Below are 57,671 nucleotides of genomic sequence, written 5' to 3'. Positions count from 1 at the left end.
GGAGAGCTCGTCGTAGCGGGTGAGGAAGCGCTCGGGCGTGTACGACGCGTCGCTGCCGGTGGGCATCTCGCGCACCAGATACCAGCGCACCGCGTCGACTCCGTGCGTCGCGATCAGGGCGAGGGGGTCCACCACGTTCTGCAGCGACTTGGACATCTTGGTTTCGCCCACGAGCCACCATCCGTGGGCGAGGATATGCCGCGGCAACTCCAGTTCGCACGCCATCAGGATGGTGGGCCAGTACACCGCGTGGGTGGTGAGGATGTCCTTGCCCATGACGTGCAGATCGGCGGGCCACCACGACTCGATGGGGGCGCCGAATCCCTGCTCGTCCGGGGCGGCCTCGGGGTCGATGGCGCCCGATGCGGTCACGTAGTTGATGAGGGCGTCCACCCACACGTAGCAGACGTGTTCAGGGTCGAAGGGGAGGGGAACGCCCCAGCTCACGCGGCTCCGCGGACGGGAGATCGAGAGGTCCTCGAGCGGCTGCTGCAGGAACCCGAGCACTTCGTTCCGCCGCACGGCCGGAATGATCCAGTCGGGGTTGGCCTCGATGTGGGCCACCAGCCGTTCCTGGAAGGCGCTCATGCGGAAGAAGTAGTTGACCTCCTCGATCTGGCGTACGGGCCGGCGGCAGTCCGGACAGGTTTCCCCCGGCCCCAGGTCCTTCTCGGTCCAGTAGCGCTCCTCGTGGATGCAGTACCATCCGAGGTAGCGGTCCTTGTAGATGTGTCCCTTGTCGTGGAGCCGCTGCAGGAAGGCGGTGACGACGGCGATGTGATCCGCCTCGGTAGTGCGGATGAAGCGGTCGAAGGAAATGTCGAGTTCATCCCACGCCTCGCGGAAGCGGCCCGCCATGCGGTCGCACAGCTCGATCGGGGTCAGGCCGCGCCGGGCGGCTTCCTCGGCGATCTTGGGACCGTGTTCGTCGGTGCCGGTGAGGAATCTCGTTTCGGCGCCCGTCTGGCGATGAAAACGGGCCAGCACGTCGGTGAGAATCGTGGTGTAGGCGTGCCCGATGTGGGGCTCGCCCGACGCGTAGTAGATCGGCGTCGTGAGATAGCGTCGTCGGCTCATGTCCGGGTCAGTCTGAGCGTTTCCCCCGGGGAACCCCGGACACCTCTTTCTTGAGTTCCTTCAGCGTCACCTTGCGGCGGGCTCCGTCGCCGGCCAGAAGGGTGACCGTCTCGCTCCAGATGTCCACCGCGACCACCTTCTGCCGCCCCAGCGAAGTGTTCACCGACCTTCCCTCGCGCGGGAACCGCCGACGCGCCCGCACGTACGCGTCGTGCTCGTACTTGAGGCAGCACATGAGACGGCCGCAGCAACCGGAGATCTGCGACGGATTCAGGGAGAGGCGCTGGTCCTTGGCCAGTTGAAGGCTCACCGGACGCAGGGAGGGGAGCCAGGTCGAGCAGCACAGTTCGCGCCCGCAGCGGCCGACTCCTCCGAGCATCGCGGCTTCGTCGCGCACGCCGATCTGGCGCAACTCGATGCGGGTGCGGAAGGTGCGGGCCAGATCGCGGACCAGGGCCCGGAAGTCGACCCGCCGCTCGGCCGTAAAGTAGATGATCAGCTTCTTGCGGTCGAACTGCCACTCCGCCTCGGTGACCTTCATCTTCAGCCTGTGGGCGGCCACCTTGTCGCGCGCCATCGCGCGCACGCGATCCTCGTCGGTGCGAAGCTGGCTCACGTGCCGGATCTCGTCGGCGAGAGCCTGCCGCAGGACCCTGCGGGACGGTTCCGGCGTTGCGCATCCGCCGGATGAGGAGCACTTGCGTTCGGCGATGGCGCCCAGGGCGGTCACGCGGCCGAGATCGCGGCCGCGCTCGGCCTCCACCATCACCCAGCTACCCGGCTGAAGCGCGCCGGGCTGGCAGGCGAAGTAGTCCTTGCGTGTTCCCTTGAACCGGACTTCCGCGAACTCTGGCATCTACTCTCGAACCCGGGTGGGGTACGTCCTCAGCCGCCGGCTCTCATGCTTCTGCCGCCCTCCGCATCGAGGCGCGGGCCCGTGAGTCCGGATTCCTCGATCGCCTTCCCGGCCCAGTCCCCGATCGCCTCGTACTTGCGCCAGCGCCGTGCCAGCAGTTCGTCGGTGTCGAGCGCGGTCAACTCGGCCAGTTGTCGCCTGAGAGCGACGGACACGCTCCTCGAGGCGGCTTCCCAGTCGGAGTGGGCGCCCCCGACCGGCTCGCCGATGATGTCGTCCGCCACGCCCAGCCTGAGCAGATCGGCCGAGGTCAGGCGCAGCGCCTCGGCGGCCTTCTCGCGGTGGTCCCGCGATCGCCAGAGGATGGCGGCGCACCCTTCCGGGGAGATCACCGAATACACGGCGTGTTCCAGCATGAGGATGCGGTCGGTCACCCCGATGCCGAGCGCGCCGCCGGACATGCCCTCGCCGATGACGACGGAGACGGTCGGAACCCGCAGCGCCGCCATCTCGCGAAGGTTGCGGGCGATGGCCTCGCCGATGCCGCGCTCCTCGGAGCCGAGTCCGGGGTAGGCCCCGGGGGTGTCGATGACGGTCACGACCGGACGCCCGAACTTCTCCGCCATCTTCATCAGGCGCAGCGCCTTGCGGTACCCTTCCGGATGAGGCATGCCGAAGTTGCGCCGCAGGTTCTCCTTCATGGCCCGGCCCTTCTGCTGGCCGATGACCATGAGGGACTGTCCGTCCAGGCACGCCCAGCCCGCCACGATGGCCTGGTCGTCCCGATAGCTCCGATCGCCGTGGAGTTCGATCCAGTCGGTGAAGATGCGCTCCACATAGTCCAGCATGTACGGGCGGTTGGGATGACGCGCCACCTGCACGCGCTCCATGGGGGCGAGGTTCCGGTAGGTCTCTTCGGTCATGGCCGCGAGACGGCTGCGAAGGACCTCGATTTCGCGCACCACGTCGATGCCCTTCTCGTCCGCCAGCGCGCGCAGGCCGTCGATCTGCCGCTGCAGTTCGGCGATGTCGCGCTCAAACCTGAGATGTGTGGTCCCGGCCAAGAGCCGTCTCCATTCATTTCATGTTGGGTTTCTGGTGGGTAGGCGGAAACTGCCATGGTCGCGCATCGGGGCCGCGAATACAAGTGTTTACAGCTTCGATCCCGATGGGGGCCCGTCAGTTGCCGCCCGTCTGCATGAGCAGATAGTCGTCCGGGTCGAGGGTCGTGGTGGAAGGCGCGGCCTCGAGCGGGATGCGGAACGTCTGTTCCCTCCCGGTGACCTCGACGCGGCTGCGTTCAGCGTTGCCGCCCACCTCGAACTCGATGTCCAGTGGCAGCCGGAAAGCGGGCCAGTCGGCCTGTTGCGTCTGCCGGATGGTGACCACCGCCTCGCCGGCATCCGCATCCCATGCGGTTTCGGAGGTGACCACCGGATAACCGGGCCGGTAGAGCCACTGCTCGAAGAACCAGCCCAGGTCGGAGCCGGACGCCTCCTCCATGACGGCGCGGAAGTCGGAGGTGCTCGCCACGCCGTCGCGGAAGCGCGCGTAGTAGTTGCGGATGCCGGCGAAGAACGTCTCGTCGCCCAGCATGCCGCGCAGCATGTGCAGCACCCATCCGCCCTTCGGATAGTTGTTGGCGTTGAGCAGGTTGAAGAGGTTCGTCTCCTCGCGCTCGACCACGGGACGGTTGACGTCGCTCGAGGCGAGCACGCGCTGCCGGCTCCCTTCCATCCTTCCGCGGAAGTCCCCGGGTCCGTCGGCTTCCTCGAAGAAAAGCGCCCCGAAGTAGGTGGCGAAGCCCTCGGAGAGCCACAGGTCGTACCACTCCGACTCCGTGACGCTGTCGCCGAACCACTGGTGCGCGATCTCGTGGGAGACCGTGCCCTCCATGTCGCGGCCCTGGGCGATGCCCTGCTCGCTGTAGAAGATGGCCGAGGAGTTCTCCATGCCGCCGAAGCGGGTGGCGCTCTGCACGTTGGCCAGCTTCTCGTAGGGGTAGGGGCCGATAAGATCGGTGAAGAAGTCGACCATCTCTGCCGCGCGCCCGAAGATGCGGGCGCCGTTGTCGACGTCCTGGGGATAGACCCAGTAGGTCACGCGGGTGCAGCCGTCGCTGCGCGGTGAAACCGGGGAGTCGTCGCAGGCGGCGAGCCCCACCTGGCGCACGGCGAGGTCGGCGCCGCCCACGACCATGGTGTAGCTGGGGATGGGCACCGAGGTGGTCCAGCGCCAGGTGCGGCGGCCTTCCGCGCCACCCAGGGCGTCGTCGTCGGTTGGGGCGGGCGGCGCCGCGATGGTGCCGTTGGCGATGACCTGCCAGGCGGCGGGCGCGTGGATGGTGTAATCCACCGTCGCCTTGTCGCTCGGGTGGTCGACCGACGGGAACCAGAAGCGTGCCCGGTTGGGCCAGTTGTCGGCGAAGGCCGCCGGGTCGCCGTGCACGTTGTCGCGCAGGATCAGGCCGTCGTCGGGGGTGCCGCCGTAAGCCACGGCCACCTCCACCGGGCCGGCCGCGTTCGGGGGTGCGAAGATGCGCAGCTTGCCGTCGGCGTACTCGAACGGGGTGCGGACGCCGTCGACCTCGATGGCATGAATGGCGAGGCCCACCAGGTCGAACTCCATCGGCGTCTCGGGGTCGGCGGGGGGCGCGACCAGAATGCGCGCGCGGCCGTCGAAGTCGCTCCGGTCCAGGTGGAGCGACAACTCCAGGTCGTAGTGGAGGACGTCGAAGGCGCCCGTGTACTCGCCGGGGAGGGGGGCTCGCCCGGCCTCCACGGGATCTGGCTCGGAGATGCTCATCACGGCCCCGGGCTGGAGGGGAACGTCCGGGGCGAGCTCGGGGGCCGGGGTGCCGGCCGAGGGCGGGGTGGCGGGGGCGCAGGCCACGAAGCCGAGGCCCAGCGCGAAGAGCGTAATCGAGGTGCCGGCGAGCCGTCTGGAATACACGCTGATGTCCTCCGGGGCGGCGAGGAAACCGATGACCGCCGCGTGATTTGCGGGCATGATCCGTAGCGGTCCAATATTCACGGTGTCGCTGTCCGTCGCCAACCGCAGCGCATTCGGCCGCTTGCCGTGCCCTCGCGCCGCAGCTTCGCCGGATGCGTCTGTTGCCCCGCCATCCTCCGAAAGGATCCGCCGACATGGTCCGCTCCTGCCGCTCCACCCGTCGTCTGCCGAAGCTCACTACCGCGTTGTTGCTCTCGCTGGCGACGTTTGCGGGGCACCTGGCGGTCCCGGCCCTCGCGACGCCCGCCCCGGCCGCGGCCCGGGCGCAGGAACTTCCGCGCGTCGCACCCGCCGAGGCCGGGTTCGCGCCCGGCCGCCTGGAGCGCGTCGGCGCAATGCTCGACGACTACGTCGCTGACGGCCGCCTCCCGGGCGCGGTCGTTGCCGTTCTCCGCGACGGCGCCGTGGTCTACGAGCACGCCACCGGGTTCGCCGACCTGGAGGCGCGCACGCCGCTGGCAACGGATGCGATCTTCCGCATCGCCTCACAGACCAAGGCCATCGTGAGCGTGGCCGTGATGATGCTGCAGGAGGACGGCGCGCTGCTGATCTCCGATCCGGTCGGGAGGCACCTGCCGGCCTTCGCGGAGACCACCGTGGCCGAACCGCTGCCGGACGGCGGTTACGACGTGGTGGCGGCCCGGCGGCCGATCACGGTTCGCGACCTGCTCACCCACACGGCGGGGATCGCGTACGGCATGGGCGGGCCGGGAGCGGACCGCTGGAGGGAGGCGGAGATCACCGGGTGGTATTTCGCCCACCGCGACGAACCCGTGCGCGCGACGGTCGACCGCATGGGGTCTCTGCCCTTCCAGGCCCAGCCCGGGGAGCGCTTCGTCTACGGCTACAACACCGACATCCTCGGGGCGCTGGTCGAGGCGGTCTCGGGACAGACCCTCGAGGCCTTCCTGCACTCGCGCATCTTCGAACCCCTGGACATGCGCGACACCCACTTCTACCTGCCGCCGGAGAAGCGGGACCGGCTTGCCACGGTCTACAACCGCAGGACTCCGGGGGCGCTGGTGCGGGCCCGTGACGGCGAGGGCATGGACGCACAGGGGCAGTACGTCGACGGGCCGCGGACGAGCTTCTCGGGCGGAGCCGGGCTGCTCTCCACCGCCCGCGACTACGCCCGCTTTCTGCAGATGATGCTCGACGGCGGCACCCTCGGCGACGCGCGCATCCTGTCTCCCGCGAGCGTGGCGCTGATGACCAGCAACCACGTGGGCGACCTCTTCGCGCCGGGAATGGGATTCGGGCTGGGCTTCAGCGTGCGTCTCGACCTCGGGGAGGCCGGTGAGCCGGGCTCGCTCGGGGACTACGGCTGGGGCGGCGCCTACCACACCACCTACTGGGTGGACCCGCTGGAGCGGCTGGTGATGGTCTACTTCACCCAGGTCATTCCCGCCGCCGGCCTGGACGACCACCGGAAGCTGCGGGTGCTGGTGTACGGGGCGCTCCACTAGCCTCGGCTTGCCGCCGGTAGTGCAGCATGCGCGCCGCGTGCGCGAAACCGTAGAAGTACTTTCGCAAGCCTTCCGCCGACCCGGGGGGCACGTCGGGATCGAAGAAAAGGCGGCAGAATTCCTCTCGCGCCCTGAGAATCTCCTGACAGCGGTGACCGTGCCAGCGCGGGTCGCTGGCGGTCAGGTCGAAGAGCTCCAGCGCTCGCTCAAGGGCACCTTCGAACCGGCTCCGCTTGCCAGCCTTGTGGAACCGGATGGCGCGCTCCACCTCGCTCCCCACGTTCCCGAGCTGTTCTACGAGTTCCAGGCGGTTCCAGGCACCCGCGGCGGCCCTTTTGTGGAGCGTTCGGGTCATGTCCGGCAGATCACTCTGCTCTCCGCGGGAGATGGGGGTCGAGACCACCCGTCCGGTAGTCAACTCATCGATTCCTGGTTGCCGGGGTAGCCGGTGCCCGCCTGGTGTTCCGGATGCGGCGAAGCATGGAACATAAGTCAATCGCCGGTGACCGCGCGCGACGATGACTCCGGTTGCCTCGCCTGCCGGTGGTGCAAACCTTTGGGCCATTCCACCCCTCGGGCCTGCGGTATTCTCTTCCACCCGACCCCTGCGAGCGCGATCATGTCCCAAGGTACTCGGAGAACCACCATGGCTGCGGCCTTCGTGGCTGCCTGCCTGACCCTTGCTGCTCCGCCCGCGGTCCACGCCCAGGAGCAACCCCCCGGCGCTCCCGACTCCCTCGCCACCGAATCCCTCCCGCTGGAGCCGACCCGCGAGGTCCGCTTCCGCACCGAGGAGGGCTCGTGGATGTCGGTCGACGTGAGCCCGGACGGCAACACGCTCGTCCTCGACCTGCTCGGCGACCTCTACACCCTTCCCATCGAGGGCGGGACGGCAACGCCGCTCCTGACGGGCCCCGCGTTCGAGAGTCAGCCGCGCTTCAGCCCGGACGGCACCGAGATCGTGTTCGTCTCGGACCGGAGCGGGGGACAGAACCTGTGGGTGCTCGCAGCGGACGGCTCCGACACCACGCAGATCACGCGCGGCAACGACAACCTGTACACGTCGCCCGAGTGGTCGCCGGACGGGGACTACCTGGTGGCGTCGCGCACCTTCAGCCCGCTGGGCGGGGCCGCCAAGCCGTGGCTCTTCCACCGCGACGGCGGGAGCGGGATCGCCCTGATCGACGAGCCCGAGCAGCTCAAGGCCATCGGTGCCGCCTTCGACCCTGGCGGGCGCTACATCTACCTGGCGCAGGGGACGCGCGACTGGACCTATGACGCGGCCTTCCCCAAGTACCAGCTCATCCGCTACGACCGCGAGACGGGGCGGCAGGCCACGGTGACCGGACGTTACGGGTCTGGGTTCCGGCCCGCCGTGTCCCCGGACGGCGGCACCCTGGTGTACGGTTCCCGGCACGAGGATGCTACCGGGCTGCGCGCCCGCGATCTGGCCACAGGCGACGAGCGCTGGCTGGTCTACCCGGTGCAGCGCGACGACATGGAGAGCCGCGCGACCCTCGACCTGCTTCCGGGCTACGCCTTCACGCCCGACGCCTCGTCGCTCGTCGCCTCCTATGGCGGGCGGCTCTGGCGGGTGCCGCTGGACGGGAGCGAGCCCGCCGCGATCCCCTTCACGGCCGATGTGGTGGTCCACGCGGGGCCCCGCCTGGACTTCGACTACCCGGTCGAGGACACGCCAACCTTCCGCGTGCGCCAGATCCGCGACGTGGTGCTCTCGCCGGACGGAAGCGAGGTGGCCTTCACCGCGCTGGGGCGGCTGTATGTCATGGACGCGGATGGGGGCGCGCCGCGGCGCATCGGGGCGGACATCGAAGGCGCCCTGTTCCACCCGGCCTGGTCGCGCGACGGCGAGACCATCGCGGCGGTAAGCTGGCTGGAGCCCGGCGGCGGGCACCTGTGGACGGTGCCGGCCGATGACGGCGACGCCCGCCGGCTCTCGCAGGCGCCGCACTACGTGCAAGCCCCCGCGTGGTCGCCCGACGGCAACCGGGTCGTGGTCCTGCGGGCCGCGGTGCGCAGCCGCCTGCCCGGAGCGGGGGGCGGCAGCCAGACCGACGTCGTCTGGTACGGGTCCAGCGCGACCGGCGCACCCACCGTCGTGGCCGAAGCCCTGGGCCGCTCGCAGCCGCACTTCCGCGCCGACCAGCCCGACCGCATCTACATGCATGCGGGCGCGCGCGGGCTGGTTTCCCTGCGCTGGGACGGCACCGACGAGAAGGAGCACCTCAAGGTGACCGGTTTTTCGGCCAACCGGGGCGGCCCGCCCGCCAACGCGTCCTCGATCCGCATGTCCCCAGCCGGGGGCCGCGCGCTGGCCAGGGTGGGCAACGACCTCTATCTGTTAACCGTGCCGCAGGTGGGCGGCGAGGCGCCGACGATATCGGTCCGCAATCCCTCTGGCGCGCCCGTGCCCGTCACCCGGATCACCGACTTCGGTGGCGAGTTTCCGTCGTGGAGCAGCGACGGCCAGATCGTCGCCTGGGCGCTGGGGAACGCGTATTTCCGATACGACCCGGCAGCGGCGGAGGCGTTCGCGGACAGCGTGGAGGCGGCCGGCGACGACCCTGAGACGGAGGAACCCGCCGGCGATCCGGTCGAAGGCGGTGCGGAGGCGGCCGCCTCCGCCGCCCGCTACCAGCCCGTCGAAGTGCGCGTCGCCCTCGACGCGCCCCGCGATCTTCCGACGGGACGACTGCTGCTCAGCGGCGCCCGCCTGATCACCATGCGGGGCGACGAAGTCATCGAGCGGGGCGACATCCTGGTCGATGGCAACCGCATCGTCGCGCTCGGCCCGGCCGGGTCGCTGGACGTCCCCGAAGGCACCGAGGTCCGCGACGTCACGGGCATGACCATCACACCCGGCTTCGTGGACACCCACGCCCACCTCCGTCCGCCGGCCGGCGTCCACACCACGCAGCCGTGGGGCTACCTCGCCAACCTGGCCTTCGGCGTCACCACCACGCGCGACCCGCAGACCGGCGTCTCGGACGTCCTCACCTACGCCGACCGGGTGCGCTCGGGCGACATCCTGGGGCCGCGCATCTACTCCACCGGGCCGGGGGTCTTCGGCAACTACCAGGCACGCGAAGGGATCCGCGACCTCGACCACGCGCGCGACATCCTCAAGCGGTACTCGGAGTACTACGACACCAAGACGTTCAAGATGTACCTCGCGGGCAACCGCCAGCAGCGGCAGTGGCTGGTCATGGCCGCGCGCGAACTGGAGCTCATGCCCACGACCGAGGCCGGCCTGGACTTCCAGCTCGACCTCACGCACGCCATCGACGGCTACCCCGGCATCGAGCACAACCTGCCCGTCTATCCCCTCTATCGGGATGTCGTGCGGCTCTTTTCCGAGACGAAGGTCGTGAACACCCCGACGCTCATCGTCTCCTTCGGCGGTCCGATGGGCGAGATCTACTGGTTCACGCGTGGAGACGTCCACGACAACGAGCGCCTGGCCCGCTTCACCCCGCACGAGACCCTCGATGCGCGCACGCGCCGCCGTGCCGGGGCCGCGGGGGCCGTGGCCTGGGCCATGGACGAGGAATACGTCTTCGAGGACCACGCCCGCTTCCTCGCCGATGTCGTGGCCGACGGCGGCTTCGCGGGGGTGGGGAGCCACGGCCAGTTGCAGGGCCTGGGCTTCCACTGGGAGCTCTGGATGGTGGGTTCAGGCGGAATGTCGAACCACGACGCCCTCCGGTCCGCGACCATCTTTGGCGCCCATGGCATAGGGCTCGAGAGGGAGCTCGGGTCGCTCGAGCCCGGAAAGCTGGCCGACCTGGCGATCCTTTCGCGCAACCCGCTCGACGACCTGCGCAACTCCGTATCGGTCGAGCAGGTGATGATCAACGGGCGGCTCTTCGAGGCCGAGACCCTGGACGAGGTCTGGCCGCGTCAGCGCCCGCTGGGCTATCGGGGCTTCGTGGAGGATGAGCCGGGCGGTGGCGAGCGATGACTGCCGGCCGTAGCGCGCGGGGGAGCGCCGACAATGTCCCTCATCACCCGTCGGGCATCCGGACCGGCACGGGCTGGCGCCCGCTTCGCCGAAAGATCCGGAAATCACTGTCCAGCGTAAGGACCACGCTTCCCGGGTGTTGCTGCGACATGCGGACGATGCATGCATCCGCCAGCGACATCGGGACATCGTGGTACTTCTTCATCATGCGCCGGACCGTACCGGCTTCATCGCCCAGCCGAAACGACGCGTCGAGGACGCCGCGCTCGATCAGCGACACCACCGCCCCCTGCGCTCCGGTGGCGAGACGGTGCGCGAGAAAACAGGCCTCGGCGATGACTGCTTCACAGGTCAGGAACGGAGGGCTTGCCCGGGCCCACTGCTCGCGGGCCCAGCGGTGATACCTGTCCCGGGGATTCAGGAACGCGATCAATGGGCCCGTATCGAGGATGACCTCCGGTTTCAACGACCGAACCCGCGCATGTAGTCCGGGTTCACCGACAGGTCTTCCGGCCCGGGGAAGGCGCCAGCGAGGTCTGCTGCTTGAGACAGGGCCGATTCATGTTGCGTGGACCTCTCCGAGCGCAGAAACGCCTCGAGGATCTCGCGAATCAGCGCGGATCTGCTGACGCCACGGCGACGCGCGGCCTCGGTGACCTCCCGGGCCAGTTGCCTCGGCATCTTCAACGATATGGGCGTCATCCGCAGTGGATCTCCCTGCAAGGTCTAACGATCATGGGGAATAACGTAGTACCGTCGACAGTATTACTCAGTGGCGTCCGGGGTCAACCCGGGTTCTGCAATGGCTCGGGGCGTAGAGCGCCTCACTCCCGCTCCGGCTCGGGCAGCCGGGCCCACACCATCCATCCCATGCACAGCACCGCGACCGCCCCGATGACGGTGTTGCCGCCGAATCCCAGGTTCGCATAGGAGTACCCCGCCAACATCGCGCCCAGCGCGAATCCCACCTGCCCGAGCGCGACCGTCAGGCTCATGAGAGAACCGCGCCGGTTGGCGGGCACGAGCGCCGTCAGGAGTGCCGAGTACGGGCTCGTGCGCATCGCGATCAGCATCATCATCAAGGCGTAGAGCGGATAGGCGACCCAGAGGCTGGTGATGAGCGGCACCGTCGCGAGCATGACCACCGAGAGGCCCAGGCAGGAGGAGATCACCATCACTTTGCGGCCCACCCGATCCGACAGTCTCCCGGCCTGGGGGCCCGCGATGACGTTGGCCACTCCGGCCACCAGGAACAGCGATGCGATCTGTTCGGCGGTGGCGTCGTGGAAGGCTTCCAGCCAGGTGGGGAAGTAGACCACGAAAAGCGCGACGCCGAGCGACACGGTGAAGAAGGCGAGCGCGGCAAAGGCGATCTCCGGGCGGCGCAGCATGACGGCGTAGCCCGCGATCGCGCGGTTGACCGTCAACCGCGAGCGCCGGCGCTTCACGGGGGGCTGCGGCAGCCGCGTGTACACCAGCAGGAAGGTCAGCGCCATCATGACGCCGAAGAAGTAGAAGGGGCTGCGGAAGCCGAATTCACCCGCCAGCAGGACGCCCACGGGGATGCCGATGATGAGGCCGACGGCCGACCCGCTCATGACCCAGCCGGTCGCCCATCCGCGCCGCCTGTAGGGGAAATAGTCGCCGACGTAGGAGACGGCCGCGCCGGAGAGCACGCCGCCCGCGGCGCCCGCGAGCACGCGCACCACGAGGAACTCCGGAAAGGAATCCACGAAGGTGTGCAGGGCCAGAGCGCAGGTCATCGCCCCCGCTCCCAGCAGCAGGATGCGGCGCCGGCCGATGCGGTCGGAGATCGGGCCGGAGATCACGGCCATGATCCCCACCATCAGGCTGTAGACCGTGACCAGGGTGCCCAGAAGAGCATCGGCGATGCCCAGCTCTTCGCGGATCAGGGGCAGGATCGGGGCGATCACCATGGTCTGACTGCTCGCCGAGAACACGAGCAGCCAGAGGGCGAAGACGACGAGGTAGGGGTGGGCCGGTGCGGTATGCTCCTTCACGAGCGGCGTCCGGGTTGTCCCGCGCAGCGCATCCCGGACCTCTTCGGCCGCTCCTGCCGGAGGAGAGCCGCCGTCAGTTGCCCGGCGGTGCCGCCGCCCCTCCGTCCGGGCTGCGCGGGTCGGGGGCGCCGACGAACTCGCCGGTCTCCGGATCGACTCCGATCGAGCTGGCCCGCCCCTGGCTGCCCCTCACCTGGACCTCGTGGCCCATCGCCTCCAGCGCCGCGAGGTCCCCGTCCGAAATGCCGCCTTCCTCGATGCGCACGTTGTTCGGGAGCCACTGGTGATGGATCCGGGGCGCGGCCACCGCCTCCTCGATGGTCATCCCGTGATCGACGATGTTGAGCACCAGTTGCATCACGGTATTGATGATGGTGCGCCCGCCCGGAGTGCCGATGACCGCCACCAACTCGCCGTCACGCGACAGCACCGACGGGCTCATGCTCGAGAGCATGCGCTGCTCGGGCCGGGCCAGGTTGGCCTCGGTGCCGATCAGTCCGCGGTCGTTGGTGAGGCCCGGCTTGCCGTTGAAGTCGCCCATCTCGTTGTTGAGGAGGAAGCCCGCTCCGGGCACGGTGATCTTCGAGCCGTAGCCCTGTTCCAGCGTGTAGGTGACCGAGACCGCCATCCCGTCGCGGTCCACCACCGAATAGTGGGTGGTCTCGGTGCTCTCCTCCGCCATGACCAGCTGGGACGGCTCGGAGTGGCCGGCCTGGTCGGCGTGGATCCTGTCCCGCAGCTCGTCCGCGTAGTCCTTGCTGGTGAGCCGCTCCAGCGGCACGTCGACGAAATCGGTGTCGGCCAGATGCTGGGCCCGGTCGCGGTAGGCGAGGCGCATCGCCTCGGTGAGATGATGGACGTAGGCCGCGCTATTGTGCCCCAGCGCCGCCAGCTCGAAGCCTTCCAGGATGTTGAGCATCTGGACGATGGCGGTGCCGCCGCTCGAGGGGGGCGGCATCGAGACGAGGTCGTAACCGCGGTAGGTCCCGTGGATGGGAGTTCGCTCCTGCGCCTGGTAGCGGGCCAGGTCCTCCTCCGTGATCATGCCGCCGCCGCGCACCATCTCCTCGGCCAGGAGGCGCGCGGTCTCGCCGCTGTAGAAGCCGTCGTGGCCCTGGTCGCGGATGCGCGCCAGCGTGCGCGCCAGATCCGGCTGCCGGAAGAGCTCTCCCTCCTCGTAGGGAACGCCGTCCTTCGAGAACTGCGCGACGCTTGCGGGATAAGGCTCCATGCGCGGGAGGACGTTGGCCAGTGAACGCGCCAGCGCAGGGCTGAGGGTGAAGCCGTCGCCGGCCAGCCCGACCGCGGGCTCCACGAGATCCGCCCAGGGCGTTCCGCTGCCGTAACGCTCGTGGGCGAGGGCGAAGCCTGCCACCGTGCCCGGAACGCCGACGGCGTAATAGCTGCTGTGGTGGATCTCGAAGGAGTACTCGCCGTCCTCGTCGGTGAACATCTCCGGATGGGCGGCGAGGGGCGCCTTCTCACGGAAGTCGATGGCAGTTGCGGCGCCGTCGGGGCTGCGGATGACCATGAAGCCCCCGCCCCCGATGTTCCCCGCGGTCGGGTGGACCACCGCCAGGGCGAGGCCGGTGGCGATGGCGGCGTCCACCGCGTTCCCTCCGCTGGCCAGCACCTCGGCGCCCACCTCGCTGGCGATCAGGTTGGCGGACGACACCATCCCGTGCTGTGAGCGCAGGCCGAGGGTCGGGGGGACGCCATCCTCCGCCCGGGGGGGCACTTCGCCTCCCTGGCAGGCGGTCACGGCAACGAGCAGCGGGACGATCCAGCGCGACGTCGAATTCATCATCCGGTTCTCCAGTCTCGATTCGGATTTCGAACCCGGAATATGAACGGGTGCGCCGCCGAATCACCAGACCCGGCGCGCGAATCCCGGAACCAGCCGCGCCGGGCGCTGGTACTGATGGCGCGGGCGCGGCTCCATGGCAGCCAGCCCATGCCGCTCCGCCTCCAACCCCTCACGAGACCGCGGACGGAAGGGCCGGCCCGAGATGACACCGTGGGTACGAAGACTGATCACCGCCAACGTGGTGGTCTTTCTGCTTTTTGCGGTCGCGGGGCCGCGATCCGACGGCTTCTGGGCGCTCACCCTGGTGCCGCAGCTGGCCTATCTGCGGCCGTGGACGCTTCTCACCTACATGTTCCTCCATGCGGGCTTCTGGCATCTCGCCCTCAACATGCTGGGGCTCTACTTCTTCGGTCCCCGGCTGGAGCTGCGCATGGGGTCCGCGCACTTCCTCAGGCTCTACCTGTTCGGCGGTCTTGGAGGCGCGCTCTTCTCGTTCCTGCCTCCCATGGCGCCGGTCGTGGGGGCCTCGGGTGCGGTGTTCGCGGTCCTGCTGGGTTTCGCCCGCTACTGGCCCCGGGAGCCGGTCTACATCTGGGGCATCCTGCCGATTCGTGCGCGATGGCTGATCCTGTTTCTTGCGGGCTTCAGCCTTTTCGCGGGCATCACTCAGGTAGACGATGGCGTGGCGCACTTCGCGCACCTGGGCGGCTTCGCCGGCGCGCTGGTCTACCTCTGGGCCCGGCAACGCCGCCGGCGGATGGTGCGGCGGCGCATGCAGGGAGTGGTCAAGGCCCGGCCCGAAGCGGAGATGCGGCGCAAGTGGGACCTCATCCCCGTGGACGAGCTGCACGAACTCAACCGCGCCGAGGTCGTCGCGCTGCTCCGCAAGGTGCAGGCGTTCGGCGTCCGCAGCCTCACGGTGGACGAGCGCGCGTTTCTGGACCGCATGGCGCCCTGACGCCTCCATCCTTGCCCGGAGTTCCCATGAGCAAGCTGTCCGCGTTTGTTCCGCTCACGCGATCGGTGTTCCTGCTGGGTGTTCTGATCGTCGCCTGCGAACCGGGCCCCGCCGAGTACGCGGATCTGGTGCTGACGGGCGGCAAGGTCGTGACCGTCGACGACGCGCGGCCGGAAGCGGAGGCGCTCGCGGTGACGGGGTACACCATCACGGCCGTGGGGACGAACGAGGAGATCGCCGGCCACGTCGGGCCCTCGACCGAGGTCGTCGAACTCGACGGCCGGCTGGTGATCCCCGGCTTTATCGAGGGTCACGGCCACTACATGAGCCTGGGCCGCTCGAAGATGATCCTCGACCTCACCACCGCTACCAGCTGGGACGACATCGTGCAGATGGTGGGGGAAGCGTCCAGCCGGGCGGCTCCGGGCGAGTGGGTGACCGGGCGCGGCTGGCACCAGGAGAAGTGGACCTCGACGCCTGAGCCCAATGTCGACGGCGTGCCGCTGCACACCGAGCTTTCGGCTGCGAGCCCGGAGAACCCGGTCAGTCTGGGGCACGCCAGCGGCCACGCCTCCTTCGCCAACGCCCTGGCGATGCAGCTCGCCGGGATCGACGACAACACTCCCGACCCGATGGGCGGCACCATCGTGCGGGACGCCTCGGGCGCCGCCACCGGCCTGATGCGCGAGACCGCCCAGCTCCTGGTGAGCGAAGCCGTCGCACGCTCCGGTGAGGGACGCTCCGCCGAGGACGTGGACGCCGAGTTCGTGCGCGCGGTCGAGCTGGCCGGTGCGGAGGCCCTGGCCTACGGGGTGACCAGCTTCCAGGACGCGGGCAGCGACTTCGGCACCATCGACCGGTTGCGCGCGCTGGCGGCGGAGGGCGCGCTCCCGGTGCGCCTCTACGTGATGGTGCGCCGCGAGTCCAACGAGGTCATGAACGAGAAGCTCCCGGCCTACCGCATCATCCCCGAGGGCAACGACTTCCTGGCGGTGCGCTCCATCAAGCGCCAGATCGACGGGGCGCTGGGGTCGCACGGGGCGTGGCTGCTCGAGAACTACATCGACATCGACAACCCGGGGCTGGTGCTCGAGACCGTGGAAGACATCACCGGCACCGCCGAGGTCGCCATCCGGCACGGCTACCAGGTCAACACCCACGCCATCGGCGACCGCGCCAACCGGGAGGTGCTCGACCTCTACGAGAAGGTGTTCGCAGCCAATCCCGACCGGACCGACCTGCGCTGGCGCATCGAGCACGCCCAGCATCTCAACCCGGCCGACGTCGGGCGTTTCGCTGAACTGGATATCATCGCCTCGATGCAGGGCGTCCATGCCACCTCCGACGGACCCTGGCTGGCGGACCGCCTGGGGCGGGAGCGGATGATCCAGACATCCTACGTGTGGCGGGACATCCTGGATGCCGGGGTCATGATCGCGAACGGCACCGACGTGCCCGTGGAGCATATTTCGCCGATCGCGAGCTTCTACTCATCGGTGAGCCGGCGCATGAACAACGGCCAGGTCCTCTCCGGCGAGCATCGCATGACACGCGAAGAGGCGCTCGAGAGCTACACCATCAACAACGCCTACGCCGCCTTCGAGGAGCACCTGAAGGGCTCGCTCACCCCCGGCAAGCTGGCCGACATCGTCGTCCTCTCGCAGGACATCATGACGATCCCCGAGGACGACATTCCCGCCACCGAGGTCGTGTACACGATCGTCGGCGGCGAGGTGAGGTACTCGGGCCCGGAGGGCTGAGGCGAACCGAGTCAGGTCCCCGGCGCTGCCTCCTCCCCCCGGCTGCGGTAGATGGCACGCGCCTCGTCGAACTGGGCGTACACGTGCGCCTTCTCGGCGTCCGAACGCCAGCCGGGCCACTCCTCCGCCATCTCCTGCAGCCTGTCGATCCAGCGGAGCGCGTAGTCGGCCGCGCTCCGGCTGCGAATGGGCGCGCCGGCGACCGTAAGCCACACCGGGTTGGTGAGCGCGAGCGGGTAGGAGGTGTCCAGCGGTGCGCGGTCCTCCCTGTCTCCACGGACGCGCACGTGGATCCAGCCGCTGCGCTCCACCTGCACGGTGCGCTCGACATCGAGTGACAACCGGTCGCCCTCGAACGGTATCTCCTCCACGACCTCTCCGTTCATCACGATGACCGCCGTGCGCATGGGCACGACGCCCCAGGCGCGGACCCGAACCGTCACCTCGCCGCCGGAGGCCATCTCCAGGTCCTCCCCCGGAATGCGTCCGTCGACCGTGACGTCCAGGAGCGGGCCGCTGGAGACGAAGGAGTTGCCGGCGCGCATGCCCTCGAACCAGCCCTCCATCGACAACTCGCCGTCCGGCGTGCGGATGTAGGTGCGCATCGAGCCCACCAGCGGGGTCGCGTGCAGGTTGGAGATGGAGTCCTCGCCACCCACCACGTAGGAGCGCAAATCGTTGCTCCAGACCGCGTAGACGGGCGGATAGCCGTCCTGTGGGGTGGACCACTCGACGCCGTCGGTGGTCTCGAGCGCCGCGTCCACGATGAAGCCCTTGGCGCCTCCCAGGTTTCCCTCGAGCGGGTCGCCGCTGTAGCCGGAATGCACGTAGGCGGTGGTCGCGCCCTGCGCCTTGGCCTTCCTGAACATGTCGGTGTTGGAGGGATAGAGGCTCTCGATCGCGGTCTGCTCGTACCCGGTCACATACGGGGAGATGAGGTGGTCGGTCATCCCGAACATGAAGACGTGCCCATAGAAGGGCGGGCGGTACTCCTGGCCCACCACCAGCACCATGTCCGGACGGGAGAGCGGGTGGGCGCCGCCGCCGGGCACGAAGAACTGGTGGTCGAGAATTCGGTTGTCCTTGTTGGCGATCTGTTCGGCCACCACGTCCTGGTCCTCGGCCTCCGACATCATCATGAGGTTCTCGAGAGTGTTGTGGAGGTTGCCGGCGTAGTTCATGTGCACGTGGGTCGAGCCGGAGTACCAGCCTTCGTCGCTCAGGTCCGATATTTCGTCGAGTTGGACGGTCATGCCGACTTCTTCGCCGGCGACGATTTCCACGTCGAACTCGCGGGGGGTGTGCTCGAAGCCGCGGACGACGGTCATTCGGGCGGTGCCGGGGGGCAGTTCGATCTCGAACGTTCCGATGTGATGGAAGATGTGGTCGCGCGCGCGGCTGATCCGCGAGTAGGCGTCGGGCGGGGTGTAATGCTTGCCGTCGGAAGCGGTGAGGTGGATGCGCGTGCCGACCGGTTCCCCGTCGGTGTCCATCGTGGTCACCGTGAGCGTGCCCATGGGCTCCTTCCAGCGGCGCTCCGTGATGTTGACCGTGCGCAGCGCGCCGCCGTAGGTCTCGAGCAGCGCAAGCTGGGGAAGCCCGCCCTCGTTGGTGATGAAGGCGATCCACTCGCCGTCCGGCGACCAGCGCGGGTGGAAGGCATCGTGCTCGAAGAAGGTGAGCTTGTAGGGCTCGCCTCCTGCCGTGGGCTGGACGTACAGGTTGTTGAACTGGTCGGCGGCGCCGGCCGTGGACGAGTACACGAAGCGGCGCCCGTCGATGGAGACGTCCGGCTGGGTGCGGTAGAGGGTTTGCTCCTCCAGCACGGCTACGCGGCTGTCGATGCCGTTCGCGCCCGCGGGGATCCGGTAGACGTTGCCGCTCCCCAGGGGTACGTCGCGGTTGGAGACGATGAGCAGCTCCTCGCCCGAGGGCAGCCAAGAGGGCGAGATGTGCATGTCCCACGCGCCGAAGTAGAGGCGGCTGCGCCCGAAGGTGTTGTCGTAGGTGACCGCGATCTCGTCGCCTGCCCACTGCCCGTCGGCGATCTCGCGGATGTAGATGTTGAAGAAGCCGCTGGGAGCGGTGGAGACGTAGGCAAGGCGGGTGCCGTCGGGCGAAAAGCGCGGGTCGACGTAGATCTCGGCGTCGTCGGTGAGGCGGTGGACCTCCCCGTTGCTCGTGTCCAGCACCTCCAGCTGGATGGGCCCGCTGCCCGCGTCGGCGGTGTAGACCAGCCAGCGGCCGTCGGGCGACCAGTTCGGGGAGGAGAGGTAGTCGTCCGAGCGCACCAGCTCGGTCGCGGCTCCGGTCGCGGGGTCGACGCTCCAGATGGATCCGCTCATTCCCACCGCGATGCTCTGGCCGTCGGGCGCCCAGGCGGGATACCACGGGGTGGAGCTGGGGGCGGGCGGGAAGTAGTAGTTCTGCATGTAGTTGCCGCCGTGCGCCGACGCCGCGTACGGGCGCCCGGAAGCCGGGTCGGGTCGCGCGGGCGGGGCTTCTCCTGCGGACGATCCGCCGCCGGAGTCGCACGCCGTGGTCACGGCCGCTACGAGGAGAGAGCCGAGAATCACCGTCGCGGCTCTGCTGGGGCGGAGGGATCGGGGGTGGCGGCGGGCAAGCAGTTGGACCGCGGGCATCGGGGGTCTCCCTGGCTGTTCGGTGGCGGTGCGAGTCGTGCCGGCCGCCGGCGGGCTGGCGGCCCATCGATTCTACGGCAGTCTAGGCCGTGGGCGCGTTCCGGGCTACCGGCCCGGCGTCGGCGGCCCGACCACCGGAGCCCCTCGCGAGCCCGCCACGTCGGCGCGGCCTTTCCGTCGTCACGGTTGCGGGACCATCTTCCGCCTGCGCACCCGCGGCGTTGCCGGAGGAGCAGCCCGCGTCAGACGGTGTACGGCGCAACGGAGAAGCGAGCCCTGTCCTCACCAACAAGGTGATCCCCGGTGTCGAAACCGAGCGCGATGTGCCGAACGAGCCTGTTCCTGGCGGCCTCGCTGGCGGCATGCGCGGCCTGGCCGGCCTCGGCTGCAGGGGGCCAGGAGCCGGGCCCGGAGGATCAGGGACTCCCGGCACCGGAACCGGGCTCCGAATTGAGCGTCTCGCTCATTACCGTCGGCGCCGGACCCGTGGTCTACGAGATGTTCGGCCACAACGCCATCCGCATCCAGGATCCGGCGCGCGGCCTGGATGTGTCGTACAACTGGGGCATGTTCGACATCAGCCAGGAGGGCTTCTTCTGGCGTTTCCTCCTGGGCGACTGGCAGTACTGGATGGCTGGCCTGTCCTCCGAAGGAATGATCGCGCATTACGTGGCCTCGGATCGCGGCGTGGTCGAGCAGGAGCTGGACCTGACCCCGGATCAGCGCCTCCGGCTTCTCGGCATGGCCGAGCTCAACGCGCTCCCGGAAAACGCCTGGTACCGATACCAGTACTTCCTCGACAACTGCTCGACGCGCGTGCGCGACGCCCTGGACATCGTCCTGGGCGGACGCCTGCGCGATCGCTTCGGCGAGGTCCCGGGCGAGACCTTCCGCTTCCACACCCGACGGCTCACGGCAGGCAATGCGCTGGTCTACGTGTCGCTCGACTTCTTCATGGGCGGGCGCGGCGATCGTCCCGTCACCGCATGGGACGAGATGTTCATTCCCATGATGATGCGCGACTTCCTGGGTGACACGGACCTGGTCACATCCGAAGCCGTCCTGGACGATCCGGCCCGCGTCCCTCCGGCCGAGCCGCCTCCGCGCTTCGTCTGGTTCGCCCTGGTCGGCGTGATGCTCGCCGCATGGCTCGCCGGAGCGGCGGCGGTGGTCGCTTCTCCGCGGCTGAGCACCGCCGGGCCGACCCTGATGGCCTTCCTCAGGGCGGAGTTCGTGCTGCTCGCCGGCGTATGGTCTCTCGCCGCCGGCCTGTCCGGGCTGGTGATGATCGTGTCGCACTTCACCGCCCACGAGTTCATGCACTGGAACGAGAACTTCCTCCAGGCGAACCCGCTGTCGCTGGTGCTGGCGGTTGCGCTCGTCCCGGCGGTCTTCGCCGGCAGGTGGCGCCGGCTGGCGGCCCGAACGGCGCTGCTGGCGGCCGGGGTGTCGGTCCTCGGCCTCGTGATGCAGGTTGTTCCCGGGCTCGACCAGGTGAACGGGTATCATCTGGCGGTCGCGGTACCGGCGCACCTGGCGGTTGCGTGGGGCGTGCACGCAGTGGTGCGCGTCGACACGCAGCGGTCCGCGGCAAGCTGATCCCGCGGCCTGATCCCGCAGCGCGAAGCCTACACCGTCACCAACCGGGACCGACTCGATTGGGGAGCCCGCATGACACGTCGCAGCGAGGAAGCCCGGTGAGCCCGGGTGTCGACCGGCAGGACGTCCGCTACGAACCCGACGAGCGTCCTCCCCTGCCGATCACGGTCGGGCTGGGCATCCAGTACGCCATCCTCTGCATTGCCAGCGTCATCCTGACGCCCACCGTGATGATCACCGTCGCCGGCATGGGCGACGACTACCTGTCGTGGGCGGTGTGCGCGGCGCTGGTGATCAGCGGGGTGACGACGGCGATCCAGGCGCGCAAGATCGGGCGCGTCGGCGCGGGCTACATCCTCGTGATGGGGAGCACGAGCGCGTTCCTCGCGGTGAGCGTGACAGCCCTGCAACAGGGGGGGCCGGGCATGCTCGCGACCCTGATCATCGCGTCCGCCCTGGTTCAGTTCGTCCTGGCGGCGAGGATGGCGCTGCTCAGGCGCATCTTCACGCCCACGGTGGCCGGCACCGTGCTGCTGCTCATCCCGGTGACCCTCTCGCCCCTCATCGTCAACAAGCTGGGCGAGGTGCCCCCGGACGTTTCACCTGCCGCGGGCCCGGTCATCGCGGGAGTGACGCTGCTGGTGATGATCCTGGTTCCGCTTCGTTCCTCCGGGGTGCTGCGCCTGTGGGCTCCGGCCATCGGCATCGTCGCGGGCTGCCTCACCGCCAGGCTGGGGTTCGGCATGTACGACACGTCGTCGGTCGCGGACGCCGCCTGGATCGGGCTTCCGCAACTCGCCTATCCCGGGGTCGACCTGAGCTTCCGCCCGGAGTTCTGGGCTCTGCTGCCGTCCTTCATCATGGTGACGCTGGTGGGCGCGCTCGACACGCTCGGAGACGCCATCGCGATTCAGCGGGTCTCGTGGCGCAGGCTGCGGGCGATCGACTTTCGCTCCATCCAGGGCGCGATCTCGGCCGACGGCGTGGGCAATCTGCTGTCCGGCCTCGCGGGGACGGTTCCGAACACCACCTACGGCATGAGCATCAGCGTCGCGGAACTCACCGGAGTCGCCGCCCGCCGGATCGGGATCTGCGTCGGCATCGTGTTCGTCTCGCTCGCGTTTCTGCCCAAGTTCATCAACCTGATCATCGCGATCCCGGGGCCGGTCGTCGCGGCCTACTTCGTCATCATCGTGGCCCTGATCTTCGTCTTCGGGATGAGGATTCTGCTTCAGGAGGGCCTGGACTACCGCAAGGGTCTGGTGGTCGGCGTCGCGTTCTGGATCGGGCTCGCGTTCCAGTTCGACTGGATCTATCCGGAGTACTTCCAGGGCATCTGGGGCGAACTGCTCGGCAACGGCATGACCGTCGGCGGCTTCACCGTCATCCTGCTGGCGATGTTCGAGGAGATGGTCGGAGGACGTCGATCGCGCCTGAAGACACGGCTCACGCCCGGTATCTGGTCAGAGATCGACGACTTCATGGTGACGTTCGCCGCGCGCAAGGGCTGGAACGAGGACATGGAGCGGCGCCTGCGCGCCGTGGGCGAGGAGACCGCGCACATCCTCATGCGGGGAGCGGATGACGAGGATGAGGAGACGGACGCATCGGAACGCCGCCTGCTTCTCATCGCCGGAAGCGACGGCGGCGCAGCCGACCTCGAGTTCATCGCAACCACCGACGAGACGAACATCGAGGACCAGCTGGTGATGCTCAGCGAGGGGGCCCCGAGCGGCGGGTCGGAGATCCCTCTGAGGCTTCTGCGCCACTACGCCTCGGCCATCCGTCACCAGCAGTACCACGACATCGACATCCTGTCGATACGGGTGGAGAGCGCCGCGCAGCCGGGCGGGGGGATCGACTAGGTGACGGATCTCAGCCGGTAGCCGCCTTCCGCACAGGCTTCGCCGCGTCCCCCTCGCCTTCCGCGCCGCCCTCTCCCGCGATGCTCGCCTTCAGCGCCGCCATCAGGTCGATGATCTGGGCCTGCGGCTCGGCCGAGGGCGCCACGGTGATCTGTTCGCCGTCGATCTTCTGCTGGATCAGCTCGAGCTGGCGCTCGCGCACTTCGTCCTTGTAGTCGTCGGGCTGGAATTCCTCCGCGGTCCGCTGCTCGATCATCTGGACCGCCAGGTCGAGTTCCGCGCGGTTGATCTCGCCCTCCTCGACCGGGACTTCGTCCCAGGACCGGACCTCGGTCTGGTAGCGCAACTGTTCGAGCATCAGCCCGTCCCTGTACGGGCGCACCATCACCAGGTACTGCTTGCCGCGGGTGGCGAAGCGCGCGACCGCAACGCGTCCCGTCTGCTCCAGCGCGGCGGCCAGCAGGCGATAGGCGCGGGCGCCGCCCCGGTCCGGTCCCAGGTAGTAGGCCCGGTCGAAGTAGACCCGCTCGACCTGCTCGGCGGGGACGAACTCGGCGATCTCGATGGCGTCGGTCTTGGGCTGTTCCAGCACCTTGAGTTCATCGGGCTCGAAGACGACGAACTGGTTCTTCGCGAACTGGTATCCCTTGACCATGTCGTCCTTGGGCACGACTTGGTTGTTGTCGGGGTTGAAGTACTGCTGACGCACCCGGACGCCGGTCTTGCGGTCGATCCAGTTGAAGCTGACGCGCGCGCCCGACTTGCTGGTCGCGAACAGCTTGACCGGGATCGTGACGAGACCGAAGGAGATGCTGGAGGTTCCGATCGCTCGTGCGGCCATGATGTCCCCGGGGAATCGGTATCCGTAATCGGCGGGGGAGCTTACATGATGGTTGCGAGGGTCGGCAAAGGGAAGGCCGATGCCTGATCGCGCATCCCGCGACAAGCTCGCCGAGTATCGCGCCAAGCGGCAGGCGTCGCGCACTCCGGAGCCGTTCGGCGGCGCGGCGCTGGCCGGAAGCCGTCTCTTCGTCGTCCAGCAGCACGATGCCACGCGCCTGCACTGGGACTTCCGGCTGGAGCTGGACGGGGTTCTGCTCTCGTGGGCCGTTCCCAGGGGGCCCTCGCCCAACCCGCAGGACAAGCGCATGGCCGTCCACGTCGAGGACCATCCCCTGGACTACGCGGAGTTCGAAGGCGTGATCCCGGAGGGCAACTACGGGGCCGGCTCGGTCATCCTCTGGGACAAGGGCGTGTGGGTGCCGGTCGAGGATCCGCGCGCGGGGCTCGAGAGCGGCAAGCTGCTCTTCGATCTGCGCGGCTTCAAGCTGAACGGCCGCTGGACGCTGGTGAAGACGCGCCAGTCCGAGAACTCGTGGCTCCTGATCAAGGAGTCCGATGCCTGGGTGGACGAGCGCGGCACCGGCGCCTACCCGGTCGAGTCGGTCTATTCGGGGCTCTCGGTGGACGAGGTCGCGCATCCGGAGCGGCGTCAGGCCGCGGTGGAGGAGCGGGCCCTGGAGCTGGGCGCGCGCGAGCTCCGGGTCGAGTCCCGCACGGTGCGGCCGATGCTCGCGACCTCGCGCGACACCCCGTTCACGCGCCCCGGGTGGGTCTTCGAGATCAAGTACGACGGCTACCGCATCATCGGCGCCCGCGAAGGCGGCGAGGCGGTGCTCTGGTCGAGGAACGGGAACGATCTCACGGCGACTTTCCCGGAGATCGCCCGGGCCGTGCGCGGCCTCCCGTTCGGCCATGTGATCGTCGACGGCGAGGTGGTGGTCCACGACGCCGCCGGGCTGCCCAGCTTCGGCCGCCTGCAGAAGCGCGGCCGCCTGCAGAACCACGCCGACATCCAGCGCGCCGCGGTCGAGCTCCCCGCGCGCATGTACGTCTTCGACCTGCTGGCGGTGGGCGGCCTCGATCTGCGCGGCCTGCCGCTGCTGGCGCGCAAGCAGGTGCTGCGCGAGGTGCTGCCTCCCGCGGGGCCGCTCCACTACTGCGATCACATCGCCGAGACGGGCGAGGTCATGTACGAACACGTCACGCAGATGCGGCTCGAGGGCGTGGTCGCCAAGAAGGCGGACAGCATCTACGTGTCGGCGCGCTCGGGCTCCTGGATGAAGATCCGGGCGGTGGAGACCGGGGACTTCGTCGTCGTCGGGTGGTCGGAGCCGCGGGACGAGCGACCAGGGCTGAGTTCGCTGCACCTGGCCCGCTACCAGGGCGACACGCTGGTGCACGCGGGCAGCGTCGGCACGGGATTCACGGCCGACCAGCTCGCCGAGATCCGTGAAATGCTCCTCGAGATCGAGGTCGACGAGTGTCCGGCTACCGGAGAGGGAGTTTTCATGCCCGGCCGCGTGCAGCGCTGGGTCCGCCCGGAGCTGGTAGCGGAGGTGCGCTACAAGGAGTGGACCGAGGCGGGTCTGCTGCGTCATCCGTCGTTTGTCCGCTTCCGCGAGGACAAGCGGCCGCGCGAGTGCTTCCTGGAGGACGACGCGGCATCCCGCGAGGCGCTGGCCGAGCCCCTGCCGGTGCGCGCACCGAGCGTCGCGCGGGATGTGCATTTCACCAACCTGGACAAGGTGTTCTGGCCGGAGGAGCGCTACACCAAGGGCGATCTCATCGACTACTACCGGGCCATCTCACCCTGGCTGCTCCCGTACCTCGCGGACCGGGCCCTGGTCATGACGCGCTACCCGGACGGCATCGACGGCAAGTCGTTCTACCAGAAGGACGCGCCCGAATGGGCCCCGGACTGGCTGCGCACCGAGACCGTCTTCTCGGAGAGCTCCGGGCGCGATCTGAACTACTTCGTCGCCGATTCGCCGGAGGCCATCCTCTACATCGCGAACATGGGCACCATCCCGCTGCACATCTGGCACAGCCGCCTGGAGACGCCTTCCCGCCCGGACTGGTGCGTGCTGGACCTGGATCCCAAGGAGGCTTCGTTCGCCGATGTCATCCGGGTGGCCCGATGCATCCGCAGGGTGTGCGGGGAGGCGGGACTGCCCTGCTACGTGAAGACGAGCGGGTCGTCAGGGCTGCATGTCATGATCCCGCTGGGGCGGCGCTGCACCTACGAGCAGTCGCAGCTCTTCGGCGGGGTGATGAGCCGCGTGATCGCGGTCGAACTGCCCGAGATCGCCACAGTGGAGCGGCGGGTGAGCCGGCGCGAGGGCAAGGTCTACCTGGACTACCTGCAGAACGGCCACGGCAAGCTGATCGCGGCTCCCTTCTGCGTGCGACCCAGACCGGGTGCCCCCGTTTCCATGCCCCTGGAGTGGAGCGAGGTGGAGGACGGGCTGGCCATCGGGCAACACACCATCCGCACTGCGCCCGCGCGCATGGCTGCGTTGGGAAGGGACCCGCTGGCCGCGGTGCTGGAAGAGGAACCCGACCTGGTAGCCGCGCTGGAGCGGTTGATGGGGTGGTTGAGTTAGCCGGCCACGTCGTCGGCGAATCGCCGCTGCATTCGGCAAATGACGGCTACGCACGGGGGGCGTGATAGCTGCGAGCGATGGGACCCTCGGCCGCGAGAGTACACCCCTCTCCAGGACCCTCTGCACGGTGTTGCATTTTCGAAAAGGCAACATATTGTTGCATTTACGGTTTTGCAACACGCTGGCGAGGGTTTCGGTGGGGTTGGACGCTGGCCTTGGATCGGGTCTTCAGGAGCCACCGCGACGGCATCCACCCAGGCGTGCCCGGATCCACCCCGTCACCGCGACCGGATCCACCCCGTCACCGCGACCGGATCCACCCCGCTACCGCGTCCGCCACCTCCGCCATCACTTCCTCGTGGGTGCGTCCGCTTCTCTTGAGCACCTTGAACGAGTGGTCCCCGCCCTCGACCACGTGCAGCGTCGCGCGGGACCCCAGCCGCTCGACCACCGGGCGCAGGAAGTCCAGGTTGGCCAGCCGGTCGCGCGTGCCCTGGACGAACAGCAGGGGCAGCTCGACCTGGTGGAGATGTTCGCTCCGCTCGATGCCGGGCGGCTTCCCGATGCCGTGCAGGGGGAAGCCCAGGAAGGCGATCCCGCGCAGTCCCGCCAGCGGGGCGTCCGCCGCGGCCAGCGAGGTCATGCGGCCGCCCATGGACTTGCCCCCCGCGAACAGCGGCAGGTCGGGAGCGGCCTCGTGCGCCGCCGCCACCGCCCGCCGCACCGTGGCCGTCAGGATGCGCTGCGGGTTGGGGTACCGCCGACCCGCCTCCATGTAGGGGAACTGGTAGCGAAAGGTGGCGACCCCGCGGTCGGCCAGCAGCCCCGCGACCTCCTCCATGAAGACGTGGCGCATGCCCGCGCCCGCGCCGTGCCCGAGGACCAGCAGCGCGCTCGCGTCCCGCGGCCGCACGAGCAGCGCCGAGACCGAAGTGCCGGCGACCTCGAAGGAGAGCGCGCGAGCCGAGGTCATCCGGCCAACCCCGCGTGGGCTCGGGCGGGCCCACCGCCGGCCCACCTCCTCATCCGCCGCTGATCGCGGGAAGCACGAAGATCTCGCTGCCCGACCCGACTCGCGTCCCGAGGCCTCCCGTGAAGCGGATGTTTTCGCCGTCCACGAAGATGTTCACATGGGGCCGCAGCGCACCCTGTTCGGTCATCAGGCGGTCGTAGAGGCCCGGGTGGGAAGCGTTCAACGCGCCCAGCACCCCGCCGACTGAATGCCGAACCGCCATCTCCACCACCGCCCGCCCGCCGGCCAGCTCGCGCAGCGCCTCCGGGAGCACGACCTTCACGCCACGCACGCCTTCACGCACACCACCGGCGGGAGCCCGTCGCGCACCAGTTCCCAGGAATCGCCGTCGTCGCGCGAGGCGTACACCTTGCCGCTTCGCGTTCCGAAGAACACCTGACCGGGCGCCAGCGTCGCGAGCGCATCGCGCAGCACCGTCTCGTACGCGTTCTCCTGCGGAAGCCCCTCGGTGAGCGGGTGCCAGTTCGCCCCGCCGTCGCGCGTCCGGTACACGCGCAGCTTCGCGTCCGGGGTGCAGCGGAACCCGTCCGACTCTATGGGCACGATGTAGACGGTGTCGGGATCTCCCGGATGCATCGCCATGGCGAAGCCGAAGTCCGAAGGGACCCCGTTGGCGATGTCGACCCAGGTATCCCCCCAGTTCTCGCTCCTGTAGAGCCCCCAGTGGTTCTGCAGGAAGAGCCGTCCCGGGTTCGCCGGATGATGCGTGATCTTGTGCACGCACTGGCCGAACTCGGGGTGCTTGTCGGGGAGGAACTCCGCGCGCACGCCATGGTTGCGCGCCTCCCACGTGGCCCCGCCGTCGTCGCTCCGGTAGGCGCCGGCCGCCGAGATGGCGATCATCATGCGCCCGTCCGGCTCGCCGTCCCCGACGATGGTGTGCAGGCAAAGCCCTCCCGCGCCCGGCTGCCAGCGCTCGCGGTGGGGATGGTTCAGGAGGCCCTCCACCGGCTGCCACGAGTCCCCGGCGTCGCGCGACTCGAAGAGGCACGCGGGCTCGACCCCAAGGCGGATCACATCGGGCTCGGCCTCCGAACCGGGCCGGATCTGCCAGATGCGCTTGAGCGAGAGCTCCGAATCCTCCGGGAACCTGACCCGGCGTTCATCCTTCCCGGACCAACTCGCCCCGAAGTCGTCGGAGAAGCGGAGCGTCGTCCCCCAGAAGGGGCTGCCCGGCGCCGCCCACAGGCGCGATCGGCCGGCGCGGCCGTCGTACGCCATCGCATAGACTTCCTCGCCGGGGAAGTGCGGCCCGTCCAACTCCCAGCCGCCGCCATCGCGCGCGCGGCCCACGAAGGCCCCCTTTGTCGTGCCGAGCAGCAGGACCGTTTCTCCCGCGGAGACCGTGAAGCCGGTCGACGTCTTCATTTCCACATCCCCGTCATCGTTTTCCACATCATTTGGCATCTCTTGCGCGATCCCGCCGACAACCCGTTGAAGACTATCGGGAACGGGGGCGGACACAAGACGTGCTGGCCGCACGACCCGGCTCCGGCAGTGATGGCGTCTGGCGCATCCCCCGGATCCCGTGCATCATTCCGCCATGCGCATCTGGACGGGAACCAGCGGCTTCGCCTACAAGGAGTGGAAGGGCCGGTTCTACCCGGAGAAGCTCCCGCAGCGGGCCTTCCTCTCGCACTACGCCGGCGAGCTGCCCGCCGTCGAGATCAACAACACCTTCTATCGGCTGCCGAAGGTCGATCTGCTGATGAAGTGGGCCGAGCAGGTCCCCGAGCGCTTCCGCTTCTCGATCAAGGCGTCGCGCCGCATCACGCACTTCAAGCGCCTCGGCCTCTCGAGCACCAACGAGACCACCTACCTGGTCGAGACCTGCGCCACCCTCGGGCCGCGGCTGGGCGTGATCCTCTTCCAGATGCCGCCCAACATGAAGAAGGATGCGGGGCGTCTGGCGGCGTTCCTGGATCTGCTTCCCGACCGCACGCGCGCCGCGTTCGAGTTCCGCAACCCGGCCTGGTTCGACGACGAGGTGCGAACACTGCTCGCCGACCGCGACTTCGCACTGGTGCACGCGGACGTCGACGACCCGCTGCCGGGCGTGCCCGCCGACCGGCCCCTGCCCTCCGGCACCTGGGGCTACCTGCGCATGCGCCGCCTCGGCTACACCCAGGGTGAGCTGGGGCGGTGGATGGAGCGCGTCCAGGGGCAGGGCTGGGACGAAGCCTTCGTCTTCTTCAAGCACGAGGACGAAGCCGCCGGACCGGCGATGGCGAAGGACTTCCTGTCGCTGGCCGGGGCGCCGGCATTCCGACGCTCCCCGGGATGAGCGTCCCAATCTCAGATGGAATCGGAGATCCGGAGTAGCGCGTCCCGTCCCCGCCGCGTCAGCCGATACTTCTGATTCTTTGCCCGCGGCGCGTCGGGGCGAGTCATTTCCACGAGGCCGGACGACATCGCCGGACGAAGGTAGCTCTTCCGAAATGATGGCCGGTGCGAGAGACTCATCTGGGCCATGAGGGCGCTGGCAGCCTTCGGGCTGGTCTTCAGTGCTGCCAGCAGCACGGCAACTTGGTCGCTTACTTGGTCGCTTGCTTGGTCGCTCAATGATACCGAGCGGGCTGCCTCCAGGATCACGCCGAGCATGAACTCGATGAACGATGTGCTTTCGCCCGCTTCAGAACTCCGCCGGATCGCCCTGTAGTAGTCGTTCTGGTGGGACCGTCCTGACGGATGGTGCAGCCGCTCATCGAATCTAATGCTTTCGGGTTTTGTTCTCCATCATCGCTGGCCAGATCCGGGCGTCGCTCCTACTCTGTCCGAGTGCGGCTCCACCACCGCCGCGGGCAGATGCCTTCTCATCTCGGAGGCGCATGGGCGCAAGGAGAGAACACCCGATGGCCGAGTCACGCAGAACCTTCCTGAAGCAGTCCGCGGCAACAGTGGCCGTGGTTTCGTTGCCGAGTTGCGCGCCCACCGCGGCGGAGAGCCCGGACGCGCTCGCTCCGGCCACGCTTCGGGCCGTCGGCGAGGCGGTGTTGCCGGAAGAGCTGGGCGCGGAGGGCCGCGAGCGGGCGGTGGCCGCCTTCGAGCTCTGGTCGGAAGGGCTGGAGCCGGTGGCCGAGATGCCCCATCCCTACCTGGTGCCCGTGACGGTCTACACGGGGCCGGATCCCCGGCCCGGATGGGCCGCCCAACTGAGCGGGCTGGACATCGAGAGCGGCAAGCGCTTCGGGATGTCGTTCGCCGAGGCCGGAGTGTCCGAGCGGCGACGGATCCTCGAGCCGCATGTGCGCCGGGCCGGTCCCGACTTCGGCCGGCCGGAAAACGCCGCGCACATCGCGGTCGCGCTCGCGGCCCACTTCTTCGCCTCCCCGATCGCGACCGATCTCTGCTACGGCCGAGCCATCGCCAGGCAGCAGTGCAGAGGCCTCGCGGGCGCCGGAAACGAACCCGCCCCGCTGCCGGGAGCCGCGTCATGAGCCAGGTCATCGAGAGCGACGTCTGCATCATCGGGGGCGGCATCAGCGCGGCCATGGTTGCGGAACGTCTCGCGGAGCGCACCGAGGCGTCCATCACGGTCGTCGAGGCGGGGGGCCGCACGGCTTCTCTGGAAGAGAGAACGGCGACCCGCGCGCGCATGCTCGCGTATGGCGAGAACCCCTACCCGAACGACCACATCCCCGGTCAGACCGGCACGGGCGAGATGTACCAGTCGATGGTCCTGGGGGGCGCCGCGATGCACTGGGGGGGCGCCGTGCCCCGGTATTCGCCGGAGGACTTCCGGGTGCGCTCCCTCTACGGGGTCGGATACGACTGGCCCATCACCTTCGACGATCTGGAGCCCTACTACCAGGAGGCCGAGGAGCGCATGGGCGTCGCCGGGGAGCAGGGCCCGCCCGAGTACGATCCCCGTTCCAGGCCGTATCCGATGCCGCCCCTGCCGCTCTCCTGGAACCTCGAGCGCATGCGCGAGTGGACGGACGCGGCGGGCATCCCCTTCTGGACCCAGCCGTGGGCGCGCAACACCGAGCCGTGGCAGGGACGCAACGTGTGCCAGCGCTGCGACACCTGCGCGGTCTGCCCGACGGGCGCCAAGTACACCCCGGATTTCGCGTTCGACCGCCTGCTCGCCGCGGGGCGAATCCGGCTGCACGGCCGCACGCTGATTCGCTCGCTGAATCTGGCATCGGGCTCGGACCGCATGGAGACCGCCACGGGATTTCATCAGGACGCCCCCGACCAGCCCGTCGAATTCCGGGCGCGAACCTTCGTGCTGGCTGCGGGCCACAGCTGGAGTTCGCATCTCCTCCTGCTTTCGGCCAACAGCCGCTTCCCCAACGGTTTGGCCAACAGCACGGACAACGTCGGGCGCTACATGACCGGGCACTGGTTCGCCAGCGGCTTCATCGAGCTGCCCATGAGGCTCTACCCGGGGATCTTTCCCAACAACAGCCTGCTGTCGCACCGCTTCGCGAGTCCGGGGCCGCTTGACCGCTACCTGCGCCACGACATCCGGCTGTGGGAATCGACGGTGGGCCGCGAAGCCCGGCTGGCGACGGACGACGGGCGGGTCCTCTGGGGCGACGAGGTGATGGCCGACTGGCGCGCGCGCACCCGGTCCACCGCGACCGCGCGCATCCGGTCGTACTACGACGTGATTCCCACCCCCGATAGCCGTCTCACGCTCGACCCGGGCATGCGCAACGCGCACGGCGATCCGATGCCGCGCATCGACTACGTGGCGGGGCAGGCCACCCTCGACCTGGAGCCGCACACCCACGAGACCCTGCTGGACCGCTTCGACGAGCTCGCGCGCGCGGCGGGCGGGCGCATGATGAGCACGCGGGCGTCACGCCTGTTCGAGCATCCGGGCGGCGGTTGCCGGATGGGCGACGATCCCGCCACCAGCGTGGTGGACCGCTGGGGACGCGCGCACGACCACGAGAACCTTTTCGTGGTGGGCGCGCCCACGATCGTCTCCAGCGGCTGCGCCAACGGGACCCTCACCTTCTGCGCGCTGTCGCTGATGGCCGCGGAGGAGATTGCGAAGGGTTAGCCGGGGATCCCCGGGTTACATCGGCACGCCCGCGACCGTTCCCGTCGTCCCGGCGGTGGCGGGGTGGGTTTCGCGATCGGCCGTCGGGTCTCCTGCTTGCACCTCGAGCCAGTCCGTGAACCTGCGTTCGGGCCGGCCCTCCCACGCCCGGCGGTGCCAGGCATCGCTCGCGAGCAGCGAAAAGCCCAGCGTGGCTTCGCAGAACACCATCTGTTCGCGCGCCGTCTCCACCTTTCCCCAGCTTGCGGCCTCGCGCAGGGTCGAACCGGACAGGGCGCCGTCGCGACTGTCCGCGACCGTGAGCTGCACGGCATATCGGTGCATCGATACCTCCGAGGGCGTAGCCTCGCCGGTCCCATCCCCTGAAGCGGGCGCCCGCGCCGAGGCGGCATCGTCCTCTTGCAGCATCTCCGCGGCCACCACGATGTCCTGGGCAAAGTTCTTGGGAACCCCTCCGCCGAGCATGAGCAGCCCCGTAGCGCGGGAAGCGAGCTTGATCCGGGCGAGCTCGAGGAAGTCCCTCCCCGAGTCCAGCGACACCGGTTCGCGCCCCTCGCGCGCGGCCGCGGCCTGGTGCAGCACGATGCCGAACCCGGCGGAGCAGTCGCTGAGAGCGGGCACGAAGACCGGAACCCTCTTCCGGTACGCCGAAAGCACCACGGATTCCGACTCGGGGAAGCTCACATCGAGGAAGCGGCCCATTTCGGTCAGGATCTCACGCGACGAATACGGGCGCGCGGAAAGCCGATCGAAGATGCCCCTCATCGTCCGGTCGCAGACGCGCAACTCCCGCTCGTCGATGTAGGTGTCGTAGATGCGGTCGATGGCTAGCTCGCGCAGACGTTCATCCGGCACCACCGGATGCTCGGGCGAGCCTGGAGCCATGTAGTGCCGGAACCCCAGAGCCTCGAAGAAGTCCTGATCCACCATGTTGGCGCCCGTCGACACCACCACGTCCACCATGCCTGAGTCGATCAGCGTCACCAGCGCCTTCTTGAGGCCCGCGGACACGAGCGATCCCGCGAGCGTGAGGATGACGGTGCACTCCGGGTCGGCGAGCATCTCCGAACAGATGTCCGCCGCGCGCGCCAGGTTGCGGGCCTGGATGGCCGTCGGCCGGAACTGGCCTATGACCGGGCGGGCGTCGAACGCGCGGATGTCGACGTGCTCCACCGGGCGGCAAAGAAGATCGCGTCTGGCAGGATCGGTCACGAAGCCTCCACATGCGGAAAGCGGTTGAACGGACCGGTAATCTGCCGGAATCGGCGGCATTTCTCCATTCCCGGTACCGCCGGGGTGAGCGAGATTGTCCGGGGCACTCCTCGCCCGCGGCCAACGCCGGCAGGGGTTGACGATTCCGCGGAACTGCATATCATGTGCATATCACTGCTAGTATGCCATTCTGTCATGTGACGTCTGCCAAAATGTCAGACCGACCACAGATTCCCCTGCGATCCTCTGCCAGAATGTCAGACCGACGAACAGCCCCTGCGCAGCGCCGGATGGTGATCACGAGAATCCTGGAGAACCGCGAAGTCGCCAGCCAGGAGGAACTCGTGCGCCTGCTGGGAGAACGCGGGATTGTCGTGACCCAATCCTGCATCAGCCGGGACCTGGCCCGGTTGGGAGCGATGAAGGGTGCTGGCGGCTACAGCCTGCGGCCTCTCAATCTCTCGGAAGAGGACCGCCGCACGCTCTCCAGCTACGCGCGCGCCGTGCACGCGGCCGGTCCGAATCTGACCGTTGTGCGCACCGCGACCGGGGCCGCCCAGCGCATCGCGCTCTTCCTCGACCGGATGGGCTGGAAGGAAGTCCTGGCGACACTGTCGGGCGACGACACCATCTTCATCGCAACCCGAAACCGCAGCGAACAGCGTGCCCTGGTGGGCCGGCTGCGCCGCGAGGCCGGCCTGTCGGGCTCACGGAACGAGGGCAATGCGTAGCATCGTCATCGACAAACTGGCGTCCGTGGCCTCGGATCTGGGTGCCGAGCGCGAGATCCGCGTCGGCGACCGCATTCCCAGCGAGGAGGGCGTGATGGTGGCGGTCGAGGTGCTGAACGAGAAGTCCTCCTACAACCAGTTGGAACTGGCCAGCGGACGCATGGCGCGCGTGCGCCGCGGGGATGTCGTCGTGGGCGCGCTGGGCCACCGCAAGGCGCTGTTCGGCTACTCCGGCCACGTGCCCGCAACCACGCGCCCGGGCGACACGGTGCAGATACTGAACATGGGCGGCGTGCTGGGAATATGCGACGCCGTCAACGCCTCCCTGGGACAGCCCTTCGACGCGCGTGTGCTCGGGGTGGTTCTCGAGTTCCCCTATCTCGGCGAGCGCGTGGGCGTCCCGGCCCGGGTGGGCGGCGACCCACTCGACACCGGGGCGCGACTGGAATTGGGAGGAGTTCCCGTGGTGGCCCTCGCCGGCACCTGCATGAACTCCGGCAAGACGGCGGCGGCATGCGCGGTGATCGGGCGCCTCCGGCACAGGGGTCATGTAGTCGACGCCTTCAAGGCAACCGGCGTCTCGCTGCGGCGCGACATCCTGGCGATGGAGGACGCGGGTGCGCGCAACACGTCCATCTTCACCGACTTCGGCGTCGTCAGCACCGGGCCCGGCAATGCGCCGGACCTGGCGCGCACGATGCTGCGCCGCCTGGCGGCCGAGCGTCCCGACGCGATCGTCTTCGAGTTGGGCGACGGAATCCTGGGCGCATACGGCGTGGAGGCCATCCTGCGGGACGACGCCGTGCGCGCAAACATCTCGTGCCTCCTCCTGTGCGCGTCCGATCCGGTCGCTGCCTGGGGCGGCGCGAGGCTGCTCGAAGACGAGTTCGGGATGACTCCAGCCTTCATCACGGGGCCCGCGACCGACAACCAGGTCGGGCTCGACATCATCCGGGAAAGAACCGGGCTGGAAGGGGTGAACGCGGTCACCCACGGCGCTCGCCTCGGAGACGCCGTAGCCGCCCGCATCGGGCTGGGGGCGCATGCCTGAATCGATTCCCGCCATTGTACTGGGCGCATCCGGGTACGTGGGCGGCGAGCTGCTTCGCCTTCTCGCGTCCCACCCCTGCATGCAGCCGGCCGCGGTCGTGTCGCGAAGCCGGAGGCACGAGCCGGTGGAAACAGTCTTTCCGAACCTGCGTGGTGTGTGGCCGGACCTGCGCTTCACCGGCATCGACGACCTGCCCGACACGCTCGGTGACCGCTGCGCCATCTTCTCGACCGCCGCCCACGGAGCCAGCGCCCAACTGGTCGACCGGGCCCTCGGCGCCTGTGCGGAGCGGCAGTGCGTCCCGAGCGTGGTCGACGTATCCGCGGACTTTCGCTTTCGTGACGCCGAGGCCTACGAAGCCGTCTACGGGATCGAGCACGGCGCCCCGGATCGCATGCCGATGTTCCGGAGCCTGCTGCCGGAGCACGCCACCATACGCAAGCCCCGGCACGTCGGCCATCCCGGGTGCTTTGCGACCGGAATGCTGCTCGCCGCCATGCCGCTGATGCGCCCCCAGGCAAGGGGCCGCCCGGCCGGACGTAGTCGCAGCGCGCTGGTCGATCCCCGCCTGATGGTCAGCGCGGTGACGGGGAGTACCGGGGCGGGCCGCGCTCCCAGGCCCACGACCCACCACCCGACCCGGCACGCCAACATGTTCGCGTACAAGCCGCTCGCGCATCGCCATGCGCCGGAAGTGGAAGGGATCCTGAGGGCATCGACCGGCCGGGGCGTACAACTGCACTTCGTTCCGACGTCCGGCCCGTTCGCGCGCGGCATCTACATGGTGTTGCATGCACGGCTGCTCGACGGCGTTGACGCGAACCGGGTGCGTGACGCCTATGCCGATCATTATGCCAAGGCGGCCTTCGTGCACCTGGTCGATGCGCCGCCCAGGCTGAAGGACGTGGTGGGCAGCAATCACGCCCATCTGGCCACGGCGGTGAACCGGGGCACGCTGGCGGTCACGGTGGCGCTCGACAACCTGGTCAAGGGCGCTGCCGGAGGGGCGATCCAATGGATGAATGTGCTGCACGGGCTTCCCGAAACCACCGGGCTGACCACTCCGGCAGCGTCATGGATGTGAACGCGTGGCCCACCGCGAGCGGATCCGGCCTCAGCGGGCAGCGCCGGGCGCCGAGATGAACACACCAGCTCCGACCCTCGTTCCGGACGCGCGCCAGGCCGAAGCGCGGCATCTGGCCCAGGTGTACGGCCAGTTGCCTCTGGAGCCGGTATCGGGCCGGGGCGCCTATCTGCGGTGCGCCGACGGGCGCCGGCTTCTCGATCTCTACGGCGGGCACGCGGTGTGCGCGCTCGGCTACGGTCACCCGCGGGTGCTTGAAGCCATCCGCAGGCAGGCGGGCGAACTGATGTTCACCAGCAACGTGAACGCGCTGAGGGTGCGGGCACGGGCCGCCGACAAGCTGGCCGAGTTCGCGCCGGACGATCTCGACTGCGTTTTCTTTGTCAATTCGGGAGCGGAGGCCAACGAGAACGCCCTCAGGCTGGCCTGCAGATTGACGGGCCGCAGGCGCGTGGTCGCGCTGGAACACGGATTCCACGGCCGCTCGGCCGCCGCCGCCGCCGTGACCTGGCGGGCCCGCGAGCGCTGGTACGGCTTCCCGGACACCCCGTTCGACGTGACCTTCGTGCCGCGCGACGACGCGGCCGGAGCGGTTGCCGCCATCGACGACGAGACCGCAGCCGCCATCATCGAGCCCATCCAGGGCATCGCGGGCGCGTACGTGCTCCAATCGGACCATGTGCGTGCCTTGCGCGCGGCCTGCGACCAGCATGGCGCCCTCCTGATCGCGGACGAGGTGCAATGCGGCATGGGACGGAGCGGGAAACCCTTCGCGATCGAGCACACCGGCGTAGTGCCGGACATGCTGACCACCGCGAAGGCGCTCGGCGCCGGGTTCCCCTGCAGCGCGCTGATCATGTCACGAGCTCTGGGCGATCAGCTGCGAATCGGGGACATGGGCAGCACCTTCGGGGGCGGTCCGCTCGCGTGTGCGGTCATCGAAGCGGTGCTGGACACGATCCGCGAGGAGGGGCTTCTGCAGCAGGCGGCGATGCGCGAGAAGGAGATACGCGCCAACTGCCTCGCGGGACCGGTGCTCGGCATCCGGGGCCGCGGCATGCTGCTCGGACTCAAGTGCAGGACAAGCGCGCGCGAAATCCGCGATGCGCTCCTGCACCGGGACATCCTCACCGGAACCAGTTCGGATGCGTCATGGCTGCGCGTCATGCCTCCGCTCACGCTGCGGGCGTCGGAAGCGGCGCAGTTCGCCGAGGCCCTGGGCGCCATCGCGCAGGACGGCACGTGAAGCGGTCACGCGCCGCCGACCGGAGGTTTGCCGGCCTGCGCGCCGCGGCGCCCTACGTGCGTCTCTTCCGCGAACGCATCTTCGTCCTGAAAGTGGGCGGTGAAGTCCTCAGGAGTTCCGGGCGCATCGATGCTCTGATGGAACAGGTGGGGATCCTCAACTCCCTGGGGATCCGCCTGGTTCTCGTGCATGGCGGTGGGCCCCAGTCCACCGAACTCGCGCGCCGCCTGGGCCACGAGCCCCGCATGGTGGCGGGCCGCCGGGTCACGCGTTCAGAGGATCTGCGCGTCGCCGCCCAGGTTCTGAGCGGCGAGGTCAACACGGCCTTGCTGGGCGCGTGCCGAAAGGAAGGGATTCACGCCGTGGGCGTCTCGGGGGTCGACGCCGGCCTGGTGACAGCCACCCGCCGTCCGCCGATGCACATGGAGGGGGAGGGACCGGATCCCGTGGACTTCGGATTCGTGGGAGACATCGCAACCGTCGATCCCTCTTCGCTGCACGTCTTCCTGGACCAGGGGTGGGTGCCCGTCGTGAGCCCGCTTTCGGCGGATGCGGAGGGCCGGCTGCTCAACATCAATGCGGACACCGTGGCGAGCGCGCTCGCCCAGGCGCTCGAGGCCACGAAGCTCGTTTTCACCATGTCGGCGCCCGGCATTCTCCGCGACCTTGAGGATCCGGCGACGCTGATCTCCTACCTTGATCTTGCGGGGCTCCGCGAGTTGCACGAGCAGGGCGTGCTCGCCCGTGGAATGCTCGCCAAGGCGGCGGCCATCGAGGGCGCCATCGAGGGCGGCGTCCCCCGCGTGCACCTCATTTCCGGGAGCGCGCGCGACAGCCTGCTGCGCGAGATCTTTACAAACGAGGGCTCCGGCACCCTCATCGTGCGGAGCGTCGGAACGCTGTCGAGCGACGAGCAGCAGGCGGGCGAGGGGGGATAAGGAATCGAAGGGATGCGACAACTGCTATGCCGCGACTCTGGCAAGCAGACTGCTTCGCGATGCCTACCTTGCCCGCCCGCCGGTGGTGGATTCGGACGTCACGCGCGCCGACCCATTCGCCGTGCGCATCTGGCCGGAGCGACTCTCACAGCCGGAGAGGTGGCGCGATCCTCGAATGATCTTCGTCAACAGCATGAGCGACTTGTTTCATGCTGATGTCCCGGCGGAGTTTGTCCGCGGAATCTTCCGGACGATGCTCCGAGCTGACTGGCACACCTACCAGGTTCTCACCAAGCGTCCCAGCCGCGCCTTGCGCTTCTGGAGGCAGAATCGGGACCTGTTCGATGGTGGGCCGTTCCCCTCACACATCTGGCTGGGGGCCTCGGTTGAGGATCAGTCGGTGGCCTACCGCGTTCGCCACCTGCGGAGTGTTCCCGCGATGGTTCGATTCCTCTCCTGCGAACCACTCATCGGTCCGCTCCGGCTCGACTTGACGGGCATTCACTGGGTAATCGCAGGTGGAGAGAGTGGCCCGGTACGCCGCCCAATGAAGGCCGAGTGGATCATTGAGCTTCGGAATCAATGCCAGGTTGCGGACGTTCGGTTCTTCTTCAAGCAGTGGGGCGGGCACACGCCCAAGGCCGGAGGCCGTGAGCTTGAGGGCAGGCTGTGGGACGAGATGCCCCAGGCGGCCGCTGGCTGATGGGCGGATTCGAGGCTGACACACCCCACGTGGGCGGACTGGAAGATGACGGCCACTACACGCCGTCCATCAAGGAGCATTCGCTCCGCAAGATCAGGCTGCACAACCACTACGTTTCCGTCTTCAGTACGGCAATGAACGACAAGTGGCCTCAGCGCGCCTATCTCGCATGACCCACCTTGGCTATCAGGCAACAACACTTCACGAGGCGGCGGAGGCAGTCCGCCTAAGCCACGGCAACGTCCTGCAATACTATCTCGTGTTGTATAGCAAGGACCGATTGGCTAACAAGTTCTGGCGCGCGGCTCGCGACGCGCTGGATGAGCAACGCGGTCTTGGATTCTGATCTCACTCCCTTAATCGACCGTTCAGCCTCGGTGCGAATTCAGAGAGCAGCCAGCATGTCTTACCGGGACTGGGGTCGTCAGCTCCCCGGTCCCTCGAACATCCCCCCCGGCAACTCGAGCGACGCTTCCATGTTCTCGAAGTTGACGCGTGAGTAGCCGGTGGAATCCGGACGGCCCGCGGAGAGCAGGAGCGGGCCGTGCCGCGTCCACTCCGTCCAGGCCAGCGTGAAGGCGGGCTCCGGGTCGCTGGCGGTGCGCCAGTGCTGCCAGTAGGCCATCAGCCCCGTTTCAGGATCGACCCAGCCGCGGTACTTGTTCTGGGGGGTGCGCCCGACGGCGTCGAAAGTGAGTTCTGCCACTTCGTAGGCTCGGCCGTCCATCGCCATCTCCCCCAGATAGACGGTGTTGACCCCCGGGTCGGCCCACTTGTAGGGCATCAGGAACCAGTAGGTGTCGTTGATGAAACTGCCGTGGGCGCGGTCCGCGAGTGAGTCGGAAACGGCCGGGTCGGTGACGAGTTCGCCATCAAGCCAGATGCGTTCGCCCTCGGCGGGATTGCCGGTGTTGATCACGGCCACGATTTCCTGGTCCCCCGAGCTTCCCGCCATGCGGTACATCCCGCCCCAGACATCCCACCGGTGGGAACGCCGATCGAGGACCGGGCCCCCGCGGTCCACAACCCGGTCGAACGCGATGTAGCGCACCCGCTCCCATCCCCCGTCCGGCGCCATCTCCTCCATCATGCGCGCGTAGATGCGTTGGAGGTCCGGGTCCTCGAAGTACGTGCGGGGTCCGTCGTCCGCCGGAGAGCATGCCGATGTCCAGAGGGCGGCGGCGACAAGGACAGCGGGAACACGACGAATGACCGGGAAAGAGATGACACGCATGGGCTCCTCCATGTACTGATGGGCAGACACCGAAATACTAGACACGGGCGAGTCCCGCTGCCAGCGCCGGGATGCGGTCGGCTCGCGCTACCCTTCCGGCGAATACAACGTCGTAGTCAGGTAGCGCGCGCCGTCGTCGGGCGAGATGGCGGCGACGCGATGGCCGGGCCCGATTTCGCGCGCGATCTGAAGCGCGGCGTATACGATGCCGCCGCTGCTCATCCCCAGGAAGAGGCCTTCCTCGCGGGCGAGGCGCCGCCCCAATGGGAACGCATCCTCTTCGTACACCGTCATCACGCGGTCGAGCACGGTCCGGTCCAGGTTCTCCGGGATGAAGCCCGGTCCCATTCCCTGGAACTGGTGCTGCCCGCGTTCGCCGCCCGAAATGACGGGCGAGCGCGCCGGCTCGACCGCCACCACCTGGATGCGCGGATCCATCTTCTTCAGGAACCGCCCGGCCCCGCTGATGGTCCCGCCGGTCCCCGATCCGTACACAAAAACATCGATGCGCCCCTTCATGTCGGCCCAGAGTTCCGGCCCGGTGGTCTCGTAGTGGATGCGCGGATTGGCGGGATTGGAGAACTGGTCCGGGTAGAAGGCGCCTGTCTCCGATGCGATGCGCTCGGCTTCCTCTCTCGCCGCAAGCATGCGCCGCTCCGGGTCGGTGAGCACGAAATCGGCTCCGTACGCCGACAGAGTCCGCTTGCGCTCTTCGCTCATCGACGACGGCATGCAGAGGATGAGCCTGTATCCGCGCCAGGCCGCGATCTGCGCCAAGCCGATGCCGGTATTCCCGGAGGTGGGTTCGACGATGGTGCCTCCGGGCTTGAGCAGCCCACGTGCCTCGGCATCGTCGACCATCGCCCGCGCGGTCCGGTCCTTGATCGACCCGGCGGGATTCATGCCCTCCAGCTTGAGCCACACCTCCGCCATGGTCGGCTCCACGACGCGCGCGAGGCGCAGCGTCGGCGTCCGTCCGATCAGTGCATCGATCATGGTGGCTGCCCGGGGGTACCTACCCGGACGCCGCGCTGTCCAGATCCGGGTATTGCCTGTGGTGGTCGGTGGCGTCCTGGTACGCGCGCGCCACGGTCAACAGCTCGGTCTCGCGGAAAGGTTGGGCACAGAAGGTCATGCTCGTCGGGAGCCCGGCATCGTTGAAGCCGTTGGGCACCGCAAGGGCCGGATGGGTCGCGTAGTTGGTCATGCTGCTCGCGTTGCGGCCATGGCTGTACGGCGGCGGCTCATCGGACTGCTGCCCCGGCGGGCGGCGCGGCCCCCGCGGGATGAGATAGACATCCACCCCCGAGGTCGCCTCCGCGAGCTGCATCATCATCATGGTGCGCGCGCGCTGCGACTGCAGGTACTCGACCGCGGGAATCACCCTCGCGGAGCGTAAACCGTCGGCACGCGTCTGGCGGCCCAGCAGTTCCGCTCTGCCGGAACGGAGCAGCTCGTCGAAGAAGACCGCCATCTCCACGCTGTGCGCGGTGACGTTGATCGACCATTCGGGGATGTGAATGGGCGTCAGCATGAAACCGAGGGACTCGAGCTCCTCGAGGGTGCGCTGGTGCGCGGTTCGGTAGTCGGTTTCCTCGATCTCCTCGAACGCCCCCTCCAGGTACCCGACCCGCAGCCGGGTGGCCGAGCGGGTGCCGTCCCAGTTGAAGGGGAGGTCCTGCACGCTCAGGTCGAGGCCGTCGGGACGCGAAATCGCCCGCATCACCAGCGCGCAGTCCTCGGCGGAGCGGCACATCGGGCCCAGTCGATCCTGGGTCCAGGAGAGCGCCATCACCCCGTACCGGCTGATCCGGCCCAGCGTCGGACGAAGCCCGCTCAGGCCGCAGCGCGACGAGGGTCCCAGGATGGAGCCGCTGGTCTCGGTTCCGATCGAGAAGCCCACAAGCCCGGCTGCGGTAGCGGATCCCGGACCCGCCGAGGAACCACCGGAGCCCGTCGACGGGTCCCACGGGTTCATCGTCTGGCCCCCGAACCACTGGTCTCCTCCGGCCAGCTCGCCGGTGGTCAGCTTGGCGACCAGCACCGCGCCCGCGTCACGCAGCATCTCGATGATCGACGCGTCCATGTCGATGACCTGGTCCTGGTAGGCGGGTGAGCCCCAGGTGGTCTTGTAGCCGCGGGTCGCAATGATGTCCTTTGCGCCCCACGGGATTCCGTGCAGCGGCCCGCGGTACCGTCCGGCGGCGATCTCACGGTCGGCCGCGCGCGCCTGGGCCAGCGCCAGCTCGTCGGTGAGGGTGACCACGCAGTTGAGCAGCGGGTTGTAGCGTTCCAGGCGCTGCAGGTACATCTCGGTCAGTTCGACCGAACTCACCTGCCGGGTGCGAACGAGCTCCGCGAGCTCCCGCACGGTCCAGAATGCGACGTCTTCGAGGTTCGAGGGCCGCTCGATCCTCGGCAGGTCGCTCATCCTGAACGGAGTGACCGACCGGTCCACCTGCATGCCCGGGACCAGCGGGTTGAAGTGGAAGGGCGGCGAGATGTCGTTCGGGATCTTCAGTTCATGAAGTTCCTGATAATCGCTCAGCCGGTCGTTCACCGACTCGAGCATGCGTTCGCGCTCCTCCTCGCTGAAGTCGAGACCCGAAATCGCCAGCGCGTCGCCCAGCATCTCGGCGGTGACTTCCCGGGCACCGGCCTCCTGCATTCTGGCCCAGAGCACGCCGGGGAGGAGGGTGGCGCCCAGCCCGGTTCCGGCGAAATGGGCCATGAAACGTCGTCGGGTGGAATTGGAGTCGAGCATCGGGACAACCTCCGGTCCTGCGGTCTGATGGGGGCACCCATGAAAATGGGGACCATGGGCCGGCGGTGCCAACCGCGGCGCCTTCGGTCGGCGTCGGGCTATTTCGGCTGCGGCGACTCCGCTTCCAGCGCAATCACCAGCCCGCTGCGGATCTTGGGCTGAAACCAGGTCGACTTGGGCGGCATGATGCGATTCTGGCGACACACAGCCGCGAATTGGCGAAGGGTGACGGGCGCGAGCGTGACCGCGTAGCGGTACCTGCCACTGTCCACACCGGCCTGCAGGAAGTCGAGGTCGCGGTCGCCTCCCACGAAGTTGAGCCTGTGATCGCCCGGTTCGGCGATGCCGAGGACGGCTTCGAAGAAGTTGCGCTGGACGATGTCGGCGTCGATGCATTCGACCGCGTTGCGCTCGTCGTAGCTGCCGGGAAGCGGGCGCAGGCGGTACCAGGCGCGTCCGGTGTAAAGGCCAATCTGGTGCGTTCGGGCGGGCTGATGCGCTCCCGGGACCTCCTCGATCGCAAAGCGTTCGCGGAGACCCGCGAGCACCACCTCGTCCTCCAGGCCGACGTCGCGCACGAGGCGGTTGTAGGGCGCCAGCGACATGCGCTCCAGAGGGAAGAAGACGCACAGGAAGTGCTCGCGGTCGAGCATCGCGGCGGCCGCGCTGCGGTGGTTGCCGTCGGCGACGTAGGCCTCCGGCTCGGCGGCTGCGAGCGCGATCAGGCGCGCCTGGATGGAGGCGTCGTCGATCAGCCAGATGTCGTGGCGGCACCCGCGGCTGTCGTCGGCTCCGTGGTCGGGCCCGCGCTCCGACGCGAGTCGCTCGAGGGCGCGGGCGAACGCCCCCGATTTGTCCGGAACGGCGCAGTTGACCGTGCCGATGAACGCGGAGGTGGCCTCGATGAGCTGCGCCCGCCCGCGCGCCTTCGGTTCGCGGACGCCCTCGTTGCGGATGATGGGGGCGGCCGGGCTGGCGTCGGTCCGGATCTCGTCGATGCGCGCCATGCCACCGAGGCCGATCTGGTCAATGCTGGGACGGGCGGGGTCGTCGATGCGGTAGACGTAGAGCAGATCGTGCGCGGCGCGCACGCTGTCGCTGTCGATGAGCGCCCGCATGTTGGCGGCGGCGCGCGCGAGCGCGGGAGGAGATTCGGCGGCGACTTCGTCCTCCGCCCCCGGATCGCAGTGCGGCATGGTCACGCGGAGCACACTCTCGGGAGTCCGCCGGATCAGCGCGCGCACTTCTTCGTCGCTCTGGAACTCGTCGTAGTTGGGGGCGCTGACGCGGTCTGCTGCTGCGGCGTCGACCGGCACGAGCGCGCGGCGGATGGGGCGGATGGTGATCACGGGCCGGGGGCGCGGGGATAGTGGATTCGGCGGAGCGGTCGGAAGATCGCCTGGGGAGGGCCGGGCGGCAATCAGGCGGGATGGGCAGGTCATGGTGCGCTCGTGGGACGCCCGCCGAAGAATGGCCGGGCTTCCCATCCCGCGATCCCGGTTGGAGATTGTCCACCATGCGGTATTCTTCGTTCGCGCGCTCTACCGGCGTCGCCACCGCCCTGCTGTTCCTGTGCGCCGGCCCGGGATGGTCGCAGGAGACCGGCGGCTTCGCTCCCGGCGGCGGGCTGGCCGACGTACCCGGCATCCGAGTGGGTCACCACACTCTTGCGGAGCGTCCTACCGGGTGCACGGTGGTGCTGGCGCCCGAAGGCACCGTGGGGGGCGTGGATGTGCGGGGAGGGGCGCCCGGCACGCGCGAGACCGACCTGCTCGACCCGGTCAACACCGTCGCGATCGTGAACGCCGTCGTGCTCGCCGGCGGCAGCGCCTTCGGGCTGGACGCCGCCAGCGGGGTGGTGCGCTACCTGGAGGAGCAAGGGGTGGGATACCCGGTCGGCCCGGTCGTTCGCGTACCGATCGTGAGCGCGGCCATCCTGTACGATCTGGGCGTGGGCGGGGACTGGACCGTGCGTCCCGGACCCGAGTGCGGGTACCAGGCCGCGGTCGGCGCGACCGGCGATCCGGTACGATCGGGGAGCGTCGGGGCGGGCGCGGGCGCTACCGTCGGCAAGCTGGCGGGGATGGGCCGCGCGATGAAAGGCGGGGTCGGTAGCGCCTCCATCACGCTGCCCAGCGGGCTGGTGGTGGCCGCCCTGGTGGCGGTCAACGCGGTGGGCGACGTGATCGACCCCGCGACCGGCCGGGTGGTCGCGGGCGTGCGCAGCGACGACGGGACCACCCTGGCGGACGCCCGCGTCCTCCTGCGCGCAGGAGGACCATCGGGCGGGTCCGCCGGCCGGAACACGACCATCGGGGTGGTCGCCACCAACGCGCGCCTCACCAAGGCGGAAGCCAGCCGGGTAGCCTTGATGGCCCAGGACGGGTACGCCCGCGCGATCTACCCGGTGCACACCCCCGGCGACGGCGACACCACCTTCTCGCTCGCCACGGGCACCCTCGCCGACAGCGCGCGGGCGAGCGTCGGGCAGGTGGGCGCGCTTGCGGCCGACGTGGTTGCGGCGGCGATCCTGGACGCCGTGCGCAGCGCGACCCCCCTCCCCGGCCTCCCCGCCGCCGCCGACCTGCAGGCCCCGCCGCCCGACCACCCCGACCCATCGGAGCATCCCACCGCCCCGCAACCCACACCGGTCCCGCAGCCCGCCGCCGCCCGGCAACCCACCCCCACCCCGCACCCTTGAACACCACCCTCCTCCTCCTGCTCGCCTACTCGGCCGGGCTGATCGGCCTCGGGCTCTGGCTGGGGCGGCGGGTCTCCAGCGCGGGCGGCTTCTTCGTGGCGGGCCGGTCGCTCGGCCCCGGCCTGCTGTTCGCCACCGTCCTCGCCGCCAACATCGGCGCGGGCACCACCATCGGCGCGGCCGGACTGGGCTACCGGGACGGCCTCGCGGGCTGGTGGTGGGTGGGCTCCGCGGGGGTCGGCACCCTGGTGCTCGCGCTCTGGGTCGGGCCGCGCATCTGGGCGGTCGCGCGCGCCCGCGGCCACCTCACCCTGGGCGACTACCTCGACGACCGCTACGGCCCCTCGGTGCGGGCGATCATCGCCGTGCTGCTGTGGCTGGGGACGCTCGCGCTGCTGGCCGGCCAGCTCATCGCGATGTCCGATATCTTCACGGTCGTGGCCGGGTGGCCGCGGGGATGGGGGGTGGTGGTGGGCGGCGTGGTCGCCACCACCTACTTCGCCGCCGGCGGGCTCATGGTGGCCGCGTGGGTCAACCTGGTGCAGCTGGTCGTCATGGTCGCCGGGTTCGGGATCGCGCTCCCCTGGGCGATGTCCGCCGCGGGCGGCTGGGAGGCGGTAGTCGCCGCCGCGCCCGCCGACGGCATGAACTTCTGGCAGGGCGGCGAATCCGGCTGGATCTACCTCGCCCTGGTGGCGCCCGGCTTCGTCATCTCCCCGGGCCTCATCCAGAAGGCCTACGGCGCGGTCGACGCCCGCGCGATCCGCATAGGCCTCGCCGCCACCGCGGTGGCCCTGCTGGTCTTCGCCGCCGTCCCGCCGCTCTTGGGAATGGTCGCGCGCGTCTACGAACCGGCGCTGGCCGACCACGAGTTCGCCCTTCCGCTCGTGCTCACCGTGGGCGTTCCCCTGTGGCTCGGCACCCTCGGCCTCGCCGCCGTCTTCTCTGCGGAACTCAGCTCCTCGGACGCCATCCTTTTCATGCTCTCGACGTCGCTCTCGCGCGACCTCTACCGCCGCTTCGTCCGCCCCGACGCCTCCGACGCCTCCGTCCTGCGGGTGGCGCGCATCGCGGCGCTCACCGGCGGCGCGCTGGGCATCCTCTTGGCAGCCGTGCTCCCCGGGGTCATCGAGGCCCTCACGATCTTCTACGCGCTGCTCGCCGTCAGCCTGTTCGTGCCTGTCCTGGGTGGCCTCTACACGCGCCGCGCCGGCTCACCCGAGGCTCTCGCCGCGATCGCATTCGGGGTGATGCTCTGGGTGGCGGTCCGCACCGGCCTCATCGACAACCTGCCGCCGCTGCTCACCGCCAGCGTCGTCGGCCTGCTCGGCTCCGCCATCGGGTTCGGCGTGGTGCTGGGCGCACGGGCGATCCTCCGTCGCGACCCGCAATAGCAAGCGGCCCCCCCCCGGGCATCCCGTGCCGGGACCCGAGCCGGCCCGCCCGCCAAACCATCCCGCCGCCCCTCAGCGTCCGCCCGCCAAGCCCGTTCTACAGCCCGAATCTCTGCCCCTCCGTCGCCACCGAGAACCCGCGGCTCGCGATCTCCCGGGCCTCCGCCGAACCCTCATCCAGCGCGGGGTTGGTGTTGTTCAGGTGGATGAACGCGACCTCCGTCTCGCCCCGCGCGACCTCCTGCAGCAGATCCATCGTGTGCGGCACCATGGGATGGGGGATGTCCTCGATGTTGCGCCCCGGAACCTCGCCGGGGCTGTAGAAGGAGCCGTCCAGCAGGGCTACGTCCACGCCGCGCACGACCTCCGCGACATCCCGGTCCCACGCCTCCCAGCTGTCGATGTCCGGGAGATAGAGGAGGGAGCGGCTCGGACCCCGGAAGGTCCAGCCGACCGTGTCCGAGAACTCGGGACGATGGGGGACGGGGGTGGCCATGGCGGAAAGGCTGTCGTCGACCTCGTACCAGCGGTCGAACTCGACGGGGCGCAGATCGAGACGGCCCTCGTCCACAAGCAGGCTCCAGGGGCCGTTGGATGCGAGAAAGCCCGCCATCTCGGGGCTGCAATAGCACGGCGTGGGGGCGATCCCCAGGCCTTCCCGCCCCAGGTGGGCGAGTCCCAGGTAGTGCCCCATGTGCGCGTGGGTCAGAAAGATCCCGTCGAAGGGCCGCCGCTCCTGGGCGCGCGCTCTGAAACCCGGAGCGTCGATCAGGTCCATCTGCTGGCGGAGATCGGGAGAGGCGTCCACCAGGTAGTACCGGCCGGCGTCGGGCTCCACGATGGCGAGCGAGGACACATAGCGGGGCTGGTCGCGTTCGCGGGCCCGGTCGCACCTGGGCGCGTAGCACCCGGTTTGGGGCATGCCGCCATCCTGGGCCACCCCCAACACCAGCACGTAGGGATCCGCCCGCCGCCACGACGACAAGCCGGGACCGAGGAGGGCAGCCCCGGCCGCCGCACCCAGGAATTCCCGGCGGGAGACCCCCGCCCCACCTTGCCCGCGCACCTCACGTCGCTCGCCCATCCCGCGCTCCGTCGGCCCCCGGTACTTCTTCGGTCCTCGGTACGCCTTCGGCAACCCCTGCTCCTGCAACGATCCATCCATTTCACATGCTCCTATGTTCGCCGCGGCGGTCCCGGATGACCTTGTGAGCGCCCCTGTTGGCGACCGGCTGTCGAGCCGCAGTTTGGATTGTCAGGAATCCGCCACGCAACCCGGGGGGCAGGCAAAGACCGCGATGGCGCACGAGATCGAACGCAAGTTTCTGGTGCGGTCCGATGCATGGAGGGCCGCTCTATCGAGGTCCGGCGCGACCGGGGTCCGCATCCGGCAGGGCTACCTGTCCACCTCCAGCACCCGCTCGGTGCGCGTGCGCACGGCCGGCGAACGGGCCACGCTGAACGTGAAGGGCAACAAGGTCGGCCCGCGCGCCTCCGAGTTCGAATATGCGATTCCGCTCGCGGACGCGATTCAGATGCTCAGCGAACTATGCCGGCGCCCGTTCATCGAGAAGACCCGCTACGACATCCCCGGGCCCGACGGACACATCTGGGAAGTCGACGAGTTCCACGCCGAAAACGCCGGCCTGGTAGTCGCCGAGATCGAGTTGTCCCATGAGGACCAGACATTCGCCCATCCCCAATGGCTGGGTGAGGAGGTCACCGACGACCCGCGCTACCTGAACACCAACCTGGTGGAGCGTCCCTTCACCACCTGGGACCGGGATTAGGGCTCGCGGAACCGGCAGCCGCGACGCGTCTCCACTCTCGGTGCGGGCGCGCATTCACCACGGAGTGCTAACGGTTACCGGGGTCCCTCCGCAGCGTGTTGCATTTCCGCAGATGCAACAAATCGTTGCTTTTCCGGGGATGCAACACATTGTTGCCTTTTCGGTTTGGCAACACTCCGCAGAGTGGTGTGGACGACGAATGACGAGGGCTCGTGGGCTGAGCCCGGATCGTCACCGACCCGGTGGGCGCGAATGCGGCCCTGGACCCGAACCCGCCGTCGGCGGCGGATCCACCGCGGGCGGGTCGAGCGCCCGCACTTCCACCCGCGCGGTCCCCCTGTCGGCGATACCGAGCTTCACCGCCGCGATATAGGAGAGGTCGATGACGCGCCCCTCCACGAACGGCCCCCGGTCGTTCACCCGCACCACCACCCGGTTGCCCGTGTCGAGGTCCGTGACGCGCACGTAGGTGGGGAGCGGGAGCGTCTTGTGCGCCGCCGTCATGGCGTACATGTCGTAGGTCTCGCCCGTGGAGGTTGTCCGGCCGTGGAAGGGGTCGCCGTACCATGAAGCGATCCCGCGCTGTATATAATCCTTGCTCGTCTGCAGCACGCGGTAGCGAACGCCCAACTCGTCGTAGAACGCGGGATTGCCCAGACGCGACTTGTATTCCTGCCGCGGCCGCGCGTCGGGGGGGAGAGCGGCCCGCGCTGCACGCGGGGTGTTCACACGGAAACATCCCGTCGCCCCCAGCAGCACCAGAAGCAGCGCCAACCGTCCCGGGAACCGACGCCCGCCGTCGAGGCGCCATATCACCAGTAAATCACCAGCAGACATCATATCATGTCAGTAACCTGGCCGAACCCTCCGTCCTGCACCTCGAACCGCGCCCCCGTCCCCACCACTCCTACGCCCGCACGAGCTCCACCCGCGTCTGCCCCAGCACCTCCCGCAGTTCCCGCAAAGTCCCGGGCCCCGGATCCACGTTCAGCGTCCTGGAGCGCAACCGCCTGTCGCGCTCCCCATTGCCCGGGCGCCATAGCACTTCCACCGGGGCGTCTCCCGGATGTTCCCCGAGCATCTTCTTCGCCCTGGCGAAGGCGTCGTCCGGGACTTCGGCTTTCCCATCCAGCGCAATCCGCAGCGCCAGCCGCCCGGACGTGAGGACGTCGTTCAGAACCTCCACCTCGTCGAGGAAGATCGGCGGGTCGTCCTCGTCGCGCTCCCTGCCCGACACCTTGCCCCGGATGAGCACCACCGCATCCTGCTGCAGGGTCTCCCTGCCGGCCGCCCAGGCGTCGCGGAAGGCGAGCACCTGCGCGGTGCCGTGGAAGTCCTCGATGGTGATCCGCCCCCACTCCGAGCTGTCCCTGCGCGAGATCTGCCGCTGCACCTGGGTCACGACGCAGGGTATCTCCACGGAAGCGTTCGCGTGCCGGCCCAGCGTCGAGGTGTTCACCCCCCGGAAGACGTGCACGGCATCGCTGAAGCGGTCCAGCGGATGGCCGGAGATGAAGAAGCCCAGCGCCTCCTTCTCCTGGGCCAGCCGCTTGCGTTCCGGCCACTCGCGGACCGCGGGAAGCTCCGGCGCCGGATCGTCGGCCTCTTCCAGCCCTCCGAAGAGCGATTCCTGGCCGGCCTCCCGATCCGCCTGGCGCGCGTTCACGTCGGCGTAGGCGATGTCCAGTCCGGCCACCAACTGGCCCCGGTGTCCGAAGGCGTCGAGCGCCCCCGCCGCGATCAGCGCCTCGCAGGCCCGCTTGTTGAGCGCGCGCGTGTCGATGCGATCCAGGAAATCGAACAGCGTCTCGAAACGCCCGCCCTCTGCCCGCGCCGCGAGCACCGACTCGACCGCAGCCGCCCCGACCCCGCGCACCGCCCCGAGCCCGAATCGAATCTGGGCGCCCCCCGTAACCGTGAACTTCCACCCCGACTCGTTCACGTCCGGCGGCAGCAGCTCGAGGGGCTCCTCGAGTCCCGGAATGGAGCGGTGCAGCTCGCGGCTCTCGAGAATGTACTTCACGACCTGGTCGGTATTCGAAAGCACCGACGAGAGCAGCGCCGCCATGAACTCGGCGGGATAGTGGCACTTGAGCCACGCGGTGTGATAGGAAAGGAGCGAGTATCCGGCGCTGTGCGCGCGGTTGAAGCCGTAGCGCCCGAAGGTCTCGATCTGGTCGGCGAGCTCCCCGGCGACCTGCGGGTCCACCCCCTTGCCCGTGGCGCGCTCCCGGAAGGTCGCCAGCTCGGCGCGAATCAGCTCCGGGATCTTCTTGCCCACCGCCTTGCGCACGACGTCGGCCTCGCCCAGCGAATAGCCCGCGAGGATATTCACGATGCGCATCACCTGCTCCTGATAGACGATGATGCCGTAGGTGGGCTCGAGCAATTCCTCCAGCTCGGGATGCGGATAGGTGACTGGCTCCTGTCCCAGCTTGCGCCGGATATAGACGTCGGTCATTCCGGAGTCGAGGGGACCGGGCCGGATCAGGGCGTTGGTGGCGACCAGATCCTCGAAGCGGTCGCAGCGCATGGCTCGCAGCTTTCCCGTGGCCAGCGCGGACTCGAACTGGAACACGCCCGACGTGCCTCCGCGCGCGAGCATCTCGTAGACACGCGCGTCGTCCAGTGGAACGTCGTCCATGGTCGGATAGACCGCGCCCGTTTCCGGGTGGCGCAGCGCCCCGTACTTCGCCTTCACCAGTTCGACCGCGTCGTGGATGATGGTGAGGGTGCGGAGCCCCAGAAAGTCCATCTTGAGCATGCCCGCGTCGTCCACGCAGTTCATGTCATACTGCGTGACCACGTCCACGTCATCCGCGGGGCCGTCGCGTGACTGTCCCTGTTTCGCCGGCGCCTGGGTCGCGCCGTTCCCGCGCACCCCGCTCCCGCGCGACTGGACGCACACGGGCACATAGTCGGAGAGCGGTCCGGGCGCGATCACCACCCCGGCGGCGTGCACCGACGCGTGCCGGCTCAGTCCCTCCAGCGTGCGCGAATAGTCGAAGAGCTTCCGATAGCGCTCGTCCGTCCGGTACAGCTCCCTGACGTCGGATATCTTCTCCAGCGCCTGCGCAATGGTCAGCGCCTGGCCCGGCTGATTGGGGATCATCTTGGCGATGCGGTCGGTCTCGCTCGGCTTGAAGCCGAGAGTCCGGCCTACATCCCGCACCACCGCGCGCGACTTCATGGTGCCGAAGGTGATGATCTGTCCCACGGCGTCGCGGCCGTATTTGCGCCGCACATAGTCGATCACCTCGCCCCTGCGCTCGAAGCAGAAGTCGATGTCGATGTCCGGCATCTCCTTGCGCTCCGGATTCAGGAAGCGCTCGAAGAGGAGTCCGAACTCCAGGGGATCGATATTGGTGATCCAGAGCGAGTAGGCCACCAGCGAACCGGCGGCGGAGCCCCGTCCGGGCCCGACCGGAACACCGTGTTCGCGGGCCCAGCGCATGAAGTCCCAGGTAATGAGGAAATATCCCGCGTAGCCCGTTTCGGCGATGACGTCGAGCTCATAGTCAAGGCGCGCGCGCACTTCGTCGGGAAGCGGATCGCCGTAGCGCTGCTTCGCCCCCTCGATGCTCAGATGCCGCAGATAGCCGTCACTGTCCTTATGGTCCCCGGGAATGGGAAACTCGGGCAGGAAGTATTTCTTTTCGAAGGAGACGTCGACCTGGTCGGCGATCGCCAGCGTATTCTCCAGCACTTCGGGATGGTCCGGAAAGCGCTCGGCCATTTCGGGGCCCGACTTGAAGTAGAGCCCCTCGTCGTAGCGCATCCGGTTCTCGTCGTCGTGGTCCTTTCCGAGCCCGATGCAGAGGAGAATGTCGTGCGCGCTGTGATCCTCGGCGTGCAGAAAGTGAGCATCATTGCTGGCCACCACCGGCAGCCCGGTTTCCCCGGCGAGCCGGAACACCTTCTCGTTCACCGTGTCCTGGCCCGGGGTGTCGTGCCCCTGCACCTCCAGGAAGTACCGGTCCCCGAAGACGTTGGCGTGCCACTCCGCCGCCTCGCGCGCCGCCTCCCGGTCGTCTTCGGCCAGCCGGCGCGCCACCTCCCCCGCCATGCACGCGGAGGTGCAGATCAGCCCGGCCGAATGGCGCGCGATCACCTCGCGGTCTATGCGCGGCTTGTAGTAGAAGCCCTCCAGGTACCCGATGGAGGAGAGCTTGATCAGGTTCTGGTAGCCCTCGCGGTCGCGGGCGAGCAACACGAGGTGGTAGTACGGCTTCCTGATCTCGCGCCCGCCCACGCGCATCGGCTCCTTGTGGCGCCGGTCGCCGGGAGCCACGTACGCCTCCATGCCGATGATAGGCCGGACGCCCTCCTTCTCCGCCGCCTTGCGGAAGGTCCAGGCGCCGAAAAGGCACCCGTGGTCGGTGAGGGCCAGCGCGGGCATCTCGAATTCCTTCGCCTTGCGGACGAGGTCGGTGATGCGGTTGGCGCCGTCGAGAAGCGAGAACTCCGAGTGGCAGTGGAGATGGACGAAGGACAAGGGCGGCTCGGTGCTGGGGTCGGGAGGGAAGGACGCCGGGGCGACGCCGTCGGACACCTAATAGATGCAGGAGAGCGCCCGGCGCGAAAGGGGCTCCCTGGGGGTCGCTTCGCGGATGTCGATGACGCGCGACGCCCGGGCCGCGCGCGGTCCGCGCGTGCCGCCGGAGCGGTGGATCAGCGCTGTTGGGCCACCGTTCTCGCCAGGTCGAACACCTCGTCCACTTCGAGCGCCTGCATGCACCAGAAGGCGCCGTCGCAGGTTGGCCGGTTGCCGCAGGGCGCGCAGGGCTGGAGCTCCAGCGCGATGCGGGCCCGCGCGTGCGGTGCTTCGCGATAGGGGATGTTGGATCCGAAGAGGAGGACGGAGGGCCGGCGGAACGCGACCGAGACGTGCGAAAGGCAGGTGTCCACGCCGAGGAAGAGCCCGGCGTGCCTCACCACGGCCGCCGCTTCGCCGAGGCGCGTGCGGCCGGTCAGGTCGATGATCAGGGGAGGCGAGCCGGAGCCCGTGGTCTCGTCTCCCGCCCGCCTATCCTCCGGTACGCCGCTGGCTCGACCCGGTCCCTTGGGCTCCACACCGGCGGCGGCGATGCGCCGCGCGGCTTCGCGATCCGCAGGTCCGCCCAGAATGACCACGGGCAGGCCCAATTCCGCACGGATTCGCCCGGCGATCTCGCCCCAGCGGTCCTCGAACCAGTGCTTCTGGGGCCGGGTGGTGAAGGGGGCGAGCGCCGCGTAGCCTCCCTCCAGACCATGGTCGGCGATGAAGCGTGCCGCGAAGTCCTCCTCCCCGTCGCTGAGGACCAGGTGCAGCGCCAGCGCGTCGTCTGGGAGCCCGAGGGCGTCCGCGAAGTAGGGGTACTGCAGGCTGGTGCTCCCGGGGGCCGTGCCGTGGCGGGGGACGGTGCCGGTCATCAGCATCCAGCTGCCCTCCTTCGAGCCCAGCCCGATGCGCACGCGGGCGCCCGAGAGCCACGCCACCCATCCGCTGCGCAGGAGCCCCTGCAGATCGAGAGCGATATCGAATCCGGGCGCCCGAAGCCTCGCGCGAAGTTCCCGAAACGCACGCCAGAGCGCCCCCCAGCGTCCGGCCCGGATCATGCTCTTCCACGCGGCGCGGTCCCAGACGATGATTTCGTCGAGATCCTCGTGATGTTCGATCATGCTGCGGGCGTGGGATTCCACCGCCCACGCGATGTGCGCCTTCGGATAGCGGCGCCTCAGAGCCTGGACTACGGGCGATGCCAGCAGCACGTCACCGCGCGCGCTGAGGCGCACGAGAAGGATGGCCCGGGGGGCGTCGGGAAGCGCGAACAGCGAGGTTGGCACGGGGCGTTGCGATGCTCTCTTGATCGGCATGGCCGGAGGCAGGACTACCGCCGAACTGCCCGATGGTGAAGATTCGCGTCAGGCGAATGATGGCGAGGTCGAACGAAGACGATGGGCGAATGATAACCCTTGGGGACACGCGCGGGACCTGAACGAGATGCTCCGCTACGACCTCTTCTACCTGATGGCCGCGCTGCTGGCCAGCCCCGTGGTTGCAGCTCGCCTGCTCGCCACCGGGAAGCGGAGGACCGACTGGCGGGGGCGCTTCGGACATGTGGGGGTGCTCGACGTGCCCTCTTCGCCGAAGGACGGCGCACCCCCAGGGCCTGCGGACTCGGTGGACCGATCCGCCGGTCACGCGGCGGGCGAGGTGAGCGGTGCTCCTGCTCGCCGCCGCCCCACCGTGCTGGTCCACGGCGTCAGCGTAGGTGAGGTTGCCGCGATGCGGCAGCTCGTCGGCCTGCTGGCGGCGCGTACGCGGGTGGTCGTGAGCAGCACCACCGACACCGGGGTCGCGCGCGCGCGTGTACTTTACAGGAGCCGACACGCGGTGGTCCGTTATCCCCTCGACCTCTCCTGGATGGTGCGCCGCTTCCTGGACGCCGTGCGCCCGGACGTGGTGGCCCTCGCCGAGCTGGAGGTGTGGCCCAACTTCGTGACCGAGTGCACGAGGCGGGGCATTCCCGTCTGCGTGGTGAACGGCCGGCTGAGCCCGTCCAGTTACCGCGGCTACCGGCGCGCGCGGGCGTGGCTGCAGCCCGTCTTCCGCCAGCTCGCGGCCGTGGCCGCCCAGAACGAAGGGTACGCCGACCGCTTCATCGACCTGGGTGTCCCCCGCGACCGGGTGCGGGTCACCGATACGATGAAATGGGACACCTCGAGCCGCCCGCCCCCGGGCAGCCGCCCCTCCGACCCCGACCCCGCCGCAGCCGAGGCGCTCGCCACCGCCCTCGGCCTCGACCGCACCCGGCCCCTCATCGTCGCCGGATCGACCGGGCCGGGCGAAGAGAAGGAGCTGATCGCCACCCGCCCCCCCGCCGCCCAACTGCTCCTGGTGCCCCGAAAGCCGGAGCGGTTCGACGCCGTCGCCGCCCTCCACCCCGCGATCCGCCGCCGAAGCCGCGCCCGGAGCGGCCCCACCGACCTCTTCCTCCTCGACACCATGGGCGAACTTGAGCTGGCGTACGCGCTCGCGGATGTCGCCATCGTGGGCCGAAGCTTCGCACCCATGGGCGGGTCGGATCCCATTCCCGCGGTCGCCGCCGGGTGCGCGACCATCATCGGCCCGCACCACGAGAACTTCACCGACGTGGTTTCGGCTCTGGCGGCGGGCGGCGGCATTACCGTGACGGACACCCCCATGGCCGCCGCGACCCGCCTCCTGGATGATCCGGACGACCGCCGCCGCATGGCTCGAAGCGGCCAGCGCGTCATCGAGGAACACCGCGGCGGCTCGGCGCGCACTGCCGACCTGGTGTTACGGCTGCTGCGCTCCCAACCTGGATCACGCTGGAAGGAGGACCGGGAATGAGCGAGAAGCGGGAGAAGCCGTCCTCCGGCCTCAGCTCCCCCTCCACACAACGCCCACCTTCAGACCCGTTTCCCCCGCGTCCAGAACGGTCGGGACCGTAACGCCCACCTCGGTGAATTGCGCGGTCCACTGCTCGTTGCAGTAGGGCGTGTGGCTGGCTTCGACGCGCAGCGCGAGCCCGTCTCCCAACCCCTTCTCCAAGCCGAAGCCGAAGGTGAAGGCCTGGTGGTTCAGGTCGCGCGCATCGGTTCCCGAAACGAAATCCGAGGGCCCGCAGCCGGCCGGCAGCATGCAGCCGTTGAAGCGATTCGTCAGCTCGACCTGTGCGAGGCGGATGCCCCCAAGCAGAAACAGCGTCGCATCCATCGACGCCAATGCGCCCGGACTGCCGCCGATCTCCATGGTCAGGCCGAAGCTTCTCTTCCGCTCGAACGTCCACTGATCCGGCCAGCTCTCGCCAAGCTGATTGCGTCCCGGCGAATCCCCAACCCCGGTCAGCTGCCCGTCCACGGCGGCAAAATGGAGCGCGGCGTCCACGCGCGCGCCCATGTGGAACCCGCTCCCGCCCAGCGGCGCCCGATAGCCGAGGAATGCACCCACCCCGCTCCCCCACGTATCGGCGGCACCCTCGTCCATGACCAGCGTCCCGCGCCGCGGTGGGGGAACCAGGGTGTTGGCCGCGGTATTGTCGACCGTCTTCGCAAGAGTGGCCTTGACGCGCTCCATCGGGACGAGGACGCCCGCGCGGAAGGCTCCGCTCTGAGCCGAAACCGCCCCCGGAACCAGGAGCGCCGCAAGGAGGAAGAGCGTAGTCCTGCCACGTCGTCGAATCAGCATCGCATCAGCCTCCCGGCCTGCCCGGCAGTCCCATCCTCATCTATGGACGCCCCCGTGACGCAAGCGTTCTGGAGAACCGGTCGAGCGGGCG

The 57,671-nt window shown here is 68.9% G+C and carries 44 protein-coding genes and 2 pseudogenes (1 of these 46 running past the window's edge); 21 read left to right on the top strand and 25 right to left on the bottom strand.

Features of this window, described 5'->3' with window-relative positions; translation table 11 throughout:
• The 4 genes from metG to OXU32_09235 form a co-directional block, all read right to left on the bottom strand.
• Positions 1 to 1,077 carry the 5' portion of a methionine--tRNA ligase gene (metG, locus tag OXU32_09250; protein ID MDE0074133.1) on the bottom strand. It extends 468 nt beyond the left edge of the window, so 1,077 of the gene's 1,545 nt are visible here — the first part of the coding sequence; its start codon is at positions 1,075 to 1,077; its stop codon lies beyond the left edge, outside the window.
• Positions 1,078 to 1,084: 7 nt separating this feature from the next.
• A complete protein-coding gene (gene ricT / locus OXU32_09245; GenBank protein MDE0074132.1) occupies positions 1,085 to 1,933 on the bottom strand; it encodes a regulatory iron-sulfur-containing complex subunit RicT in 849 nt (282 codons plus the stop codon).
• Positions 1,934 to 1,962: 29 nt separating this feature from the next.
• Positions 1,963 to 2,997, bottom strand: a complete 1,035-nt coding sequence (locus tag OXU32_09240) for an acetyl-CoA carboxylase carboxyltransferase subunit alpha (GenBank protein ID MDE0074131.1) — start codon at positions 2,995 to 2,997, stop codon at positions 1,963 to 1,965.
• Between the two features lie 115 nt (positions 2,998 to 3,112).
• Complete coding sequence (locus tag OXU32_09235; protein ID MDE0074130.1) at positions 3,113 to 4,942, bottom strand: M1 family aminopeptidase; 1,830 nt, start codon at positions 4,940 to 4,942, stop codon at positions 3,113 to 3,115.
• 137 nt (positions 4,943 to 5,079) lie between these two features.
• Here OXU32_09235 and OXU32_09230 point away from each other — a divergent pair, with 137 nt between their 5' ends.
• On the top strand, positions 5,080 to 6,411 hold the full coding sequence (locus OXU32_09230) for a serine hydrolase (GenBank protein ID MDE0074129.1): 1,332 nt from the start codon (positions 5,080 to 5,082) through the stop codon (positions 6,409 to 6,411).
• Here the strand turns inward: OXU32_09230 and OXU32_09225 are convergent.
• Entirely contained in the window at positions 6,344 to 6,829 is a 486-nt protein-coding gene (locus OXU32_09225) for a hypothetical protein (GenBank protein ID MDE0074128.1), read from the bottom strand. The genes OXU32_09230 and OXU32_09225 overlap by 68 nt on opposite strands.
• A 228-nt stretch (positions 6,830 to 7,057) precedes the next feature.
• Here OXU32_09225 and OXU32_09220 point away from each other — a divergent pair, with 228 nt between their 5' ends.
• Positions 7,058 to 10,393 carry an amidohydrolase family protein gene (locus OXU32_09220; GenBank protein ID MDE0074127.1) on the top strand — a complete coding sequence of 1,112 codons (3,336 nt, stop codon included), beginning with the start codon at positions 7,058 to 7,060 and terminating at the stop codon, positions 10,391 to 10,393.
• Positions 10,394 to 10,436: 43 nt separating this feature from the next.
• Here the strand turns inward: OXU32_09220 and OXU32_09215 are convergent, their stop codons facing one another.
• The 4 genes from OXU32_09215 to ggt form a co-directional block, all read right to left on the bottom strand.
• Complete coding sequence (locus tag OXU32_09215; GenBank protein MDE0074126.1) at positions 10,437 to 10,859, bottom strand: PIN domain-containing protein; 423 nt, start codon at positions 10,857 to 10,859, stop codon at positions 10,437 to 10,439.
• Entirely contained in the window at positions 10,856 to 11,095 is a 240-nt protein-coding gene (locus tag OXU32_09210) for a ribbon-helix-helix protein, CopG family (protein ID MDE0074125.1), read from the bottom strand. Before OXU32_09210 ends, OXU32_09215 begins: the two co-directional genes overlap by 4 nt.
• 122 nt (positions 11,096 to 11,217) lie before the next feature.
• Positions 11,218 to 12,414: an MFS transporter gene (locus OXU32_09205; protein MDE0074124.1), complete on the bottom strand. Its 1,197-nt coding sequence runs from the start codon at positions 12,412 to 12,414 to the stop codon at positions 11,218 to 11,220.
• 73 nt (positions 12,415 to 12,487) lie between these two features.
• The gene (ggt, locus tag OXU32_09200) at positions 12,488 to 14,221 is read right to left on the bottom strand and encodes a gamma-glutamyltransferase (protein ID MDE0074123.1); all 1,734 of its coding nucleotides are present in this window, start codon (positions 14,219 to 14,221) and stop codon (positions 12,488 to 12,490) included.
• Positions 14,222 to 14,423: 202 nt separating this feature from the next.
• On the opposite strand from ggt, the gene OXU32_09195 reads away from it, so the two are divergent.
• Both OXU32_09195 and OXU32_09190 read left to right on the top strand, forming a co-directional pair.
• Positions 14,424 to 15,179 (top strand): rhomboid family intramembrane serine protease, encoded by a 756-nt coding sequence (locus tag OXU32_09195; GenBank protein MDE0074122.1) that lies wholly within the window; start codon positions 14,424 to 14,426, stop codon positions 15,177 to 15,179.
• A gap of 26 nt (positions 15,180 to 15,205) precedes the next feature.
• Entirely contained in the window at positions 15,206 to 16,939 is a 1,734-nt protein-coding gene (locus OXU32_09190) for an amidohydrolase (protein ID MDE0074121.1), read from the top strand.
• Between the two features lie 11 nt (positions 16,940 to 16,950).
• Here the strand turns inward: OXU32_09190 and OXU32_09185 are convergent, their stop codons facing one another.
• Complete coding sequence (locus OXU32_09185; protein ID MDE0074120.1) at positions 16,951 to 19,515, bottom strand: CehA/McbA family metallohydrolase; 2,565 nt, start codon at positions 19,513 to 19,515, stop codon at positions 16,951 to 16,953.
• A 369-nt stretch (positions 19,516 to 19,884) separates the two neighbouring features.
• Here OXU32_09185 and OXU32_09180 point away from each other — a divergent pair, with 369 nt between their 5' ends.
• Both OXU32_09180 and OXU32_09175 read left to right on the top strand, forming a co-directional pair.
• Positions 19,885 to 21,180, top strand: coding sequence for a DUF4105 domain-containing protein (locus OXU32_09180; protein ID MDE0074119.1), 1,296 nt, complete (start codon positions 19,885 to 19,887; stop codon positions 21,178 to 21,180).
• A gap of 98 nt (positions 21,181 to 21,278) precedes the next feature.
• Positions 21,279 to 23,045, top strand: coding sequence for a hypothetical protein (locus tag OXU32_09175; protein MDE0074118.1), 1,767 nt, complete (start codon positions 21,279 to 21,281; stop codon positions 23,043 to 23,045).
• Positions 23,046 to 23,055: 10 nt separating this feature from the next.
• Here OXU32_09175 and OXU32_09170 read toward each other — a convergent pair whose 3' ends face one another.
• Positions 23,056 to 23,886 (bottom strand): Ku protein, encoded by an 831-nt coding sequence (locus tag OXU32_09170; GenBank protein MDE0074117.1) that lies wholly within the window; start codon positions 23,884 to 23,886, stop codon positions 23,056 to 23,058.
• A gap of 79 nt (positions 23,887 to 23,965) precedes the next feature.
• Here OXU32_09170 and ligD point away from each other — a divergent pair, with 79 nt between their 5' ends.
• Entirely contained in the window at positions 23,966 to 26,491 is a 2,526-nt protein-coding gene (gene ligD, locus OXU32_09165; GenBank protein MDE0074116.1) for a DNA ligase D, read from the top strand.
• Positions 26,492 to 26,792: 301 nt separating this feature from the next.
• On the opposite strand, the gene OXU32_09160 is transcribed toward ligD, so the two are convergent.
• From OXU32_09160 to OXU32_09150, 3 genes are read right to left on the bottom strand one after another with little or no spacing between them, the layout of a single operon-like run.
• On the bottom strand, positions 26,793 to 27,464 hold the full coding sequence (locus OXU32_09160; protein ID MDE0074115.1) for an alpha/beta hydrolase: 672 nt from the start codon (positions 27,462 to 27,464) through the stop codon (positions 26,793 to 26,795).
• 49 nt (positions 27,465 to 27,513) lie between these two features.
• Entirely contained in the window at positions 27,514 to 27,786 is a 273-nt protein-coding gene (locus tag OXU32_09155; protein MDE0074114.1) for a MoaD/ThiS family protein, read from the bottom strand.
• Positions 27,783 to 28,892 carry an exo-alpha-sialidase gene (locus OXU32_09150; GenBank protein MDE0074113.1) on the bottom strand — a complete coding sequence of 370 codons (1,110 nt, stop codon included), beginning with the start codon at positions 28,890 to 28,892 and terminating at the stop codon, positions 27,783 to 27,785. Before OXU32_09150 ends, OXU32_09155 begins: the two co-directional genes overlap by 4 nt.
• A gap of 160 nt (positions 28,893 to 29,052) precedes the next feature.
• Here OXU32_09150 and OXU32_09145 point away from each other — a divergent pair, with 160 nt between their 5' ends.
• Positions 29,053 to 29,808: a DUF72 domain-containing protein gene (locus OXU32_09145; GenBank protein ID MDE0074112.1), complete on the top strand. Its 756-nt coding sequence runs from the start codon at positions 29,053 to 29,055 to the stop codon at positions 29,806 to 29,808.
• An 11-nt stretch (positions 29,809 to 29,819) separates the two neighbouring features.
• Here the strand turns inward: OXU32_09145 and OXU32_09140 are convergent, their stop codons facing one another.
• Entirely contained in the window at positions 29,820 to 30,125 is a 306-nt protein-coding gene (locus tag OXU32_09140; GenBank protein MDE0074111.1) for a hypothetical protein, read from the bottom strand.
• Positions 30,126 to 30,376: 251 nt separating this feature from the next.
• Here OXU32_09140 and OXU32_09135 point away from each other — a divergent pair, with 251 nt between their 5' ends.
• The gene (locus OXU32_09135; protein ID MDE0074110.1) at positions 30,377 to 30,961 is read left to right on the top strand and encodes a twin-arginine translocation signal domain-containing protein; all 585 of its coding nucleotides are present in this window, start codon (positions 30,377 to 30,379) and stop codon (positions 30,959 to 30,961) included.
• Entirely contained in the window at positions 30,958 to 32,538 is a 1,581-nt protein-coding gene (locus OXU32_09130) for a GMC family oxidoreductase (GenBank protein MDE0074109.1), read from the top strand. Before OXU32_09135 ends, OXU32_09130 begins: the two co-directional genes overlap by 4 nt.
• Before the next feature lie 15 nt (positions 32,539 to 32,553).
• On the opposite strand, the gene OXU32_09125 is transcribed toward OXU32_09130, so the two are convergent.
• Complete coding sequence (locus OXU32_09125) at positions 32,554 to 33,750, bottom strand: deoxyhypusine synthase family protein (GenBank protein MDE0074108.1); 1,197 nt, start codon at positions 33,748 to 33,750, stop codon at positions 32,554 to 32,556.
• A 290-nt stretch (positions 33,751 to 34,040) separates the two neighbouring features.
• On the opposite strand from OXU32_09125, the gene OXU32_09120 reads away from it, so the two are divergent.
• From OXU32_09120 to OXU32_09090, 7 genes and pseudogenes are all read left to right on the top strand, one after another.
• The gene (locus OXU32_09120) at positions 34,041 to 34,481 is read left to right on the top strand and encodes an arginine repressor (protein MDE0074107.1); all 441 of its coding nucleotides are present in this window, start codon (positions 34,041 to 34,043) and stop codon (positions 34,479 to 34,481) included.
• Complete coding sequence (locus tag OXU32_09115) at positions 34,474 to 35,532, top strand: hypothetical protein (GenBank protein MDE0074106.1); 1,059 nt, start codon at positions 34,474 to 34,476, stop codon at positions 35,530 to 35,532. The genes OXU32_09120 and OXU32_09115 overlap by 8 nt, the downstream gene beginning before the upstream one ends.
• Positions 35,525 to 36,616, top strand: coding sequence for an N-acetyl-gamma-glutamyl-phosphate reductase (argC, locus tag OXU32_09110; GenBank protein ID MDE0074105.1), 1,092 nt, complete (start codon positions 35,525 to 35,527; stop codon positions 36,614 to 36,616). Before OXU32_09115 ends, argC begins: the two co-directional genes overlap by 8 nt.
• A 55-nt stretch (positions 36,617 to 36,671) precedes the next feature.
• Positions 36,672 to 37,862 (top strand): aminotransferase class III-fold pyridoxal phosphate-dependent enzyme, encoded by a 1,191-nt coding sequence (locus OXU32_09105; GenBank protein MDE0074104.1) that lies wholly within the window; start codon positions 36,672 to 36,674, stop codon positions 37,860 to 37,862.
• Positions 37,769 to 38,800, top strand: coding sequence for an acetylglutamate kinase (argB, locus tag OXU32_09100; protein MDE0074103.1), 1,032 nt, complete (start codon positions 37,769 to 37,771; stop codon positions 38,798 to 38,800). Before OXU32_09105 ends, argB begins: the two co-directional genes overlap by 94 nt.
• A pseudogene (locus OXU32_09095) lies at positions 38,796 to 39,503 on the top strand (phage Gp37/Gp68 family protein). Before argB ends, OXU32_09095 begins: the two are co-directional and overlap by 5 nt.
• A 29-nt stretch (positions 39,504 to 39,532) precedes the next feature.
• Positions 39,533 to 39,676: a hypothetical protein gene (locus OXU32_09090; protein MDE0074102.1), complete on the top strand. Its 144-nt coding sequence runs from the start codon at positions 39,533 to 39,535 to the stop codon at positions 39,674 to 39,676.
• A 251-nt stretch (positions 39,677 to 39,927) separates the two neighbouring features.
• On the opposite strand, the gene OXU32_09085 is transcribed toward OXU32_09090, so the two are convergent.
• From OXU32_09085 to OXU32_09070, 4 genes are all read right to left on the bottom strand, one after another.
• Complete coding sequence (locus OXU32_09085) at positions 39,928 to 40,737, bottom strand: hypothetical protein (protein ID MDE0074101.1); 810 nt, start codon at positions 40,735 to 40,737, stop codon at positions 39,928 to 39,930.
• A gap of 87 nt (positions 40,738 to 40,824) precedes the next feature.
• Complete coding sequence (gene cysK / locus OXU32_09080; protein ID MDE0074100.1) at positions 40,825 to 41,733, bottom strand: cysteine synthase A; 909 nt, start codon at positions 41,731 to 41,733, stop codon at positions 40,825 to 40,827.
• 19 nt (positions 41,734 to 41,752) lie between these two features.
• The gene (locus OXU32_09075; protein MDE0074099.1) at positions 41,753 to 43,501 is read right to left on the bottom strand and encodes an amidase; all 1,749 of its coding nucleotides are present in this window, start codon (positions 43,499 to 43,501) and stop codon (positions 41,753 to 41,755) included.
• 98 nt (positions 43,502 to 43,599) lie between these two features.
• Entirely contained in the window at positions 43,600 to 44,850 is a 1,251-nt protein-coding gene (locus tag OXU32_09070; GenBank protein MDE0074098.1) for a DUF1015 family protein, read from the bottom strand.
• A 167-nt stretch (positions 44,851 to 45,017) separates the two neighbouring features.
• Between OXU32_09070 and OXU32_09065 the strand changes: the two genes are divergently transcribed.
• Both OXU32_09065 and OXU32_09060 read left to right on the top strand, forming a co-directional pair.
• Entirely contained in the window at positions 45,018 to 46,202 is a 1,185-nt protein-coding gene (locus OXU32_09065) for a P1 family peptidase (protein ID MDE0074097.1), read from the top strand.
• Positions 46,199 to 47,596 carry a sodium:solute symporter family protein gene (locus OXU32_09060; GenBank protein MDE0074096.1) on the top strand — a complete coding sequence of 466 codons (1,398 nt, stop codon included), beginning with the start codon at positions 46,199 to 46,201 and terminating at the stop codon, positions 47,594 to 47,596. Before OXU32_09065 ends, OXU32_09060 begins: the two co-directional genes overlap by 4 nt.
• Positions 47,597 to 47,693: 97 nt before the next feature.
• On the opposite strand, the gene OXU32_09055 is transcribed toward OXU32_09060, so the two are convergent.
• Positions 47,694 to 48,680, bottom strand: coding sequence for an MBL fold metallo-hydrolase (locus OXU32_09055; GenBank protein ID MDE0074095.1), 987 nt, complete (start codon positions 48,678 to 48,680; stop codon positions 47,694 to 47,696).
• A gap of 214 nt (positions 48,681 to 48,894) precedes the next feature.
• Here OXU32_09055 and OXU32_09050 point away from each other — a divergent pair, with 214 nt between their 5' ends.
• Positions 48,895 to 49,386, top strand: coding sequence for a CYTH domain-containing protein (locus OXU32_09050; protein MDE0074094.1), 492 nt, complete (start codon positions 48,895 to 48,897; stop codon positions 49,384 to 49,386).
• Positions 49,387 to 49,686: 300 nt separating this feature from the next.
• On the opposite strand, the pseudogene OXU32_09045 reads toward OXU32_09050, so the two are convergent.
• The 3 genes and pseudogenes from OXU32_09045 to OXU32_09035 all read right to left on the bottom strand — a co-directional run bounded on the left by OXU32_09045 (position 49,687) and on the right by OXU32_09035 (position 55,212).
• Positions 49,687 to 49,965 (bottom strand): annotated as a pseudogene (locus tag OXU32_09045) (septal ring lytic transglycosylase RlpA family protein).
• A 328-nt stretch (positions 49,966 to 50,293) separates the two neighbouring features.
• The gene (gene dnaE / locus OXU32_09040; protein ID MDE0074093.1) at positions 50,294 to 53,881 is read right to left on the bottom strand and encodes a DNA polymerase III subunit alpha; all 3,588 of its coding nucleotides are present in this window, start codon (positions 53,879 to 53,881) and stop codon (positions 50,294 to 50,296) included.
• A 176-nt stretch (positions 53,882 to 54,057) separates the two neighbouring features.
• Positions 54,058 to 55,212, bottom strand: a complete 1,155-nt coding sequence (locus OXU32_09035; protein MDE0074092.1) for a glycosyltransferase family 9 protein — start codon at positions 55,210 to 55,212, stop codon at positions 54,058 to 54,060.
• Positions 55,213 to 55,369: 157 nt separating this feature from the next.
• Between OXU32_09035 and OXU32_09030 the strand changes: the two genes are divergently transcribed.
• A complete protein-coding gene (locus OXU32_09030) occupies positions 55,370 to 56,743 on the top strand; it encodes a hypothetical protein (GenBank protein ID MDE0074091.1) in 1,374 nt (457 codons plus the stop codon).
• A gap of 30 nt (positions 56,744 to 56,773) precedes the next feature.
• On the opposite strand, the gene OXU32_09025 is transcribed toward OXU32_09030, so the two are convergent.
• Positions 56,774 to 57,580: a hypothetical protein gene (locus tag OXU32_09025; protein MDE0074090.1), complete on the bottom strand. Its 807-nt coding sequence runs from the start codon at positions 57,578 to 57,580 to the stop codon at positions 56,774 to 56,776.
• Between the last annotated feature and the right edge of the window lie 91 nt (positions 57,581 to 57,671).

Source organism: Gammaproteobacteria bacterium, from assembly GCA_028819075.1.
Lineage (GTDB): Bacteria > Gemmatimonadota > Gemmatimonadetes > Longimicrobiales > Gaopeijiaceae > BD2-11.
Note: the sequence above shows the minus strand (reverse complement) of the source record. Positions and strands in the feature narration are given on the sequence as shown.

Bases quoted from the DNA above. Each gene is read 5' to 3' on its own strand.
- ricT (MDE0074132.1), bottom strand. From the start codon at position 1,933: ATGCCAGAGTTCGCGGAAGTCCGGTTCAAGGGAACACGCAAGGACTAC.
- OXU32_09235 (MDE0074130.1), bottom strand. From the start codon at position 4,942: ATGCCCGCAAATCACGCGGCGGTCATCGGTTTCCTCGCCGCCCCGGAG.
- OXU32_09230 (MDE0074129.1), top strand. From the start codon at position 5,080: ATGGTCCGCTCCTGCCGCTCCACCCGTCGTCTGCCGAAGCTCACTACC.
- OXU32_09220 (MDE0074127.1), top strand. From the start codon at position 7,058: ATGGCTGCGGCCTTCGTGGCTGCCTGCCTGACCCTTGCTGCTCCGCCC.
- OXU32_09210 (MDE0074125.1), bottom strand. From the start codon at position 11,095: ATGACGCCCATATCGTTGAAGATGCCGAGGCAACTGGCCCGGGAGGTC.
- ggt (MDE0074123.1), bottom strand. From the start codon at position 14,221: ATGATGAATTCGACGTCGCGCTGGATCGTCCCGCTGCTCGTTGCCGTG.
- OXU32_09195 (MDE0074122.1), top strand. From the start codon at position 14,424: ATGACACCGTGGGTACGAAGACTGATCACCGCCAACGTGGTGGTCTTT.
- OXU32_09190 (MDE0074121.1), top strand. From the start codon at position 15,206: ATGAGCAAGCTGTCCGCGTTTGTTCCGCTCACGCGATCGGTGTTCCTG.
- OXU32_09170 (MDE0074117.1), bottom strand. From the start codon at position 23,886: ATGGCCGCACGAGCGATCGGAACCTCCAGCATCTCCTTCGGTCTCGTC.
- ligD (MDE0074116.1), top strand. From the start codon at position 23,966: ATGCCTGATCGCGCATCCCGCGACAAGCTCGCCGAGTATCGCGCCAAG.
- OXU32_09160 (MDE0074115.1), bottom strand. From the start codon at position 27,464: ATGACCTCGGCTCGCGCGCTCTCCTTCGAGGTCGCCGGCACTTCGGTC.
- OXU32_09150 (MDE0074113.1), bottom strand. From the start codon at position 28,892: ATGAAGACGTCGACCGGCTTCACGGTCTCCGCGGGAGAAACGGTCCTG.
- OXU32_09140 (MDE0074111.1), bottom strand. From the start codon at position 30,125: ATGCTCGGCGTGATCCTGGAGGCAGCCCGCTCGGTATCATTGAGCGAC.
- OXU32_09135 (MDE0074110.1), top strand. From the start codon at position 30,377: ATGGCCGAGTCACGCAGAACCTTCCTGAAGCAGTCCGCGGCAACAGTG.
- OXU32_09130 (MDE0074109.1), top strand. From the start codon at position 30,958: ATGAGCCAGGTCATCGAGAGCGACGTCTGCATCATCGGGGGCGGCATC.
- OXU32_09120 (MDE0074107.1), top strand. From the start codon at position 34,041: ATGGTGATCACGAGAATCCTGGAGAACCGCGAAGTCGCCAGCCAGGAG.
- OXU32_09115 (MDE0074106.1), top strand. From the start codon at position 34,474: ATGCGTAGCATCGTCATCGACAAACTGGCGTCCGTGGCCTCGGATCTG.
- argC (MDE0074105.1), top strand. From the start codon at position 35,525: ATGCCTGAATCGATTCCCGCCATTGTACTGGGCGCATCCGGGTACGTG.
- OXU32_09105 (MDE0074104.1), top strand. From the start codon at position 36,672: ATGAACACACCAGCTCCGACCCTCGTTCCGGACGCGCGCCAGGCCGAA.
- argB (MDE0074103.1), top strand. From the start codon at position 37,769: ATGGCTGCGCGTCATGCCTCCGCTCACGCTGCGGGCGTCGGAAGCGGC.
- OXU32_09085 (MDE0074101.1), bottom strand. From the start codon at position 40,737: ATGCGTGTCATCTCTTTCCCGGTCATTCGTCGTGTTCCCGCTGTCCTT.
- cysK (MDE0074100.1), bottom strand. From the start codon at position 41,733: ATGATCGATGCACTGATCGGACGGACGCCGACGCTGCGCCTCGCGCGC.
- OXU32_09075 (MDE0074099.1), bottom strand. From the start codon at position 43,501: ATGCTCGACTCCAATTCCACCCGACGACGTTTCATGGCCCATTTCGCC.
- OXU32_09065 (MDE0074097.1), top strand. From the start codon at position 45,018: ATGCGGTATTCTTCGTTCGCGCGCTCTACCGGCGTCGCCACCGCCCTG.
- OXU32_09055 (MDE0074095.1), bottom strand. From the start codon at position 48,680: ATGGGCGAGCGACGTGAGGTGCGCGGGCAAGGTGGGGCGGGGGTCTCC.
- OXU32_09050 (MDE0074094.1), top strand. From the start codon at position 48,895: ATGGCGCACGAGATCGAACGCAAGTTTCTGGTGCGGTCCGATGCATGG.
- OXU32_09030 (MDE0074091.1), top strand. From the start codon at position 55,370: ATGCTCCGCTACGACCTCTTCTACCTGATGGCCGCGCTGCTGGCCAGC.
- OXU32_09025 (MDE0074090.1), bottom strand. From the start codon at position 57,580: ATGCTGATTCGACGACGTGGCAGGACTACGCTCTTCCTCCTTGCGGCG.